This is a genomic window from Bradyrhizobium sp. CW1, from assembly GCF_023100665.1.
In the GTDB taxonomy this organism is placed as follows: Bacteria; Pseudomonadota; Alphaproteobacteria; order Rhizobiales; family Xanthobacteraceae; genus Bradyrhizobium; species Bradyrhizobium canariense_D.
Window position 1 is genome coordinate 1952739 of record NZ_CP064684.1, and the last position, 53975, is coordinate 2006713.

Genomic DNA, 53975 nt, shown 5'->3' on the forward strand with positions numbered 1-53975 from the left:
GACCGCGCGCATCTTTGCTTCACCCTCGCATCCTTATACCCGCTCGCTGCTCGCGGCCGTGCCACGCCTCGGCTCGATGGACGGGCGGACGCGGCCGATGCGTTTTCCGACCGTCGACAAGGTGACGGGGACCTCTGACGAGCCGGCGGAGACGCCCGATACGGTCTCGATTGCCGAGCGACCGCTGCTCGAGGTCTCCAACCTCACGACGCGCTTTCCAATCCGCTCGGGCCTGTTCGGCAAGGTCTCGGGCCGCGTCCATGCGGTCGAGAACATCTCCTTCACCTTGCGCGCCGGGGAGACGCTGGCGCTGGTCGGCGAATCCGGCTGCGGCAAGTCGACGACGGGCCGCTCCATTCTCAAGCTGACGGAGCCGGACAGCGGCACCGTTCTGGTGGACGGGCAGGATGTGCTGGCGATGAATGCCCGCACCTTGCGTGACTTTCGCAAGCAGATGCAGATCGTGTTCCAGGATCCGTTCGCGAGCCTCAACCCGCGCATGTCGGTGGGAACGGCGATTGCGGCCCCATTGCTCGCCAACGGGCTCGTCACGGCGTCGCAGGCACGGGAGAAGGTCGCCGACCTGCTTGTCCGCGTTGGTCTCACCGCCGACATGGCCGCGCGCTTTCCGCACGAATTCTCCGGTGGCCAGCGCCAGCGCATCTGCATTGCCCGCGCGCTCGCGCTCGGACCGAAGCTGATCGTCGCGGACGAAGCGGTCTCGGCGCTCGACGTTTCGGTCAAGGCGCAGGTCGTCAATCTGATGCTGGACCTTCAGGCCAGCATGGGACTTGCCTATCTCTTCATTTCCCACGATATCGCGGTGGTCGAGCGCATGAGCCATCGCGTCGCGGTGATGTATCTCGGCGAGATCGTCGAAACCGGTCCACGCGCGGCCCTGTTCGGAAATCCGCAGCATCCCTATACGAAGAAGCTGATGGCGGCCGTGCCAGTGCCCGATCCAGCGCGCCGCGGCACCAGGCGCGAGGCCACGAATGACGAGATCAGAAGCCCGGTGCGCGCGCCCGATTACCAGCCGCCCGTGCGTCAATTTCGTGAGGTGTCGCCGGGCCATGTCGTCCAGCTCTGGGGCGAGGAATGGTCCAACTGACGTGCGCAGGCCGCAAATTATTTCCAAAATGCACGATGAAGTCGCCCCGCGATCTGCCGGGCAGGTCAACGGTGGTGTCCTTCGCGACGCCAGGCCGGTGACATCACGCTGAAATCACAATGAAATCATCGCGGCACGGCCCGGTGCGACGGCTGGCCGCGCCAGCTTCGTGTTATGCGCTGCAGCTGGACCGTCGGCCGGCGATCTCCGATAATGCGCGGATCTCGGGAAGGCCGGCGAAGACGTGCCTTTACGGATGGATTTACTAGAATGACACAAGCAGGCGTCTACGGGCAGAGGCTCGGGCAGGGCCTTCGCTCCAAGCAAGCACCGGTCCTGATCACGCGTTCGCTGCACAGCGCCGAGCTCGCGGTCACCGAAGTCCGCAACGACGATCCGACACCGGATATTTCCGGATCGCTGGCTGCGGAAGATGCCTATCTCCTCAGCCTGAAACTCCGCGACTATCCGGATTGCGAATGCTGGGAGGAGGGCCGCTGTGTCACCAAGGCGGATGTTCGCGCAGGTGCGACTTATCTGTACGACCTCAAGCGTGACCCGCGCTATGTGATCGACAAGCCGTTTCACTCGCTCTTCTTCTATTTGCCGCGCTCGGCGCTCAACAGCGTTGCCAGGCAACCGGGCGGGCCGCGCGTAGGCGAGCTCAGCTACGAGCCCGGTGTCGGTCATGACGACGAGGTCGTTCGACATGTCGGTGCCTCGTTGCGGCAAGGACTGTGTCGGCCCGACGAGACCAACCAGCTTTTCGTCGATCACATGATGCTCGCGCTCACCGCCCATGTCGCCCAGACCTATGGTGGGCTGAAGCCGGCCGCGGAACCGAGCCGCGGCGGTCTCGCGCCATGGCAGGTGAAGCGTGCGTGTGACCGGCTCGATTCCGATCTCTCGGGCAAGATCGCGCTGCAGCTGATCGCGACCGAGCTTGGCCTGTCAGTCAGCCACTTCTCACGCGCATTCCGGATCTCCACCGGCCTGCCGCCGCATCAATGGCTGCTCCAACAGCGCGTCAAGGCGGCCAAGCAACTGATGACAGTCCGCGACCTGCCGTTATCCGAGATTGCCATCTCGGCCGGATTTGCCAATCAGAGCCATTTCACGCGGGTGTTCTCGTCCATCGTCGGCGTCAGTCCGGGCGCATGGCGCCGAGAAACGGATGGTGGACGGGACAAGACTTGAAGTTACCGACGCTTCGCCAGCGAGATCGTGTAGGCCGTGCGGCGCGCCGCAAAAATCTCGTCCGGCGGATGGCCGATGCCGTCGGCAAGATTGGCTGGATTGAAGATGGAGCCGTCGCAGGCCGCGTTGGCTTCGAGGCTGGTGATGACGATCGTCCCCAGCCGCACCTGCTCACGGTTGTCCTCGTCCGGCCATCGCAGGGTCACGTCCATAGTGGGATCGCCGGGACGGTCGAGCAAGGCCATCACGTTGAATCGGACGTCGCCGGCTACGATCCTCCGCGCGAGATCGTCATGCAGGAAATCGGCCGACTTCGCCCTCGCTTCGTCCTCGCTCAACGTGACGTCGCCGCCGACCGGCGAGACCTTGAACTTGATGAAGCGGGTCTCATCCTTCGCGTTCGTCGCGGGAAAGGAGTGCACGCCCCAATAGGTCGTGCCGGCAAAGCTGCCGGGCAGCCGGCGTGCCGCGACGTAATTCGCCTGGTTCAGTGTTTCAGGATTGGCTGCCGAAAAGGCCCGGACCTTCTCGATGTCAGGCTTGCCGTCCGCACCCGGAATGCGCGCCTCGAGGAAGGCGAGCATCTGGTCGAGCGTCCGTGCAAAATGCACCGGAGCGGTTTCCGTCAGGATGTCCGAGCGATGGGCGTCGTCGCCCAGCCTGAAGCTGAAGCCGCGCAGCACGAGGTTGTTGGTGTCGGTCACCCCGGGATTGCCGCCGCCGACGGAGAAGCGCGCCAGCACGCGCGACGGTTTTGTGAAGCTCAGCGATCGCGTAATCTCTGCCGCGCGGTCGGACGGGGCATAGGTCCCGCGCACACATCGACCCTTGGCGAAGCTCGCGCGCACCTTCGGCGGATTGCCTGCGACCGCCTTCAATGCATCGACGACCGCGGCGGGTGTTGCAGCGGGGGTGGGAAGTTCGGACATGGCTTGGCCTCCGGCAAAAGCGGCATGTCCGTGTGTTAGGGCTGGCGGAGCGCCGGCGTCTTTCCTAAAGCCGCGCTGCCTTGTCCGATCCTGCTGATTGCTTGCTCGCGCTTCAGGAATTCACGTGCACGAAACACGGTATGAGGGGATAGATCTGATGTCGGCGAGACGCGGGACAACTTGTTTACTGATTCAGCTCCCGTGCTCCCGTGCTCCCGGGTCTCGCGACGATGCAGACTTGTCCTCCGGAAATTGTGATCGGATAGAGCGACGGGGAACCGCGTTATGTGAACCGTCTCATATTTCATCACTCTCTTTCGAGCTATCACTCCCGCAAGAAATTGCCGCATCCGGACCTAACTGACCGACACGGGTGAGATGCAATGCCTGCGTAGCCGCGTGCTCGCAGCTTTGGATTGGCTCTCGTCTTGCTCACGAGCAAGCCAGCCCCATCACTCAGCACAGATTTTTCAGAAATTGGAATCAAGGCAATCGCAAAACGCGTCCACGAGGCTGCCTCTATTCGGGGTCGGCCGGTAGGCCGCTACTTACCTAAGAAGGAGACCCCCAATGAAAATTAGTGATGCAGTTTCCAGCGCATTTTCCCTAACGAGGGGCTCCGGCAATCTTCGGATCGCTCGTTCCGGTCTGATCAGGTCGGCCCATCTTCTTGAAAGAATTGGGCTCGCAGCCGTTGGGGCCTCCTGTGGCCTCTATGTGGGTGCGACCCTGTTGCGTGAGAAAGGCGGACTGTTTGAAAGCGGCTGGATCGTGCTGATAACGATGCTCTATGGAGCTCTCAGCTATTATGTCGGAATTGATTTGTCTCGCAGTGTCGCGCGGAAGTCGATCTCGAGCAACTCGGAAGAGTGGAATGGTTCCGAGCCGGCTGAGATCATGAGTGCGGCTGGAACGTTCGGCGCCGCGATTGCCGCAACTCTGTCCGTCAGCATCCTTGTCCTTGATCAAAACCCAGCCAATGGCCTGATAACCTTTGTTGCCGGCTGTTGGGTGGTTGGTTCCTCGCTCCAAGTTGCGGCGGGCATGATGGCTCGCAACTACGAAGCGCGCATGGACAAGCAATGAAGGAATTGTCCTCACGCAAGAACGTCTGCTTGGCGTCATGACGAGTGCACAAGCCGCAGTGTTGGATTCGATTTCAGGTCCGGAGTGAGTAGTGACCACTCATCGCAACCTCTGTCGTCCAACGCTGCGGGAAGACGATTTTTGGTAGCGCAGTCGTTCGCATCGGGCGGCGACCCGGCTTGGAAGCCGTGTCGGTACTGAGTAACCTAAATTATCGCACAACAAACAAGACGTGCCATCATGGCGGTGTTGGGATATCGTCCCCGCGCCGTGGTCCAAAATCCTGCTAACCGCCAACCACACGATCGGTGGAGCCAATGCAGATTGCGGAGTGGCTCGAGAAACTGGGGCTTGGGCAATACGCAGAGCGTTTTGCCCAGAATGGAATCGACGTGGGCGTCCTCCCCGAACTGATGGACGAGGACTTTGAAAAGCTCGGAGTCCTGCTAGGCCATCGCCGCAAAATGCTGCGTGCTATTGCCGACCTCGATCCAGCCGCGTTGATCGCATCGCCGACCCCTCCTCAGGACGCCGAGCGGCGCCACCTCACCGTTATGTTTTGCGATCTGGTCGGCTCGACCGCGCTCTCGGCGCGTCTCGATCCCGAGGATATGTGGGAAGTGATCCGGGCCTACCGCGCCGCCTGCGCGAGCGTCATTGCCGCTTATGACGGCAGGATAGCCAGGTTCGTTGGCGACGGAATACTCGTCTATTTCGGCTATCCTCGCGCGCATGAGGATGATGCGGAGCGCGCAGTACGAGCTGCCCTCGACACTATCTCCGCAATTGGGCAGCTCAAAACGGGCGCCGACGAACGGGTTGAACTGCGCATCGCAATTGCGACAGGGCTTGTGGTGGTCGGTGACCTCATCAGTGGAGATGCATCAGAGGAGCAGGCAACCGTCGGCGACACACCAAACCTCGCCGCTCGGCTCCAGAGCCTGGCGGAACCGGGCGCGGTCGTCGTTGCTTCGTCGACGCGCCGGCTGCTTGGTGATCTCTTCACGTTTCGCAATCTCGGCCGCCGTGAGGTCAAGGGGATAGCCGAACCAATCGCAGTCTGGGCGGTGGAGGGGGCGATCGCATCCGAGAGTCGCTTCGAGGCGGTCCGCGCGGTACGCTCGATCGGTTTTGTCGGCCGCAGGGACGAGATCGAGTTCACTCTCTCGCGCCAGCGGCTGGCATGGCAGGGGCAGGGCCAGATGGTATTGATTTCTGGCGAAGCGGGCATCGGCAAGTCGCGCATTGTCGCAACCCTGTCCGAAAGCCCCTCGTTGGGGGCGCACCGCCGGGTGCGATATCAGTGTTCGCCCTACCATACCAACAGTGTGCTCCATCCCTTTGTCGCGCAGCTCGAGCGCGCCGCCGGCATCCGGTCGCACGACACGCCTGGGCAAAAGCTCGACAAGCTCGAGGCAATGCTGTCGCTTGGAACACAGCAGGTCGCCCAAGCGACACCGCTCATTGCGGCTCTCCTTTCGATTCCCACCGGCGACCATTGTCCGCCGCTGGCTTTGAGCCCGGCGCAGCAGCGGCGACAGACATTTGCCGCCCTTCTGGATCAGCTTGAGGGGTTGGCGCGAGAGCAACCCCTGCTGATTATCTGCGAGGATATGCATTGGGCCGATGCCACGACACTTGAACTGTTCGATCTCGCGGTCGATCGTATCAGAGGACTGCCGATACTCGTGCTCATGACATCCCGGCCAGAGTTCGAGCCCTCCTGGTCGGGCCTTGCCAACGTCAGTCTGTTGCGGCTCGACCGACTCGATCGGCGGGACTCGCGCGCGCTGGTCGAACAGGTGGCCGTTGGTCGCCAGCTGCCACGCGAGATGATGAAGCAGATCATCGATAGGACGGATGGCATCCCACTATTCGTCGAGGAATTGACCAAGATGGTGCTGGAGTCCGGGCTACTCCTCGAAGATGCCGGGCGCTATCGTCTCGATAATCCGCTCCCGCCGCTCGCTATTCCCGCGACGCTGCAGGATTCGCTGATGGCGCGGCTTGACCGGCTGGCCCCCGTCAAGGAGTTAGCGCAGATAGGCGCCGCCATCGGTCGCGACTTTTCATACGCGCTGCTGAGATATGTGGCGGGACGCGATGATCTGACGCTGAGCGCTGCGCTAGCGCAACTCGAAGAGGCCGAACTGCTGGTGCGTCGCGGGGCTCCGCCCGAAGCAAACTATAGTTTCAAGCACGCCCTCGTTCAGGAAGCGGCCTACGAGAGCCTGCTCAAGAGCAAACGGCAGGTGCTTCACAAGCGCATCGGCGATGTCCTGCGCGAGAAGTTTCCAGTCGTCGCCGAGACTGAGCCGGAAGTTCTGGCACACCACTTCACTGAGGCGGGGCTGAACGAGGTCGCCCTCGAATGGTGGCGCAAGGCGGGCCTGCAGGCGCTGAAACGCTCCGCTTATTCCGAGGCGATTGCACATCTCGGCAAGGCGATTGCCATCGCCGATGACCTGCCCGATGAGCACGACCGGATGATGGGTAGGCTACATCTTCAAATCGCATATGGCCGTGCATTACGGGGCAGCCTCGGGCACAGCGCTCCCGAAACGGTCGCCGCATGGACGCGCGCCCGACAGTTCGCAGCCGACATCAATGATCCGGTTGAACTTGCGCCGGTCCATTCGGGTCTCTTCAATGCCTGCCTGACACACGGCGAACTCGCGCCGATGCAGGCGCTGGTGGATGCCATCGTGAACGCCGCTGACCGGCGACCGGCCTCACCGGTGGCCGCCGTCGTTGCACATTGGACGGGCGGGGTTACCTGCTGGTTCGGGGGCGACTACTTGAACGCGAGATTACATCTTGAGAAGGCACTAGAGATCTATGGTGACGAGCCGGATCCCGCGACGTTCAGGGGCTCGGCGCTGGATCTCCCATTCGTGATCATGAGGTTTCTTGCCCTGGTGCTTTGGCCCCTTGGCAGGATCGCCCGCGCACGCCGCCTCGCCGCGGAAGCGATAAGGGCTTCCGGAGAAAAACGGGCGCTTTCTCAGGCCAATGCGCTTGTTCATCGAGCTGTGTTCGACGGACTATGCGGGGGCATGTTGCAGCAAACAGAGACGATCCTGGCGCTTGGTCTCGCTCGCGACCACACGATGCCGCTGTATGTGGCCGCCGGCACTTACCTGAATGGCCTGGCCAAGTGGCGCGCTGGCGACGGAATGGCCGGGCTAACGGAAATGCGTCGCGGCTGGACCTTGCTGCACGAGAATGACTGCTACCTCTGTGAGCCGTTTTGGGGGATGCATGTCGCCATGGCGGATGCAGAGTCGGGCCAACTCGAAAACGGGCTGGAAATCTTGAGCGGATTGATCGCATGGGCGGGGCAATCCGGTCAGCATTGGCTTGATGCCGAGCTGCATCGCGTCTACGGGGAGCTTTTGTTGCGTCATGATCCTTCGGACCTAGCCAGGGCCGAAACTGCGCTAAGCCGAGCGCTTGAAATCGCACGGCACCAACGGGTGAAGACTTTCGAGCTGCGCAGCGCCATTGGACTTGCACGCCTGCATAAGACAAATGGCGGAGCGGGCGCGGTATCCGAGGTGCTCGCTCCCGTGCTCGCTGAATTCGATGCGGAGCGCAATCTTCCCGAAGTCGTTGAAGCCAGAGAGCTGCTCAAGCAAGTGCATTAGGCACGTGCGGTTTGTTTAGCTAGCCGTTTGGTCAGGAGAGACGTCTCGATCCTGACCCATCTCCGGTCGCCTCACTGCAATTGCGCGTTGAGGTTCGCACGTGACGTACGGGCCAGGGGCTGACGGGTTACGAATTCACGTGCACGAAATCCCGCAAGAGCGGGTAGATCTCGTTGTTCCAGCGTTTGCCCGAGAACACGCCGTAATGGCCGACGCCGGCCTGCATGTGGTGGACGCGGCGGTAGGCGCGTACGCCGGTGCAGAGGTCTTGCGCGGCCAGCGTCTGGCCGATCGAGCAGATGTCGTCCTTCTCGCCCTCGACCGTCATCAGCCCCATGCGGCTGACGGCCTTGGTGTTCACCGGACGTCCCCGATGCATCAGCTTGCCCTGGGGCAGAAGATGCTCCTGGAACACGTCTCGCACGGTCTCGATGTAGAATTCCGCGGGCAGGTCCATCACGGCGAAATATTCGTCGTAGAAGGTCTTGATGCTGGCCGCCTTCTCCTTCTCGCCCTTGGCGATGTGATCGGCGAGATCGATGTGCTGCTTGATATGGCGCTCGAGATTCATCGAGACGAAGGCGGTGAGCTGCACGAAGCCGGGATAGACTTTCCGCAGGGCACCGCGGCACTGCATCGGCACGTAGTTGATCAGGTTCTGCTCGAACCAGTCGATTGGCCTGCTCTTGGCGAATTCGTTGACCCTCGTCGGCTGGATGCGCGTGTCGATCGGGCCGGCCATCAGCGTCAGCGTCGCCGGCCGCGAAGGATGGTTGCCCTCGCACATGATCGCGGCGGCCGCGAGTGCGGAGACCGAGGGCTGGCAGATCGCGACCATATGCGGGCGGGGGCCTAATTGGCCGAGGAAGTCGATGAGATGCTCGGTGTAGTCGTCGAGCCCGAAACGGCCCTCGCTGCGGGGAATGTCGCGTGGATTGTGCCAGTCGGTGATGTAGACGTCGTGATCCTGCAGCAGCGTCTTCACGGTGCCGCGCAGCAGCGTCGAAAAATGGCCGGACATCGGCGCCACCAGGAGCATGCGCGGCTGCTCGCCCACGCCTTCCTTCTTGAAACGCAGCAGCGAGCCGAACGGGGTCGCGTAAGCGATCTCCTCGGTTACGGCGACCTCGCGATTGCCGACCATGACGCTGTCGATGCCGTAGGCGGGGCGGTGATAGGTGAGGGTGGAGCGGGAGATCAACTCCAGCGCGGCCGACAGCCGGCCGACGACCTGATCCGATAAGCCCTGCGGCACCAGATTGAGGAATTTGAGTGCGGACGAAGCCCCCGACCGCCACGGCGCCGTCAGGTCCATATGGTTCTGAAAGGCCTGATAATACATCGACATCATACTGAAACGCCCACCTGTCCCCGTGCTGCTATGCAATATCGGAGCCAAACCGGAGATGGGCCGTCCTCAAGATTGGCACGTCGCTTGCTGCTCTTTTGGCGGGAAGCACAGGCGGTGCGCACTCCCGCAGTCCAGGCGGGTGCAAGTCTTAGGCGTGAGGGAAGGCCATATGGCGAAGGCGACACTGACCATCAGCAGCAAGAACTATTCGTCCTGGTCGCTGCGTGGCTGGCTGCTGACGAAATTTTCCGGGCTCGATTTCGATGAGATCGTCACCGCGCCGGACGACGCGTCGGCGCGTGCCGAAATCCTGCTATTGTCGTCGTCGATCCTGGTGCCGTGCCTGCGGCACGACGGCGCGATCGTCTGGGATACGCTGGCGATCGCCGAATATCTCAACGAGGCGATGCCGGATGCCGGGCTGCTGCCCGCGGATCGCGTTCAGCGCGCGCATTGCCGCTCGATCTGCGGCGAAATCCATTCCGGCTTCACCACCTTGCGCGCCTCGCTGCCGGTCAATCTGAAGGGGCACTTCCCCGGCTTCAAGATCTGGTCGCGCGCGCAGGCCGACATCGATCGCGTCTGGGCGATCTGGCGCGACTGCCTGGACAAATCGGGCGGCCCCTTCCTGTTCGGCGAGACCCGCACCATGGCTGACGCGATGTACGCCCCGGTGGTGACGCGCTTCGTGACCTATAACGTCAAGCTCGAGCCACAGCTGCAAGCCTATGCCGATACCATCATCGCCATGCCGGAGATGAAGGAATGGATCGCGGCGGCACGGGATGAGCCGGCCGAGATCGAGGAGCTCGAGGTCGAATATTAGGCAGGCCGGGTGCCATCTGCCTGTTTTGGGAGCGAGCATCCAACCGCCGCACCCCGCGGTCATGTCATTGAAGGCGTTAACGTTTGACGCCCGTGGTGGGCTGAGCCCGCTCACGCGCTGTGCAGATATTGTATGCGCGCGCTGGCCGGTTGCGACATCTAGCCGTGAACAGGCGCGTACGGGGCGCTACGGCTGATTCGGACGTGATTCGTTCGGGCCGCGTTCCGAAGGTTAAAGCCGGGACGCGGCCCCGTTGCATTTTGAGACAGAAATCAGTGCTCAGGCCACGCCCGAATGCTTCATGCGCGGGACGCGCCAGCCGATGACGGTTGCTTCAACTGCGACGCCGGCCGCGTGGTTCTGCCAGCGTCCCTCGATATAGCGGCAGGCGAACGGCAGCTGATACGTTCCGCTGTGGTCCTCGCACAGCACTTCGACTGCAAGGCCGGGCGGCGGTTCTCCGGCGCCGTCGAATTCCGCCAGTCGTCTGTCGCGCGTTGCCATCAAAAAACTCCCTTAAACAAAGCCGCGGAAAGAGTGCCCATTTCCTCCGCGTGCAGATCATCGCTCCCCGTGCGAGGGAACAGCCGCAAGCTCAACGCGAGAATGCGGTGCGAGTGTGGTAGCCTCGACAGGCTGCGTGCAAAAAGCGCACATTGCCGTGATTGATTTGACAAGGAACCTGTATGCTGCTTCGAAGCGCCGTCGTTTGTTTCGCGATGTTGCTGCTCGCTACGCTGGCGATTGTGCCGGTCCGCGCGCAGGACGTGCCCGGTATCGAGATCTGCACCGTCGAGAAGACCATGGAGCGCCGCACCAGCTGCCTCCAGAGCAACGTCGACTTCCTCCAGAAGACGATCACCAAGTTCAACCTCGATCACCAGCAGAAGCTGGACGCCGCGGCTCGCCAGATCGATGCGTTGAAGACGACCGTGGCCGGCTTGCAGAAGATGCTCGGCGATCTCCAGGCCGCGCAGGCGAAGACCGCGGAGGATGTGAAGAAGAAACAGGATGCGCCGCCGCCGAAGGATGCGGCGAAATAGGCGCCGCGCTCAGGCGACGCGATATCGCTCCATGACGCTGCGGGCGGGCTCATAGCCGAGCCCAGGTCCGGTCGGCACCGCGACATGGCCGGTGGCATCGACATCGGCGCGGCCGCCCCAGAGGCAGGCCTCGCGCTTCAGGTAAAACATCTCGACCAACCCGTCGTCGCGCCCCGCCAGGAGATGCAAGGTCGCCAGCAGGCCGGGGCCGAAATACGGGGAGTGCGGAACGATCTTGACGTCTTGCCGATCCGCGAGCGCCGCAACCTTCAGAAATTCCGTGATGCCGCCGACCTTGATCACCGACGGCTGGGCGTGGCTGACCGCGCCCGCCTCCATCATCTGGCGGAATTGATATTCCGTGCAGGCGTTCTCGCCGGCGGCGACGCCGAGCCCGCCCTTGCTGCGGACCTCGGCGAGCGCCGCAAAATCCTCCGGCGGCCAGACCGGCTCTTCCAGGAACATCGGCTGCGCGTCCCCGCATGTCCTGGCGAACGCGACCGCCTGCTCGCCTGACAGCGGGCAGTTCATGTCCACCATCAGCGGAATGCCGGGCCCGATCGCCGCGCGCGCGGCAAACACCGCCGGCGCCGTGGTCTCGTGCAGCTTGATGGCGCCATAGCCGAGTGCGAGCGCCTTCTTGCATTCGGCGGCGATGTTGTCGGGCGAACCGATCCGCAACAGGCTCGCATAGGCCGGAATGGCCGAGCGCCTGGTGTCGCCGAGCAGGCGGTTCAGCGGCACGCCCTCGATCTTGGCGGCGAGGTCCCACAGCGCGATGTCGAGCCCGGAGATCGCGAACATGGTGATGCCGTAACGGCCGAACAGATGCAGATTGCGCTGGATCTGGTCCATCACCGCGGGGATGCCGGCGGCATCGGGAACCTGCAGCCCATGGGCTTGTGGTGCGATCATTTCCTCGACGGCACTGCGCGTGGTGCGGGGGCAGACATAGGCGAAGGCATCGCCCCAGCCGGTGAGCCCGGCGTCGGTGGTGACCTCGAGGATCACCATGTCGAGGGCGGTGATGGCGGAGGCGCCCTGACGGAAGCTCGCGACACCAGCGTCATAGGGGATGCGGATATGGTGCGCCCGCACATCGGTGATTTTCATGACGCGGTTCCTCCTGCTTTCTTGTGAGCGGTTTCAAGGACGTCCCGAGTGTAGCCATGAACGCCCGGACGTTGCCAGTGGCTGTTCCGGCGTTATCCTCCTGCGGGACCGCAACGCCGATCAAGCGAAACCCGCGGACTTCCGTGCATCATGGTCGCGCTTCGAACGAGAAACGCCATGAACCCAGCCCAGCGCGCGCTCTGGTATGTCGAGAGCCATCTGGCCGAGCCGATGACGCTCGACGAGATCGCTGCGATATCGGGCGTGTCGCGGTTCCACATCGTGCGCGCGTTTGCCGTAGCCACCGGCCTGCCGGTGATGCGGTACGTGCGCGCGCGGCGGCTGAGCGAAGCGGCGCGCAGTCTTGCGAATGGCGCGCCGGACATCCTGTCGCTGGCGCTGGAGGCCGATTACGGCTCGCACGAAGCATTCACCCGCGCGTTCCGCGACCAGTTCGGCACCACGCCCGAAGCGGTGCGCGCCGCGCAATGCACCGGCCATCTCAAGCTTCAGGAGCCGATCCTCATGGATTCAACCATCTCGGACAAACTCGCCAACCCGCGCTTCGAAACCACAAAGGCCTTCCTCGTCGCAGGCATCAGCGAGCGCATCTCCTGCGACAACGGCGCGGCCATTCCTGGACTGTGGCAGCGCTTCCACCAGGAGGTCGCCGACATTCCCGCGCGCGTTGGACCGGTCGCCTATGGCGTCTGCTGCAACGGCGACGATGCCGGCAATTTCGACTACATTGCCGGCGTCGAGGTCGCCGATTTCTCCGAACTGCCGCGCCCCTTCGGCCGTATCCGCATCCCCGAGCAGCGCTATGCGGTGTTCACCCACACCGACCACGTCGCCTCGATCAGGCGCACCGTCAACGCGATCTGGAATCAGTGGCTGCCGGCCTCCGGCCTGAAGGCTGCCGATGCGCCGAACTTCGAGCGCTACGACGAGAAATTCGATCCCGCCACCGGCAATGGCGGCCTGGAGATTTGGATACCCGTGCGAGATTAGCGCGCAACGCTGGCATACCATCCGGCTTGCTTGGCAAGCCCCGGTGACTTTGTCATAACCGCAGGCAATCTTGCGTGTGGGGCCCGTGCCGGACATCCCGCGCAAGTCATAACAAGCAGCCGGGAGGGTCCCCACATGTCCAACGTCCGCGTTCTCGCCACCGACCTCGAATTTCCCGAAGGGCCGGTCGTGATGCCGGACGGCTCGGTCGTGCTGGTGGAAATCCGCGGCCAGCGCCTGACCCGAATCCATCCCGACGGGCGCAAGGAGGTCGTCGCGAAGATTCCGGGCGGCCCGAACGGCGCAGCCCTCGGCCCCGACGGCAAGATCTACATCTGCAACAATGGCGGCTTCTCCTGGATCCCGACCCGCAACATGATCATGCCGGGTCCGCAGCCCGACGGCTATCTCGGCGGCTCGATCCAGCGCGTCGATCTGCAATCCGGCCAGATCGAAACCGTCGTGACCAGATGCGCCGAGCACGATCTGCGCGGGCCGAACGATCTGGTGTTCGACAAGCAGGGCGGCCTCTGGTTCTCCGATCTCGGCAAGCGCCGCGCGCGCGAGATGGACGTCGGCGGCATGTACTATCTCAAGCCCGGCATGAAGGAGATCGTCGAGGTCGTCCACGGCGTGTTGCCGGCGAACGGCATCGGCCTCTCGCCGGACGAGACCACCGTCTACATCGCGGAGACGCCGACGGGCCGGCTCTGGGCCTACGAGCTCTCCGCGCCCGGCACGCTCAAGCCGCGCGACGCGATCTATCGCGGCGAGCGGGGCAAACCGATCTGCGGCCTCGGCGGCTACCAGATGTTCGATTCGCTGGCGGTCGAAGCCAACGGCAATGTCTGCGTCGCCACCCTCGTCTCCGGCTGCATCTCGGTGATCGCGCCCGATGGCACGCTGGTCGAGCAGATCCCGACCGGCGACCGCGTCACCACCAACATCGCCTTCGGCGGCCCCGAGCTGAAGACCGCCTACATCACCCTCTCCGGCAAGGGCGAGCTGATCGCCATGGACTGGCCGCGCAGCGGTTTGCCGTTGAATTTCCTTAACAAGTAAACGGTGCTAGTGACCATCATTGCAACCGAAGCGAAGCAATCCAGGAATGCGTCCGCGGTGACAGTCTGGATTGCTTCGTCGCTTCGCTCCTCGCAATGACAAAGGAGAGAGTTTCAAATGCCCTGGCCTGATCCCATCACCCTGCGCGGACAGCATGCCGCTCTGGAGCCGCTGTCGCATCAGCACCGCGAGGGGCTGAGCGAGGCCGTGAAGGATGGTGAGCTCTCCACCATCTGGTACACCGCAATCCCGACGCCGGACAACATGGGCAAGGAAATCGACCGCCGGCTCGGTCTTCAGGCCGCCGGCTCGATGCTCCCCTTCACCGTATTCGATGGCAGCGCCAAGATCGTGGGCATGACGACCTACATGAACATCGATGCGGCCAACCGCCGCGTCGAGATCGGCTCGACCTGGTATGGTAAGAGCGCGCAACGCGGCCCGCTCAACACGCAGTGCAAATTGCTGCTGCTCACCCACGCCTTCGAAACCCTGGACTGCATCGCGGTGGAATTCCGCACCCACTTCTTCAATCACCAGAGCCGCCGCGCCATCGAGCGCCTGGGCGCCAAGCAGGACGGCATCCTGCGCAGCCACCAGGTCGCGCCGAACGGCACGCTACGCGACACCGTGGTCTACAGCATCACCGCGGCCGAATGGCCTACGGTGCGAACGCATTTGAATTATCAACTCAACGACAAGCCGCGCTAGAGGCGGCCGAGGCACCATGGACAGATTTGATTATGTGATCGTCGGCGCGGGCTCCGCCGGTTGCGTGCTCACCAGCCGGCTGAGCGAAAACCCTGCGACCAGCGTTTGCGTGCTCGAGGCCGGCCCGAGCGACTGGCATCCCTACATCCATCTGCCGGCCGGCTTCATCAAGACCTTCCACATGAAGAGCATCAACTGGGCCTACCAGCAGGAGGTCGGACCCTGGACCGGCGGCCGCAGCATCTACGCGCCGCGCGGCAAGACGCTCGGCGGTTCGTCCTCGATCAACGGCCACATCTACAACCGCGGCCAGCGCATGGATTTCGACACCTGGGCGCAGATGGGCAATCGCGGCTGGGGCTATGCCGACGTGCTGCCCTACTTCCGGCGGCTGGAGAAGCGGGTCGGCGAGGGCGAGGACATTTATCGCGGCCGCGAAGGCAATCTCACCGTCACCACCATGAACTGGCGCGATCCGCTTTGCGAAGCCTTCATGGAAGGCGCGGTGAGCCTCGGCATTCCGCGCAACCCCGACTACAACGGCAAGACCCAGGAAGGCGTCTCCTATTGCCAGCGCACCATCGACAAGGGCTTGCGCGTCTCCGGCGCCACCGCTTTCCTCAAGCCCGCGATGAAGCGGCCGAACGTGCATGTCCGCACCCACGCGCATGCGACCGAGATCATCTTCGAGGGCAAGCGCGCCGTCGGCGTGCGCTACATGAAGGGCGGTCATGGCGGCACGCCGGTCGAGGTCCGCGCCAACAAGGAAGTGATCCTCTCCGGCGGCACCTATAATTCGCCGCAGCTGCTCCAGTTGTCCGGCATCGGCTCACCGGATCTGTTGCAGGCCCACGGCATCGCCGTGCGTCACGCGCTTCCGGTCGGCGAAGGCCTGCAAGATCACTACGCCCCGCGCACGGTCGCGCGCGTCAAGGACATCAGGACCATCAACGAGCTCCGCCGCGGCTGGCGTCTCTGGGTCGAGGCGATGAAATGGGCGACCGCGCGCAAAGGCCTGCTGTCGCTGTCGCCGACCATGGTCTACTGCTTCTGGCACTCCGGCGAGAGTGCGGAGAGCTCCGACCTCCAGCTCACCTTCACACCGGCGAGCTACAAGGAAGGCGTGCAGGGCCAGCTCGAGGACGAGCCCGGCATGACGGTGGCGTCCTGGCAGCAGCGCCCCGAGAGCCGCGGCTATGTCCGCATCCGCTCGGCAGATCCGTTTGCGCCGCCGATCATCCAGACCAACTATCTTGACGCCGAGCTCGACCGCCGGGTCATCGTCGGCGGCATGAAGCTCGCGCGCAGGCTTTTGAAGAGCGCGCCGCTGTCGCCCTATTACGCCTACGAGGATTTCCCCGGACCCAACGTCAATACCGACGACGAGTTTTTGGCGGCCGCCACCGAGCGCGGCACCACCACCTTCCACCCCGGCTGCACCTGCCGCATGGGCCCGGCGGATTCCACCTGGGCGGTGGTCGACGATCAGCTCCGCGTTCACGGGTTGCAAGGTCTCCGCGTCATCGATGCCTCCGTGATGCCGCGCATGATCTCGGCGAACCTCAATGCCTCAACCATGATGATCGCCGACCGCGCCTCGGACTTGATCCGCGGCAAGAAGCCGATGGAAGCCGCGCGCGTGCCGGATGCGGCGGTGGCGTAGCAAGGTCTCGTGCTCCGGACGCAGCGCTGCGCTTCCCCGGCGATGCGAAGCATCGTCCGGTGCAGCTGTGCGCTGCAGAGCCGGAGGCCCATCTCACGCGACCTTGGTCGCCCCTCGCGATTTGAAGCGCGAGTTGGAGAGGGCGATGCTCACCCTTGCTCCGTCATCGCGAGCGCAGCGATGCAATCCAGGATCTTTCCGCGGAGGCAGCCTGGATTGCTTCGCTGCGCTCGCAATGACGAGGTGGAGAGAGTGCGCCACACTCTCGGTGTCATCGCCCGGTTTGACCTGGCGATCCAGTATTCCAGAGGCGGTTATGATTGATTCGAGAAGCCGCGGCGTACTGGATTCCCCGCCTTCGCGGGGAATGACACCGGAAGGTGGGGCGGCAGCGGAGTGCGCTCGAACCTACACTTCCCTCCGGCTCAGGAACGCCAATCGCTCGAACAGATGCACGTCCTGCTCGTTCTTGAGCAGCGCACCGTGCAGTGGTGGGATCAGCTTGCGCGGGTCGCGCTCGCGCAACTGCTCGACGCTCATGTCTTCGTTGAGCAGCAGTTTGAGCCAGTCCAGAAGCTCTGAGGTGGAGGGCTTCTTCTTCAACCCGGGCACTTCGCGGACCTCGAAGAAGATGCGCAGGGCTTCCTCGACCAGCCGCTTCTTGATGCCGGGGAAGTGGACGTCGACGATCCGGGTCATGGTGTCGGCATCGGGGAACTTGATGTAGTGGAAGAAGCAGCGGCGCAGGAACGCGTCCGGCAGCTCCTTCTCGTTGTTGGAGGTGATCATCATGATCGGGCGCTGCTTGGCCTTGATCGTCTCGCCGGTCTCGTAGACGTGGAATTCCATGCGGTCGAGCTCAAGCAGGAGATCATTTGGGAATTCGATGTCGGCCTTGTCGATCTCGTCGATCAGCAGCACCGGGCGCTGCTCGGCGGTGAAGGCATCCCACAGCTTGCCGCGCTTGATGTAGTTCTTGATGTCGGACACGCGGGCATCGCCAAGCTGGCTGTCGCGAAGGCGCGATACCGCGTCGTATTCATAGAGGCCTTGCTGTGCCTTGGTGGTGGACTTGATGTGCCAGGTCAGAAGCGGGGCGTTCAGCGCCTTCGCCACTTCCTCCGCCAGCACCGTCTTGCCGGTGCCGGGCTCGCCCTTGATGAGCAGCGGGCGCTCCAGCACGATCGAGGCATTGACCGCGACCTTGAGATCGTCGGTCGCAACATAGTCCTTGGTGCCGGTAAATTTCATCGCGCGTCCTTGTTGGTCGTCGTCCCAGGAATTGCCAGTTTCATGGCCCTGGTCCAACAAACGGAACGGCCGCGCGTGGCGGCCGTTCCTGGTTCGGTCAGGCTTTCAGACCCGTTTTATCAGCGAAAGGATGACGAGCACAATCGCTCCGCCAATCCCGCCTGGCGGACAATCCTGCCCAGAGCTCGTCGGGTGGGGTCTCCGAGGCGCCCCTTGACGCCGACAATCCAAAGGGCAATCTGTCACCCATGTTCCTGCAATTCTTCACTTCTCTGCGCGATGCGCAGGTCCCCGTGACGCTGCGCGAATACCTCACGCTGATGGAGGCGCTCGACGCCGACCTCGCGGACTACTCGGTCGAGAATTTCTACTATCTCTCGCGCACCTCCCTGGTGAAGGACGAGCGCAACCTCGACAAGTTCGACCGCGTCTTCGGCACCGTCTTCAAGGGGCTGGAAAGCCTGCTCGACGCCATGGAGGGGGCCGAGATCCCCGAGGAGTGGCTGAAGAAGCTCGCCGAGAAATACCTGACCGACGAAGAGAAGAAGCAGATCGAGGCCATGGGCTGGGACAAGCTCATGGAGACCCTGAAGAAGCGTCTCGAGGAGCAGAAGGGCCGTCATCAGGGCGGCTCGAAGTGGATCGGCACCGCCGGCACCTCGCCGTTCGGCGCTCATGGTTACAATCCCGAAGGCATTCGCATCGGCCAGGACAAGAACCGCAACAACCGCGCCGTCAAGGTGTGGGACAAGCGCGAGTTCAAGGATCTGGACGGCAATGTCGAGCTCGGCATCCGCAACATCAAGGTGGCATTGCGCCGCCTGCGCAAATTCGCGCGCACCGGCGCGCCGGATGAACTCGATCTCGACACCACCATCCGCGAGACCGCCAATCACGGCTATCTCGACGTGCACATGCGGCCCGAGCGCCGCAACGCGGTGAAGCTGCTAGTGTTCTTCGACATCGGCGGCTCGATGGACGCGCATATCGAGCAGGTCGAGGAGTTGTTCTCGGCGGCGAAGAGCGAGTTCAAGCACATGGAGTATTTCTACTTCCACAATTGCCTCTATGAAGGCGTGTGGAAGCAGAACAAGCGGCGCTTTACCGACCGCACCCCGACCTGGGACGTGCTGCACAAATACCCGCACGATTACAAGATCGTGTTCGTCGGCGACGCCTCGATGTCGCCCTACGAGATCATGGTGCCCGGCGGCTCGGTCGAGCACGTCAACGAGGAGCCCGGCTCGGTCTGGCTCGACCGCATCATCCGTACCTATCCGCATTCGGTGTGGCTGAACCCCGTGCAACAGAAGCACTGGGACTATTCGGAATCCACCACCATCATCAAACGCATTTTCGCCAACCGCATGTATCCGATCACGATCGAGGGACTTGAAGGTGCGATGAAGGAATTAACGCACTAGCTCGCGCTCCGCGCCGGGAATGACTACAAGAGGGAGAACCACGTGCCCCAGACCATCACCCGTGGCATCAAGGCGCTGATCGACGAGGCCAATGCCGAGATCGAGACGCTCACCGCCAAAGACGCCATCGAGATCTCCAAGAACGGCGACGTCGTCATCGTCGACATCCGCGATCCCCGCGAGATCGAGCGCGACGGCCGCATCCCCGGCGCGTTCGCCTGCACCCGCGGCATGCTCGAATTCTGGATCGATCCGCAGAGCCCTTATGCCAAGCCGGTGTTCCAGGAGGACAAGAAGTTCGTCTTCCATTGCGCCGGCGGCTTGCGCTCTGCGCTCGCCGCCAAGACTGCGCAGGACATGGGCCTCAAGCCCGTCGCCCACATCGCGGGCGGCTACGCCGCCTGGCGCGACGCCGGCGGGCCGACCCAACAGTGGGAGCCGAAGAAGAAGGGGTGAGGGTGCTGCGCTGCCGCTCCAATCTCCGGCGTCATTCCCCGCGAAAGCGGGGAATCCAGTACGCCGCGGCCTCTCGGCTCAATTACAATCGCCTCTGGAATACTGGATCGCCCGGTCCTAGTGCGCAATTGCGCACTGGCCGGGCGATGACAGCGGAGTTGGATGCGCACTGCTTCAACCTCGCTCACGTTGCGCTCGCCCGGAATAATAGAAAGATCTCGCATGCCCACCGATCCCCTCATCTCTACCGAATGGCTCGCCGCCCACATCAATGACGCCAACGTCAAGGTGCTCGACGCCAGCTTCAAGCTGCCGGGTGTGCTGCCATTGCCGAAGGACGATTATCTCGCCGCGCATCTGCCGGGCGCGGTGTTCTTCGACGTCGATGCGATCTCGGACCATTCCAACCCGCTGCCGCACATGTATCCGAGTGCCGAGCAGTTCGGCCGCGACGTCGGTCATCTCGGCATCTCCAATGCCGACACCGTCGTGATCTATGATGCCGGCGGCTGGGTCGCTGCTCCCCGCGCGTGGTGGATGTTCCTGGCTTTCGGGCACGGCAATGTGCGCATCCTCAATGGCGGCCTGAAGAAGTGGCGCGCCGAGGGGCGTCCGGTCGAGAGTGGCGAGGCGAAGCCGAAGCCTGCGACGTTCACGGCCAGCTACGATTCAAAACGCGTGCGCAGCATGCAGCAATTGATCGCCAACGTCGAAAGCCGTGCCGAGCAGGTGATCGACGCGCGCGCCGCCGACCGGTTCGAGGGCCGGGCGCCGGAGCCGCGCGCAGGCATCCGCTCCGGCCATATCCCGGGCGCGCGCAACGTGCCCTACAATCTCCTGTTCGACGCCGCGACCGGCACGATGAAGCCGCTTGATGATCTCCGCGCTGCCTTTACCAACGCCGGCGTCAGGCTCGATGCGCCGATCGTGACGAGCTGCGGCTCCGGGGTCTCCGCCGGCGTGCTGACATTGGCGCTCTATCGCCTCGGCATCACCGACACCGCGCTCTACGATGGCTCATGGTCGGAATGGGGCCAGGAAAAGGGACCGCCGATCGCAACCGGGCCGGCGTAACCCTACTGACGTGCGCGCGCGGTCGTCGTTGCGGCGAGCGTGGGTTGCGGTTGTCCGAACGGATCGAGTTGCTGAACCGGCGGCGGCGCGCGCCAGACAATGCGGCGGCGCTTCTTGACGCGATGCGCCCGCGGCTTGGTCGCCTTGCTCTCCGGCGACCTGCTGTCGGCCTTAGAGCCGGCCTTGGCCTTCGCCGGCGGACCCTCCCAGGCCGTGGTCGCCGGGTCGTTCAATGCGGCGAACTTCGCGCTCGCCATGTCGAACCTGGACGAAGCCGAGGCTCCGCTGGGGGCGGCAGGTGTTGGTTTGCTCGCGAGAGCGATCGAAACGGGCTTGGCCTCGGCGATGGATGCGCTGGCGTCGGCCGGAGTAAGCGTGTTGCTTGAGGCCTGCACCGCGGCGTCCGTCGTCGTCTCGGCCTTGGTCTTCGCATTGGCCGGTTCGGCCGGGACGTCAGCCGGAGGGGCAACGACCTGCGGCTGACCGTCGGTCTCAGTCGTCAGCGCGACCACTTGTTCGGGCTCGCTCATCGGCAGTGCGATGGTCGGGACTTGATCGCGCAGCGACGGCGTCGGATCGGTGGCCGCTTCCGGCTCGGCGCGGAGGACCGCGAGCACCGGCTGGGCCGGCTCGGGAGCTTGTGCAAACACCTGCTCCTGCGGGCCGTTCCGCCAGGAGGGGTTGCTGACATACTGCTCGTGGCTCGCCCGCAGCAGCGCGGCGGCGCCCAGGCCGAATACCAGGATGGAGGCTGACAGCAGGATCGCGGCAAACAGGAAGCGAAAGCCGGGAAGCATCGAGGGATTGCGAATTTCCGCCCCGGCGGTGAAGTGGCCAGGGCCCATGAGCCATCTGAACGCGGTGACGGTACTGCTTGCCGCGTTCGCCACGCGGGGATCGAAGCTCAAAGCGGAGGCGAATCAGGCTGATTCGAACATACCGCAACGATTCCGCGCCGTTCCGTAAAAAACGGAGCCGGCGACTCCGGCGATCTCGGGCGTGGGCTGATTTTCGCCCCATGATGCAAGGAGGCAACGGTAGTCTTGCGGATCACAAATCGGCAAATCAGGCACAAATCCGCCTGTAATGTCTTGAATGTGCCGCTATCTTCCGTCATCTGGCCGTTAACGGTCCGGACGGGGCCCGGGGACTATACAAGAGCGATGATGATCAAACATTTTCTGACGATATGCGCTGCCGCAACAGTCGCTGCGGCGGGAACCTCGCTCGCACAGGCCCAGAGCTATCCGGTCCAGCAGGCGCCGAGCTATGGCGGGCCGCCGGCCGAATATCGGCCCGGCGACCGCGCGCCGAGTTTCGACGCGCTCGACGATGAAGATGACGCGATGCCGCAGGCAGCGCTGCCGCCGCCCGGTCCGGATCCGCGTTACGGCCGTCCGCCCGGCGCTCCCCCGGTGTATTCCGCCGCGCCGCCGCAGGGTCCGGTGATGTCGCCCGATGATCCCCGTTATGGCCGTCCCGCAGGTGCCCCCGTCTACTCGGCCGCGCCACCGCAGGGTCCCGTGACGTCGCCCGACGACCCGCGCTACGGCCGCCCTGCCGGCCCGCCCGCGGTGATCTACGCCGATCGTCCGACTCAGGCGCCCGGCAGTGACGGCCTGCGTCCGCCCGAGGCGGTCGGTGGTCCCGCCGCGACCGGAACGGTCCAGGCCGGGCAGCCGCCCGTTGGTGCCGACGGCCGGCCGATGGTGATCGCGTCGCTGCCGCCCGAGGAGCAGCCTGACGCTGCTCCGGCGCAGCTGCCGCAGAACCTGCGCCGCCAGGAGGTCTCGCTGGCGACCAAGGAGCCGGCCGGAACACTCATCGTCGATACCCCGAACACCTATCTCTATTACGTGCTGGGCAATGGCCGTGCGATCCGCTACGGCGTCCGCGTCGGCCGCGACGGCTTCACCTGGACCGGCGTGCAGAAGATCACTCGCAAGGCCGAGTGGCCGGATTGGCATCCGCCGACCGAGATGATCGAGCGCCAGCCCTATCTGCCGCGTTTCATGGCCGGCGGTCCCGGCAATCCGCTCGGCGCCCGTGCGATGTATCTCGGCTCGACCGTCTACCGCATCCACGGCACCAACCAGCCCTCGACCATCGGCAAGTTCGTGTCGTCCGGCTGCATCGGCATGCTGAACGAGGACGTCTCCGACTTGTTCGATCGCGTCAAGGTCGGCACCCGCGTGGTCGTGATGCCGGGTGGTCCGCCGCCGGGAACGGCGACCGCATCCGCCGCGCCCATGCCCGGCACTGCCGGCCCCGCACCAATGGCCGCGCAGGCCGGCCCGGTCGGAGGCACCCAGCTGACAGTGGTGCCGCCGCTGCCCGCGCCCGTCACCGTGCGCTGAATCGGCTTCGCAAGAATTGATCTGATGACGGCGCGTGGCCTTCGGTCACGCGCCGTCATCATTTGACGCATGCGTGCAAGTCTCACTTGCGCATACTTGAACGGCTCCGCACCTCGATTACGTCCGGGAGGATTGCAACGAATTGAGGAGCACAGGATGCGCATCTTTGTTGCGGGCGCGACCGGCGCGGTCGGTCAGTATCTTGTTCAGGCGCTGGTCGCCGCGGGTCATTCGGTGATCGGCACGACACGGAGTGCGGCAAAAACAGACCTTGTGCGGCGATTGGGTGCGGAGACGGTCGTTGCCGACGGCCTCGATGCCGACAGCATGCGCGCTGCGGTGATTGCGGCAAAGCCCAACGCCGTCATCGACCAGATGACAGATCTCGCGGCCGCCACGGACCTCCGGCATTTCGATCGGGCTTTCAAGCGAACCAACGAGCTCCGCACCCGCGGAACCGACATTCTGCTCAACGCCGCGCGCGAGGCCGGCGCCAAGCGCTTCATCGCGCAAAGCTTCTGCGGCTGGACCTTCAGTCGCGCCGGGGGAACGGTCAAGACCGAGACCGATGAACTCGACTCGAATCCACCGCGAGAGCTGCGACGCACGCTTGAGGCAATCCGCTATCTGGAGCGAATCGTCACCGCTTCGACGAAGCCGGAGGGCATCGTGCTACGCTATGGATTCTTCTATGGACCCGGCACCGGCACGCTCTCGCCGGCGATGATCGACCAGCTGCGCCACCGGCGTGTGCCGGTAATCGGTGACGGCGGCGGCACGTGGTCGTTCATTCACACCGAAGATGCAGCCTCTGCCACGCTCGCCGCGCTTGAACGCGGACGCACCGGCAGCATCTACAATATCGTCGACGATCATCCGGCGCCGGTGAAGGATTGGTTGCCCGCGCTGGCCGAACTCCTCGGTGCCAAGCCGCCGCGTCACATCCCCGCCTGGCTCGGGCGCCTGCTTGCGGGCGAGCATATGGTTGCGATGATGACGGAGGTGCGTGGAGCCTCCAACGGCAAGGCCAAGCGCGAGCTCGGTTGGCTGCCGGCGCATGCCTCCTGGCGCGACGGCTTTGCCGATGCGGCACGGCAGCCCACCAGCCAGCGCTCGGCGGCCTGAGGCATCACGCCAGCTTGCGCGGCAGCTCACTGCCCTTGGTGAAGGCGTCGATCGCCTCGACCATCTGGCCGTAATGGATGCGCAAGCCGTCCTCGGTGGCGTAGCCGAGGTGCGGCGTCAGCACGAGGTTGTCGAGCTTGCGGAAGGAATGGTCCGTCGGCAGCGGCTCGACCGAGAATACGTCGATGCCGGCGCCTGCAATCCTCTTCTGCTGCAACGCCTCGAGCAGCGCCTGCTCGTCCACGATCGGCCCGCGCGCGGTGTTGACGAGGAAGGCCGTCGGTTTCATCCGCGCGAGATCGGAAGCCCCGACCAGCCCGCGCGAGCGCTCGCTCAGCACCACATGGATGCTGACGATGTCGGCCTTGGCGAACAGCTCCTCCTTGGTGGCGTAGCCGACGCCGGCATCCTTGCACTTCTCCGGGGTCAGGTTCGGGCTCCAGGCGATCACGTTCATGCCGAACGCCTTCGCGATATCAGCCATCTTGCTGCCGAGCTTGCCGAGCCCGACGACGCCGAGCGTCAATCCCTCGATCTCGACGCCGGCAAAGGCCTGCCAGGGCTCGCCCGCATGCATGCGCGCGTTCTCGCGGCCGATGCCGCGGGTCAGTTCCAGGATCAGGCCCATGGTGAGGGGCGCGGTCGGATCGCGCGAATATTGCGTGCCGCCGATCGTGACGCCCCGCGCCTTGGCGGCCTCCATGTCGATCGAGGCGTTGCGCATGCCTGACGTCAGCAGGAGCTTCAGCTTCGGCAGGCTTTCGAACAGGCTCTTGGGGAACGCGGTGCGCTCGCGCATCGCGCAGACGATCTCGAAATCAGCCAGCGCGCTCGCCGCGGCCTGCTCGGAGGCGAAGGGATGGCTGAACACGGTGACGTCGATGCGGTCGGACAGGCTTTGCCAATCGGCGACGTCGAGGGCGAGGTTGAAATAGTCGTCGAGAATTGCACAGCGCAGCCGCGTCATCAGCGTTCTTCCATGGCGAGAGGTGGAACCAGGCCATGGTTGCGCGCAATCAGGACCGTGCGCAAGCCGTTCGCGTCTTCAAAAATCCGACAGGTGATAAAGGCTCAGAGGTCGCGGGGCTTGAGCCGGAACGGCGCATTCATGCCGTGCTTGGCGCGCCAGGCCGGGCCGGGGCCGCGCATGTAATGCAGTTCGGGCCGGTAGGGGTTGAAAGCGGTGGCAAAGAAGCGCTTCCAGAAGCCCTTGATCTCCGAGGCAAATGCGGAGGCGCTGCCGGCTTCCGCCGGAACGGGAAGGGAGTTGGTCTCGATCATGGCCATGACGCTGTCTCGCTGTGCTCCCCTTCATTCTGAGCGGGTGGCGCTGTTTCCGCGCGAAACCGAGCTTTGGCCTGATTTATTAAAAGATGGTTTCAATTGTCCGGATCGGCGGCGGGATGGTGTCCGTCCCGTATTCATCCGTGGTGAACGGAGGGAAAACATTGCCCTTTCGGGGCGGGATCGCTACATCGGCGGCAAGCAAATTTCCTCAAATCGAAGGTTTTCGGGACCGATGGCGCGCCAGTTCATCTATTTCATGCAGGGCCTGACCAAGAGCTACCCGACCCGGAAGGTGCTCGATAACATCCATCTGAGCTTCTACCCGGACGCCAAGATCGGCGTGCTCGGTGTCAATGGCTCGGGCAAGTCGACGCTGCTCAAAATCATGGCCGGCCTCGACAAGGAGTACAACGGCGAGGCCTGGGTCGCCCAGGGCGCCCGCGTCGGCTATCTCGAGCAGGAGCCGCATCTCGATCCGGCATTGAGCGTGCGCGAGAACGTCATGCTGGGCGTCGCCAAGCAGAAGGCCATCCTCGATCGCTACAACGAGCTGGCGATGAACTACTCCGAGGAGACCGCCGACGAGATGACCAAGCTGCAGGACGAGATCGAGGCCCAGGGCCTCTGGGATCTCGACAGCAAGGTCGACCAGGCCATGGACGCGCTGCGCTGTCCGCCCGACGATGCCGACGTGTCGAAACTCTCCGGCGGTGAGCGCCGCCGCGTCGCGCTCTGCAAGCTGCTGCTCGACCAGCCCGAGCTTCTGCTGCTGGACGAACCGACCAACCATCTCGACGCGGAGTCGGTGTCGTGGCTGGAAGGCCATCTGCGCAACTATCCCGGCGCGATCCTGATCGTCACCCATGACCGCTACTTCCTCGACAACGTCACGAGCTGGATTCTCGAGCTCGATCGCGGCAAGGGCATTCCCTACGAGGGCAATTACTCGTCCTGGCTGCAGCAGAAGCAGAAGCGGCTCGAGCAGGAGGGCCGCGAGGACGCTGCGCATCAGAAGACGCTGGCCCGAGAGCAGGAATGGATCGCGTCCTCGCCGAAAGCCCGCCAGGCCAAGTCCAAGGCGCGCTATCAGCGCTATGACGAACTGCTGAAACAGGCGAGCGAAAAGCAGACACAGACCGCGCAAATCACGATTCCGGTGGCCGAGCGACTCGGTCAGAACGTGGTCGACTTCGAAGGGCTCAGCAAAGGTTTCGGCGATCGCATGCTGATCGACGATCTCACTTTCAAGCTGCCGCCCGGCGGTATCGTCGGCGTGATCGGCGCCAACGGCGCCGGCAAGACCACGCTGTTCAGGATGATCACCAAGCAGGAGGAGCCGGACAAGGGCACCATCACGATCGGCGAGAGCGTTCATCTTGGTTACGTCGACCAGTCGCGCGACGCGCTCGATGGCAGCAAGAACGTGTGGGAGGAGATCTCCGGCGGCAACGAGCTGATCCTGCTCGGCAAGAGGGAAGTCAATTCACGCGGCTATTGTTCGTCGTTCAACTTCAAGGGCGCCGACCAGCAGAAGAAAGTCGGCGCGCTCTCCGGCGGTGAACGCAACCGCGTGCACCTTGCGAAAATGCTGAAATCCGGCGCCAACGTTCTGCTGCTCGACGAGCCGACCAACGACCTCGACGTCGACACCCTGCGTGCGCTCGAAGAGGCGCTGGAGGATTTCGCCGGCTGCGCCGTCATCATCAGCCATGATCGCTGGTTCCTCGACCGCATCGCGACCCACATCCTGGCCTTCGAAGGCGACAGCCATGTCGAATGGTTCGAGGGCAACTTCCAGGACTACGAGAAGGACAAGATGCGCCGGCTCGGCCAGGACAGCATCATCCCGCACCGCGTGAAGTACAAGAAGCTGACGCGGTGATCTCAAAATGATGCGGCGGGTGCTGATAGCTGCGGTGATCGCTATCACCTGCGGCCTGTCGCCCGCGGGCGCTGCCGACGCCGCCTTCGCGCAGTTCATCGCCTCGCTGTGGCCGGAGGCGGAGGCCGCCGGCGTGTCGCGCGCGACGTTCGAGCGAGAGACGCGCGGGCTCGAGCCGGACTACAAGCTGCCGGATCTGATCCTGCCGGGGCGTCCCGCAACGGGGGCGCCGTCACAGGCCGAGTTCGTGCAGGTGCCGGCCGACTATGTCAGGGAAGCCTCGATCGCGCGGCTTGCGGGCGAGGGGCAGCGGTTGCTGCAAAAATATCGCCCCGCGCTGACCGAGATCGAGAAAAACTCCGGCGTGCCTGCTACCGTGATGCTGGCGATCTGGGGCCGCGAGACCGACTATGGCCGCTATACGCTGCCTTACGATCTCGTCCGCGTGCTGGCGACGCAGGCCTATGTCGGCCGCCGCAAGGACAGCTATCGCAACGAGTTCATCCTCTCGCTGAAAATTCTCGGTGACGGCGTAGTGACACGCAAGGACATGCGCTCGTCCTGGGCCGGTGCGACCGGGCTCACGCAATTCCTGCCGTCCGAATATTACAAGCATGGCGTCGATTTCGACCGCGACGGCCGCATCGACATCTGGCACTCGGTGCCGGATGCGCTGGCCTCCGCCGCGCAGCAGCTCGTCAACAAGGGCTGGCAGAGCGGTGTACGCTGGGCCTACGAGGTGCAGGCACCGGCCAAAGTCGATTGCACCGCCGGCGTGCCCGAGGTGACGAAGCCGATCGGCCAATGGCTGCGCGAAGGCTTTGTACCGGTGCGTGGACAAAAGCTCACTGCCGCCGAGCAGGCACAGCCGGCCTCCCTGCTGCAGCCTGAAGGCATCTACGGCCCGTCCTTCCTGACCACGAAGAACTACTTCGTGATCAAGGAATACAATTTTTCCGACCTCTACGTGCTGTTCGTCGGACATCTCGCCGACCGCATGACGAGCCCGCAACCGTTCGCGACCCCATGGTCTGCCTCGAAGCAATTGCGGACCAAGGACGTCGAGGCGATGCAGCGGGGGCTCACGCGCGTCGGGCTCTACAAGGACAAGATCGACGGCAAGGCGGGCATGCAGACGCGCGCTGCGCTCGGCGCCTACCAGAAGTCGGCAGGCCTCAAGGTCGATTGCTGGCCGAGCGAAGAGGTGCTGCGCTCGATCCAGGCGGCGCGATAGGCGCAGGGCTGGCTAAAAGAAAAAAAGCCCGGCCGAGGTGCTCGGCCGGGCTTCGATCGCGGCGCTCATGAACGCCATGCGGTCAGATCAGTAGCAAACGCGAACCGGGCGGACGGTCCAGCCGTAGCCATCCCAGTAGCGCTGGCGCTGCCAGTAGCAGGGCGGGGGCGGCGGGCCGGGCTCGGCCACATAAACCGGTCCACCATAGGCGGGACGGCTCGATGCGATGGCGCCGCCGACGATCGCGCCGCCGATCAGGCCGGCTGCGATGCCGACGCCGACCCCGTCATGGGCCTGGGCGGACGGCGTGGCGGTCACCAGCGAACCGGCGATCGTCGCAACCGTGAGGGCGGCAACTAAAGTCTTCTTCATACTCTTGGCTCTCCTGAGAGATGGATGCTCCTTGTTAGGAGCGCCCGGGGTTCAAAGGTTCACGCAGACTCTGATGGAATTGGCCTTGCAGCTAGGAAGCGCGCAAATGGTCAATCCGCGGTAAACGCACACGGAGCTGTGACGAGAAAAAGCGGTCTTTTTCAGGCCCCTAAATGGACGGCGCATCTGGAATGAGCCGGCTTGGGGCGACTTCAGCCACAGACTCTGGCGCGGCGGACGCGCCAGGCATAACCGTCCCAGAAGCGCTGCTTCTGCCAGACGCAGCCGTTGCCGTAATAGTCGTCCGCGACGTAGCCCGGGCCCGGCGCATAGTAGCGCGGCGGATAGTAGCCGGCGCCATATCCGGGACCATATGCGTAGCCCGGGCCAGGGCCTGGCCCGTAATAATACGGAGAGGCCAGCGCCCCACCGACAATGGCGCCGCCGATGATTCCGGCTGCCACACCCGCGGCGACGCCGCGTTGCGCCTGGGCTGGTGTAATGGCGCTAAGGGCCACAGCGGCGACGGCAGCAATTGCCAGGAGCGACTTCTTCATTGGCTGACCTTTCGAGCAAACACGCGGGAACTCTTTGAGGGTAAAGTTCCATACTTCGTTTGAATGATCAATGAACGGCACCTTTGCCGGGGCGACCAATCGGTAGGACCGCAGCCCAGCCAGGGGAGGGCGACGATGGGTAACGCGATGATAAATGCATTGATCGCTGCCGGGATCGTCTTCGCGATCGGCTACGGCTGGATTACCCATCTCCAGAACCGCGGCCAGCGCGGCTCCCGCGCCGGGGCCAGCGTCAATGGCGGCGGCGACACCGCCACCGGCACGAGCGACGGCTTCTCGTTTGGGAGTTGGTTTTCCAGCGATAGTTCCGGCTGCGCGACCGACGGCGGCAGCTGTTCCAGCAGCGATAGCGGCAGTAGTGGCGGAGATTGCGGGGGCGGCGGCGATGGTGGAGGCGGTGGGGGCGACTAGGTCCGCCGCAATCTTGATCCAGTGCAAGGCCCTATTTTAGAGCCGTTCTAGGCTGTTTCCGGGCTAGTTTGGAATAGCTTCAAATTCCGCTTTTTCCTTTTGCATCCGGCCGGCCCCTTAAATATCGATGATGGCGCATCACCAAAGGGCCTGCCGCTTCCATGATCGTTTGTTCCTGTAACGTGCTGAGCGATGACGACATCCGCGCCGCCGTCGCCGAGTCCGACGACGCTGTGCGCCATGCCAAGCAGGTCTATGGGTGTCTCGGCTGTAGCGCCGAATGCGGCCGCTGCGCTCGGACGATCAAGACCATTATCGACGAAGCGCTTGGCACCTGTGCCACGTCCTGCTGCTCCGGCTGCCCGCACAACCACACTGTGGCGGCGAACGACGAGACGGCCCAGCCGGCCGAGTTCGCCCTCGCGGCCTGCTGAAATGCTCCGCAACCCTGGCTGAGCTTTTCCCCGGCTGCGTCCCCGTAGCCGGTTGCTCCAGTCTTCAAACTCATTTAGAAGCGTTCTAAATTCGGTTTACGGCCGATTTGGACTGCAAGAGCTGGAGTGAACCATGCAGGGCGACGCAAAAGTTATCGACTATCTCAACAAGGCACTGCGTCACGAGCTGACTGCGATCAACCAGTATTGGCTGCACTACCGCTTCCTCGACAATTGGGGCCTGCGGGACATGTCCAAGGTCTGGCGCAAGGAGTCCATCGAGGAGATGGAGCACGCCGATAAGCTCACCGAGCGAATCCTGTTCTTCGACGGCTTCCCGAACATGCAGGTGCTCGATCCCTTGCGCATCGGCCAGAACGTCAAGGAGATCATCGAGTGCGATCTCGCCGCCGAGATGAGCGCGCGGGCGCTCTATCAGGAAGCGGCGACCTACTGCCACAGCGTCAAGGACTACGTGACGCGTGATCTGTTCGAGAAGCTGATGAGCGACGAGGAGCACCACATCGACTTCCTCGAGACCCAGCTCGACCTGATCGGCCGCATCGGCCTCGAACTCTACACCCAGAAGCACGTTGGCGGGCTCGAGGGGGACGGGCATTAGTTCGGCGCGTTAGCGATGGCACAACTCCGTATCGGCCTGATGCGCGATTGCGCACCAGGCCGGGACGACAGCCTGGACGCCAGCTACAACTGCGTCTTGTAGAGCTCTTCCACGATCTCCTGACTCTGCGGCTCACCAAGGCCGGTCTGCTCGTGGACCACCTCGACGATGCTCGGCATCACCGAGCGCGGCACCTTCTCGGACGACCAAAGCTTCGAGCGCATCAGTGCCTTGCCGCAGTGGAAATAGACTTCGCTGACGGCGACGTTCAGCACCGCGCGCGGCGACTTGCCAAACTCCACCATCGAGGCGAGCAGGTCCGGATCGGCGGACAGCGAGCCGCGGCCGCCGACGCGCAGCGTCTCGTCGATGCCGGGGACGAAGAACAACAGATGCACGAAGCCCGAGCCCTCGACGACATTTCGAAAACTGTCGATCCGGTTGTTGCCGGAGCGATCAGGCATCAGCAGCTGGTTGGGGCCGGCGACGTGGACGAAGCCAACGCCGCCGCCGCGTGGTGAGGCATCGACGCTGCCGTCCGCTCCCGATGTCGCGAGCACGCAGAACGGCGACATCTCGATGAATTTCTTCGCATGCGTGTCGATTGCGGGGCGCGCTTTCGCGATCACGCGCGGGCTCGGCTGGGCATAGATGGTGGCGAGGTCTTCGGCGCAAAGATCAGTCACGAAGGTCTCCCTGGTGGAATGCCCCGAGAATATCATCTCTCGGCCCGATCGCTATCCCCCTTTGTCACGCCGCCGCGTCCAGTCGATCACGCCAGCGCAGTTCAGAGCCCACCAGATCAGGACTGGCTGCAGCGCCAGCCGCGGCCCGTGATAGAGCCAGCTGTTGGGGATGGGTGGAAGGTCGATGGCCCTCCAGGACCTGCTTGATGCTTGCCGCCCACACGCAAGGCGGATAGAGCGCGAGCTCGCGTTCAGTCGTTCACAGGAGCTATCGGCCGAGCTAGCACGCGCCGCGTCGAGGCGCTATCGCGCTACACCGCATCCGCCGGCACGAAGCAACTGATGATGATGGCGCCGCGGTGACGGACGTACCACACCACGGCCTGGCCGACCGGATTGCCGCGGTCGCGGATGATGGCGCGCTCGGGCACCTCCATCCATTGTCCCTCGATCGGCACCCAATAGGCACCGCTGCGCACGTCGTACTCCGTGCGATGGCCGTCGGAGACGTCACAGCAGGGCACGCCGTTCGGTGCGATCACGCTCTTGAACCAGGCGCGGATGTCGGGCGGGACGTGATCATATTGCCCGTTGTCGAACGCGAACGCGGCGCCCGTCAGTGCGGCCAGCCAAACGCACAGTGCGAGCCTGTGCATGCGATCCTCCTCATCGCGTGTCGTGCCGTTGGCGCGCGATTATCCCGCGCGTCGATTCGGACATCGACGCAATTAAGCCCGAGCCGTCAGCGTAATGCATGCTCAAATAATATGCGGGCTAGACGGCCGTTGATGCGATGCAAAATCAGCGGCGCGCAGATTCGATCGTTTGCTGCGGCGCGGCTTGCAGAAATTGCTGGACCTGCTCGCTGTAGAATTTGGCGTTTCCGGTGGTGCCGTGGCCGCGCGTCTCGGTGCTTGCCGGGATGAGATACAGTTTGCTGTTCTTCACCCGCGTCATCGCAGCGTCCGTGATGCCGGTCTCAGGCGGGTTGCGTTCGTCGTCGGCTGAATTGATCAGCAGCAGCGGCGCTTCGATGGCCTCCAGCTTCTCGCCGGCATTGTAGTCATGCGAAGACTCCCACTGGTAGACGAAGTCGTTGGCATCTGCCGTGATCGGCATGGCCAGCCGCTCGTCGACGATCTTGTCGGCCTTCGCCGCCGTCGGCGCCTGCGATTGATAGGCCAGCGTTCCACCGATGCTCGCGATGCCGTAGGCGGTGATGGCGTATTTCATCATGCGCGGCTGGCTGGTGTAATTCCCGCCGTTGCAGTCGGGGTCGCTGCGGATGGTGTCGAGCATGATCCGCCGCAGCATCCAGTTTCGGGATGCCATCTCGGTCGGCTGCGAGGCCATCGGGATCAGCGCGTCCATCGCCTTCGGATATTTCTCGCCCCACAACCAGGTGTGCATGCCGCCCATCGAATTGCCGATGACGAGCCGCAGATGCTTGACCCCGAGCCCTTCCGTCACCAGGCGATACTGGGCCTCGACCATGTCGTTGTAGTCGTATTTCGGGAAGCTCGTCTTCATCCCGTCGGACGGTTTTGACGATTTGCCATGACCGATATTATCGGGGATGATGATGTAATATTTGGAGGCATCGAGTGGCTGCCCCGCGCCGAACAGCTCGCCGGCAAAGGCTGATGACAGCATGCTCGCGCCCGAGCCGCCGGTGCCATGCAGCACCAGGACCGGCTGGCCGCTCGGCTCACCCACGGTTGTGTAGTGCAGCTTCAGCTCCGGCATGGTCTCGCCGGTGTGGAACTTGAAATCCCTGGCGATCCAGGCGCCCTGCTTCGGCGTCGGATAATCGGCCGCCCATGCGGATGTCGAGATGGCCGCCAACGAGACGGACAACAGGATGGCTGACAGCGCCGCGCAAGAAGCTTTCATGTCGATTTCCCCCGTGCGGCTCTGGTCGGCGGCCGCGTTGCGGCGGAACTTAGCAGAACTGTCCGGAAGGATGTAGGATTTCGTTTTCGCCGGTCGTCCTTGAGGGAAAGGTCAGGAGAGACTGCATGTGCCGCAACATCAAGACGCTGTTCAACTTCGAGCCGGAGGCGACCGAGGATGAGATCCACGCCAGCGCGCTCCAGTTCGTTCGAAAACTGTCTGGCTTCAACAAGCCGTCGCAGGCCAACGAGGCGGCCTTCGATCGTGCGGTGGCGGAGGTCTCGGAGGCTGCGCGAAAACTCCTGACGTCGCTGCACACCCATGCGCCGGCGCGTGATCGTGAGGTCGAAGCGGAAAAGGCCAAGGAACGTTCGCGGCTGCGGTTCGGTTAGGCGGCTCGAAGGTCCGTTCCGTGACCTGCCTCACGGTGACAACGGTCTCAGCGCGCGATGATGTTCGCCGGGCTTTTGACACCCCGGAGCACGACCATGAGCCGCCCCCTTCTTCCGCTGAAAGCAGGTGCCATCGTTTTCACGTTGCTGTGGACCGCGTGGATGACGTGGTGGAGCGGCTCGTTCTCGAGCGCGAACGTCGTGATCCTGGCCTTGTGCGGCGCAGCGGTCGGCTATCTCTGGTACCGCGCCATGCGCTGGCAGTTCGAGCGCATGGGCATGCTGCCGCGACGCGAGAATGGGACGAAATAGATTCGTCCGTCAGTCCTTGTGGCCGTGCTTCTTCTTTTTCTTCTTCTTCCTGTGATCGCCTTCGCTGTCCTCGTCTTCGTCATCGAGGGGCGCGTCGTCGGTCTCCTGCACCGCGGCTTCCAGCGCCTCGCGCTCGGCAGCCTCATGCTCGCGCTGGCGGCGGCGTTCGTCCCAGGCGTCGAGCAGCTGATCGAGCCACGGCAGCACCTGTTCGATCGACGGAAGTTGGCCCGGAGGTCCGGCTTCACCACGCGGGCCTTGCGGCCCCGCCGGCCCTTGCGGCCCGACAGGTCCCTGTGTCCCCGGCGCCCCGCGCGGTCCCGCTTCGCCCTGCTTGCCTTGCGGGCCGGGCTTGCCCAGCGGTCCGGGCTTCCCGATCGGCCCCGGCTTGCCCTGAGGTCCTGGCTTGCCACGCGCGCCATCCGGCCCGCGCTTGCCCGGATGACCCTGCGGTCCCGGCCGCCCCGGTTCGCCCTGCCGTCCGCGCGGTCCCTGAGGTCCCTGCCGTTTTTGTTCGTCTGCCACGCCGCTGCTCCCTCGACCGGAAGCAAGCTAATTAGCGGCGTTTGACGACAGCGGCAATTCCGCCCGGGCTCGCGCCTGGGCATGATCAACACCAATCGGCGGCACATCGCGCGCTAGTCGTGATAGGCCGGCACCTCTATGCCGGAGGCGGCATAGAGCCTGATCTTGTTGCGCAACGTGCGCACCGAGAGGCCGAGCACGCGTGAGGCGCGCGTGCGATTGCCGTCGCAGCGGGCGAGCGTCTGCAGCACGAGCTCACGCTCGACCTCGTCGACGGTCGCGCCGATCAGCAGCGGAACGATCTGGTTCGGTGAAAGGACATACGCGCCCGGTTCGGACGCAGCGACATGAACAGTGGTCATCGACACACTCCCCGATCAACGCCCGCTTCCGTCTTTGGAAGCGGATCGAGAACAAACGACCCCCAAGCCGTAGATCTACGGTGGGCGGGTTTGGTTAACGAAAGGTTAACAGCGGGCGATCGCACGAATTGACCTTGGGAATGCCGCCGCGCCGCCGCGATTGGCACGGATTGCATATTCCTGCGAGCATACCCCGCAAAGCAGGCATCCCTCCCGCTCACACCGTCCGGTATCCGCCATCCACCATCACGATCGTTCCCGTGACGTAGGCCGACATGTCCGACGCAAGGAAGATCGCGGGACCCACGATGTCCTCGGGCTTGCCGGTGCGCGCCAGCGGGGTGTGATCGACGAAAGCCTGCACCAGCGCCGGATTGGTCGCACGCACATTGGCGTTGATGTTAGTCTCGATGAAGCCCGGCCCGATTGCATTGACGCGCACGCCCTCCTTGCCGAGCTCGACCGCGAGCGCCTTGGTGAAGCCGAGCACGCCGTGTTTCGAGGTGGTGTAGGCCGCCGAGCTCGGCGTGCGCAGATGCACGAAGGACTGGATCGATCCGATATTGACGATGCGGCCCTTGGCTGCTCGCAAGGGCGCGAGGAACGCCTGCGTCATGTTGAAGACGCCGTTGAGGTTGAGCGAGATGATGTCATTCCAATCCTTCGCCACCGTCTCGGTATCGGCGGTGAAGGCGTTGCGGCGGGTGATGCCGGCATTGTTGACGAGGATCGAGACCTGCCCGACCTTGTCGGCGACTTGCCTGGCGAGCGCGAAGCAGTCGTCGCGTCTGGTGACGTCGAGTGCAAAGCTCTCGGCCTTGCCGCCGGACTTGCGGATCCCCTCGGCGGCTTCCGCGACCGTGTCGGCGTTGACGTCGAGCAGCACCACCTGCGCGCCCTCGCGGGCGTAGCCGGCCGCGATGGCCCGGCCGATGCCCGAACCGGCGCCCGTTATGACGGCGATATGGTTTGCGAGCAATGCCATGACAATTTCCTCCCGATTTCTTTTCGAAGTTTCATGAAAGGCTAACTCGAAATTAAGGGGTCGGAAACGGCGCCCTTGGCATACTGATCTTGATTGCTAAACGTTGCGCGCATGATGGAACGGCTCGAATCCTGGAAACTCGCACTCGAACGCCTGCGGTCGGTGGACGGCGCCGATTGGGCCGAGGCCGGACGGCTGGTGGCCGAGATCGCGCGGATGAGCACCGATACCATGCTGCGTCAGGCCGCCGAGCAGGCGCTTCCTGTGCTGCGCCAGGCCGTGGACAATGACGATCACAGCGTCACGCTGGCGGCACGGCGCCGTCTCGGCGTGGTGCTCGATGTCGTTCACGACCTGACCGCGCCGCGCTTCGGGCGCCGCAATGCTGCGCCGAAAAAATTGTCCAGCGAGGATCGTGCCCGCAAGGTGCTCGGCCTGCCGCTCGCGGTGCAGCTCACCTGCGAGGACATCAATCAGGCGTATCGCCGCGCCGCCAAGGGCATGCACCCCGACCAGGGCGGCAGCGCGGAAGCGTTCATCGACCTCGCCGCCGCGCGCGACCTCCTGATCCATCCCGGCGCGTACAAGGACGCGTGAGGGCTCATGTGCTATCCTGTAGCCCGGATGAGCGAAGCGACATCCGGGACGGGTCTAGCCCATGGTTTTGTATCGCAGAAATTTTCTTCCCGGCGGCACCTACTTTTTCACTGTAGCGCTCTTCGACCGCAGATCGACCATTTTGATTGAAAACGTTGGCGCCCTGCGTGATGCCTTCCGGGCCGCTCGCAGGGAGCGCCCGTTCGAGGTCGATGCGATCGTGATCCTTCCGGACCATTTGCATGTCGTCATGAGCCTCCCGCCGCATGACGCCGATTTCGCGGGACGTTGGCGAAGGATCGAGGGGCATTTCAGCAGCGCACTACTGCATGCGGGTATCGACGTAGCCCGCCACTCCAATGGAGAATTGGCTCTGTGGCAACGACGCTACTGGGAGCACACGGTTCGCGACGAAGATGATTTCGCCCGCCACGTGGATTACATTCACTTCAACCCCGTCAAGCATCGCTACGTCCAGCGCGTTTGTGATTGGCCGCATTCGTCCTTTCACCGATATGCGCGGGCGGGATTGCTCTCGGAAGACTGGGCGGGCGATGCCGGCGAAAGTGGGATTGCTTTCGGTGAGCGAGCCCAGGGAGGCTGACCGGGAATTCCCGAATATCGCTTCGCTCATCCGGGCTACGGACGTCAGACTTGGAGTCGGACGCTGGTGCGCCCCGGACAAGATGTGAGTGGGTCCGCCAACCGGCCAGGTTCAAAGCGTGTGCGCGGAAAATGCGTGACGTCGGCCGAAAAACCGGTGGTCCGTCCAAAAGAAAAGGGCGGTCCGCTTGCGCGATCCGCCCTTTGAAATCCGGTCTGTCGCCTCACGCCTAGAGCGTGCAGCGGCGCTCCGCGCGCAGCTTGATCTGGAGCTCCGAGGCGGCCGTGAAGGTCGGGAGCGGCTTGCTGACGACCTTGTAGGTCGACACGCCCCACTGGAACGGCTTGTACTTGAGGTCCTCGTTCCAGACCTGGCAAATGCCGGTGTTGTCCCAGCGGATCACGTAATAGCCGACTGCCGCAGAGGCCGGCACGGCGAACACGGAGGTGGCGATGCCGGCAACGGCACAAAGGGCGAGAACGCGACGCATGAAATATCTCCTGATGGGAACGTGAGAGAAAACTGGTGCGGCAAATCTGCGTGGCTGGCAAGCGGGGCGGCGACCGTTCACGGATATGTCAGCCGTTGGTCGGCTGTTCGGACGACCCTTATCCCTTGACTATCGCCTGACGATCACACGTCTAACTCTTGGCCAGCGACGCCACCGCCTCGATCTCGATCAGCATCTTCGGATCGGGCAGTGCGTGGATCACGCAGGTGGTGCGGGCAGGGTAGGGCGGCGGGCCGAAGGCGCCGGCATAGAGCGCGTTCATGGCGGCGACGTCGGAGGCGCGGGTCAGCAGCACGTTGACCTTGACGAGATCGCGGATCTCGGCGCCGGCCTCCGCCAGCACGCGCTTGATGTTGATGGCGACATTGGCGAACTGCGCCTCGAAGCCGTCGGGCAGCGCGCCGTTCGCGTCGAAGCCGGGAATGCCGGAGACGAACAGGAGATCGCCTGCGCGCGTGGCAAAGGACAGCGGCGGCGCCTTGACGTGCGGCGGGGGCGCGAAATGCTGGATCGGCATGGGATCACCTCGGATGGAGGGCTGGAAGCGCAAGCGTAGCGGCAGCTCGGGGCGCCTCCAACAAAAAACGCGAAAACAACCCCATGCACAGTAGGCATCTAGCAGGAATCATTGAGCTTTCTTTTTCACTTCGGGAAAAACAAAATAATCGTTGCTCCGTCGGGCAAAACAGGGGCAGAATGGCATGATGGCGGGTGAGCGTCTTGTCGCGCCAAACTCCGCCGTCATGCCCCGGCTCGACCGGGGCATCCAGTACGCCGCGGTTTCGGTTCACTATCGCTCTCTCTGGAATACTGGATCGCCCGGTTGAACCGGGCGATGACAGTTGGGTGTGTTGCTACAGACCGCGACTCGCGCCCATCCCATCATGTTGCCGCCCCGATCCATCGGATAGATTCCGCTCGTTCGATTCGTTTCCCTCCTTGAAGAATAGCCCCCGGAGACTCCCATGAAGTTCGCATCCACCCTCCGCGCCGCGCTGGTCGGCATTGCCGCGCTTGCCGGCCTCTCGACCTCGGCTCTGGCCGACGGCGGCACCGTGGTGCTGACGATCTACAAGGCGGGCTGGATCATCGGCGGCTCCGGCGGCTCGGGCGTGCTGAACTTCCGCGGCCGCGCCTATTCGCTCTCGACCGGCGGGCTCGACTACGGCCTCGTCTTCGGCGGCTCCAAGACCGTGCTGCGCGGCCGCGTCTCCAACATCAACCGGCCCTCCGACATCGCCGGCGTCTATGGCGCCGCCGGTGCGGGCATCGCAGTGGGCCGCGGCGCGCGTGCGATCGTGCTGACCAACCAGAAGGGCGCCGTGCTCGAGCTGTCCGGCACGCAGGTCGGCCTGATGGCGAATGCGGATCTGAGCGGGCTTGCGATCACGCTGCGGTAAGGCCGATGTCGTAGGGGGAAATGGGGCGCAAGCGCCGCGCCCACCATCTCTTCCCGACAATTCCGGCCGGGGTCGCTATACTCACGATCCCAGTGACCTCGGCAAGATGGGGATCCCATGGCGAGAGAGTTGGACGGCAAGGTGGCGGCCGTGACCGGGGCTGCGTCGGGCATCGGATTGGCCAGCACCGAGGCGATGCTGGCCGCCGGCGCGCGCGTGGTGATGGTCGACCGCGATGAGGCCGCGCTGAAGGCGCTCCGCGACAAGCACGGCGACGCGGTGATCCCGCTGCTCATCGATCTGCTGGACCCAAAAGACTGTGCAACGGTGCTGCCGCGCGTTCTGGAGCAGGCCGGCCAGCTCGATATCCTGCATGCGAATGCCGGGACGTATGTCGGTGGCGATCTGGTCGATGCCGACACCATGGCGATCGACCGGATGCTGAACCTGAATGTCAACGTCGTGATGAAGAACGTACACGACGTGCTGCCGCACATGATCGCGCGCGGGACCGGCGACATCATCGTCACGAGCTCGCTGGCGGCGCATTTTCCCACGCCATGGGAGCCGGTCTATGCGTCGTCCAAATGGGCGGTGAACTGCTTCGTCCAGACGGTGCGGCGCCAGGTCTTCAAGCACGGCATCCGCGTCGGCTCGATTTCGCCCGGTCCGGTCGTCAGCGCCTTGCTCGCGGACTGGCCGCCGGAGAAGCTGAAGGAAGCCAGGGACTCGGGAAGCCTGCTGGAGGCCGGCGACGTGGCTGAGGTCGTGATGTTCATGCTGACGCGGCCGCGCGGCATGACCATCCGCGACGTGGTGATGCTGCCGACCAATTTCGATCTTTAGGGCGCCAAGCGTGCCCCGGTGAACACCGCCAATTGCGCATCGAACGCCCGCCTGAACGCGGGCCGCGCTTCGCCGCGAGCCACATAGACGGCGATATCTGGATATTCGTCCAGCATGCCTGATGCGTTCAACCTGCGCAGCACTGTCACCATCATGAGGTCGCCGGCGCTGAACGCGCCGTCGAGCCAGTCGGCATCGCCGAGGCGACGGGCCAATTCGCCGAGCCTGACATGGACGCGATCCTGCAGCATGGGCAGCCGCTCCGCGTACCAGCTCTTGTCGCGCTCGAACAGCATGGCCATCCCGAGCTCGACGATCGGCGGCTCCAGCGTGCTCAGCGCAGCAAACATCCAGGCGATCGCGCGGGCCCGGGCGTGCGGCTCCGTCGGCAGCAGCCCGGCGTGACGCTCGGCGATATGGAGCACGATCGCGCCGGACTCGAACAGGGCGAGATCGCCGTGCTCGTAGGTCGGAATCTGCCCGAATGGATGCAGGGCGAGATGCGCGGGTTCTTTCATCGCTTGGAACGAAACCAGACGCACGTCGTAAGGCTGGCCGACCTCTTCGAGCGCCCAGCGCACCCGCATGTCGCGGGCTTGCCCCTTGCCGCGGTCGGGCGAGCTTTCGAAGGCGGTGATGGTGGGGGGCATCGGGAGGGGCTCCGGGGTTGATCGCGTTTTGCGTTCGGAGGACGAATGGAATGAGTGGATTCCGACAGGTTAATGCGTTTTCGTGGACCCCGTAGGCCGCATGAGCGATAGCGATATGCGGGGCAGCTGCCGGCCCCGGATGTCGCTGTCGCTCATCCGGGCTACAAGAAAATCCCGCCGCCGCTGTCGGAACGTCCCTACCTGCCACGTCCTTGGAACATCGGCGCGCCGCCGCGCGCCCGCCCGAGGCGAAAGGATATCCGTTCATGACCTCCATCACGCCGTTTCTCTGGTTCGACAACAACGTGCCGGCGGCCGTCGCCTTCTACAAATCGGTGTTTCCCAACGCCAAGGTTGAGACCGTCAGCGACTTCATGGCGGTGTTCGAGCTCGAAGGCCAGCGCTTCAACGCGCTCAACGGGGGCCCGCAATACAAGTTCAACGAAGCGGTGTCGTTCTTCATCAGCGTGGAGACGCAAGCGGAAGTCGATTATTTCTGGGACAGGCTCACCGCCGACGGCGGCGAAGAATCCCGCTGCGGCTGGCTCAAGGACAGGTTCGGGCTGTCCTGGCAGGTGATCCCATCAGCGCTCGGCCGCTACCTCGGCGACCCCGACCGCAGCAAGGCGAACCGCGTCATGCAGGCGATGATGCAGATGAGAAAGATCGTGATTGCGGATTTGGATAGGGCGTATGCTGGGTGAGGCAGGTGCCCGTGCCCCGGACGCAGCGCATCGCGCCGCTCTTCGCGGCGTGGTGCGCTGCAGAGCCGGGGCCCATGCCGCATCCGTGCCGGAGCTTCTGGGTCCCGGGTCTGCGCTTCGCTTGCCCGGGACACGCGAGCAGGCCAAAGCGGGGACACTCTCGACTATTCCGTTGCAGCGATCCACGCCGCAAGCTCGCGCCACGGCTCCAGCGTCCAATGCCCGGACGCCGCGCCGGACGGCGAGGGCAGCACGAACATCTCGGGCAGACTCTCATCCCGCAGCTGCCGCCCCAGCGCAATCCCGCTTGACGGCCTGCCATAAAACAAGCTCGCCGCCTTCTTGCTCGTGAACGCAATTGTCCTTGGCTGATACTTTTCGATCTTGGCCCTGAACCCCGGCACGTCGATCGTCTCCGCCGCGATCTGGTGATCCATCCCGGCGCCCGATTTGGAAAGATCGGTGAAGCCGATCCCGAGATCGAGCAAGCTTGCGAACTGGCCCGGCTGATAGCGCCGCGGCGTGATCCCGGCCTCATGAATCGCGCGCCAGAAGCGGTTTCCGGGATGGGCGTAATAGTGCCCGAGCTCGGCCGACCGCGTCGAGGCGGCGGTGCCGACGAAGACGAGACGGAGGTTGGGAAGGAGCTGGTCGGGGAGGCGGTGAGGGGATGTATCCGGCACGTCAATTATCCGCGGCTGTAGCCCGCATGAACGGAGTGATATGCGGGGCGGCAAAGACCCGGATGTCGCTGCGCTCATCCGGGCTACGCTTGCCCGCGCTAGTCCGATTTGCGCGTCACACGCACCGCCCGAGCCGCATCTAACTCATAAACTCCGTCGGTGCAGTGGTCTGTCAAAAGATCGAGGCTGAATGATACCCAAGAGTCTCCGTTTGCAGACCATGCTTCGCCGGTAAGTTTGGTTTCGTGGACATTGATACTGCGGAAGCTATCCCACGAAATCCGCGGACTAATCCATCACAGGTCATCTGACCGAACCGCGCTAAAATCGACCAACCCTTGGAAAACCACCAGTCCAAGAGCCGGTACCGCAATCACTTGTCCGGTGTCACTTGCAATGCGATCTCGAATGGCGTGGTGTTCCGGATCGATAATGCAAGTATCGCCACACGCGACAACGATCACGTCCCTTCCGTTGGGATGATCGAGCACAGTGGTGCAATCGAAGATGCCTCCCACGAAATTGCCGATCCATGGATCGGAACCCTTGGGATAGAAGCGGACAACCAAACCTTCCCGAAATTCGCGCTCACCGTGTCCGGTCAAAGAGATGGCCGGAGGTCCGTACGGTGGTAGTCCTGGTAGTATTTCAGACCGCATGGGCCGTTCGCATTGCGTTTCCAACTTTGGGGGCGACGATCGTCGCCCCCAAAGTTCGCACGGGCCCGCTCACAACACCCGATTGCTCTCCTTCACCTTCTCCGCATCCAGATACAAGTTCTCGCCCATCTCCTTGAACTTCGCGCTCATCTTAGCCATGCCGTCCTCGGCGGTGCCGCTCATCGACATGCCCACGCCGTTCGGGTCGTTCAGCGTCGCGGCGTAGTCGCGGACGTCCTGCGTGATCTTCATCGAGCAGAATTTTGGGCCGCACATCGAGCAGAAATGCGCGACCTTGTGGGCTTCCTTCGGCAGGGTCTCGTCGTGGAAGTTCTTGGCGGTCTCGGGGTCGAGGCCGAGGTTGAACTGGTCGCTCCAGCGGAAGTCGAAACGGGCGCGGGAGAGCGCGTCGTCGCGCAGCTGGGCTGCCGGGTGACCCTTGGCGAGATCGGAGGCGTGGGCGGCGATCTTGTAGGTGATGACGCCGACCTTGACGTCGTTGCGATCGGGCAGGCCGAGATGCTCCTTCGGCGTGACGTAGCAGAGCATGGCGCAGCCGAACCAGCCGATCATGGCGGCGCCGATGCCCGAGGTGATGTGGTCGTAGCCCGGCGCGATGTCGGTGGTCAGGGGCCCGAGGGTGTAGAACGGCGCTTCGCCGCATTCCTTGAGCTGCTTGTCCATGTTGATCTTGATCTTGTGCATCGGCACGTGGCCGGGGCCTTCGATCATGACCTGGCAGCCCTTGTCCCACGCGATCTTGGTGAGTTCTCCGAGCGTCTCCAATTCGGCGAATTGCGCGCGATCGTTGGCATCGGCGATCGAGCCCGGACGCAGGCCGTCGCCGAGCGAGAACGAGACGTCATACTTGCGCATGAGATCGCAGATCTCGTCGAAATGGGTGTAGAGGAAGCTTTCCTTGTGATGCGCCAGGCACCACTTGGCCATGATCGAGCCGCCGCGCGACACGATGCCGGTGACGCGGTTGGCGGTGAGGTGGATGTATTGCAGGCGCACGCCGGCGTGGATGGTGAAATAGTCGACGCCCTGCTCGCACTGCTCGATCAGCGTGTCCTTGTAGAGCTCCCAGGTCAGCTTGACCGGATCGCCGTCGCACTTCTCCAGCGCCTGATAGATCGGAACGGTGCCGATCGGCACCGGCGCGTTGCGCAAAATCCATTCGCGGGTGGTGTGGATGTTGCGCCCGGTCGAGAGGTCCATCACGGTATCGGCGCCCCAGCGGATCGCCCACACCATCTTCTCAACCTCTTCCTCGACCGATGACGTCACCGCCGAGTTGCCGATATTGGCGTTGATCTTGGTCAGGAAGTTGCGGCCGATGATCATTGGCTCGAGTTCGGCGTGGTTGATGTTGCAGGGGATGATGGCACGTCCCCGCGCGATCTCGCTGCGGACGAACTCCGGGGTGATGAAGGCGGGCACTTCCGCGCCAAAGCTTTCGCCGTCGGCAAGGGCTGCTTCCGCACGCTCGAGCTGCTCCTTGCGGCCGAGATTTTCGCGTGCCGCGACGTAGATCATCTCCTTGGTGATGATGCCGGCACGGGCGAATTCGAGCTGCGTAATCTTGTGGCCGTCGCGGCCGCGCAGCGGCTGGTGATAGGCCGAGAAGGCGCGCGCGGCCTTGTCGGTGGAGACGCTGCCATTGTCCTCCGGCTTGATCTGCCGGCCCTGATATTCCTCGACGCCGCCGCGCTCCAGCACCCAGGCCTTGCGGCCGCGCGCCAGACCGGCGTTGACGTCGATGGTCACGCTAGGGTCGGTGTAGGGGCCGGAGGTGTCGTACACCGGCAGGTTCGGTTCGCCGGCGCCTTCGGACAGGATGATCTCGCGCAGCGGCACGCGCAGGTCGGGCGCGGCATCGGGCGAGGCGAAGATTTTTCGCGACGAGGGCAGCGGGCCGGTGGTGACGGCGGGGACGGTCTTGTCGGGATTGGAGCGGATGTTCATGGGATCCTCCGGTTTAATTCGTTGATGTCGCTATGCGAGAGGCAAATTCGGCTGTCATCCCCGCCTAGTGCGCAATTGCGCACGGGAGCGGGGATCCAGTACTCCGAGACGGTGCGGCTCAAGCCGAGAAGCCGCGGCGTACGGGATCGCCCGGTCGAGCCGGGCGATGACAGTGGCGTGCGGGGTGAGAGAGTGAGGCGCATCACGCCGCCTCCGCGGACAGGCCGAGCCATTGCCGCACCCGCGCATCCGGGTCGGCATTCTGGGTGACGTCGCTGACGACGGCGATGGAATCCGCGCCCGCGGCAAAGATCTCCGCGGCGTGCTCGAACTTGATGCCGCCGATCGCGACCAGCGGGATGTGGCCTACGCGCTTCTTCCATTCCGTGATCTTCGGAATGCCCTGCGGTTCGAAACGCATCGATTTGAGCGTGGTGAAGAAGATCGGGCCCAGCGCGACATAGTCGGGCTCGGCGGCAAGCGCGGTGTCCAGCTCCGCATCGTCGTGGGTGGAGACGCCGAGCGACAAGCCGGCCTCGCGGATGGCAGCGAGGTCGGCGTCGGCAAGGTCCTCCTGGCCGAGATGCAGATATTTTGCGCCGGCGACGATCGCCGCGCGCCAATAGTCGTTGACGACGAGCTTGGCTTGCGTGCCCGCGGTGATCGCCAGCGCGTCGGTGACCATCTGCAGCGATTGCGAGTCGTCGAGGTCCTTTGCGCGCAGCTGGATGGTGCCGACGCCGAGCTTGGTCAGGCGCTCGACCCAGGCGAGGCTGTCGACGACGGGATAAAAGCGATCAGGATACGGCATGCCAGAACGGTGTCCCAACGACAGGGGTGGAAGGGGAGGCGAAATCGCGGGCGTTCATCAGCCCGGCCTCAAAAGCGGTGCGGCCGGCCTCGACGCCGAGGCGGAAGGCGTTGGCCATCGCGACGGGATCGGCGGCCTTGGCGATGGCGGTGTTGAGCAGCACGGCGTCGTAGCCGAGTTCGAGCGCCGCGGCCGCATGCGACGGCGCGCCGATGCCGGCGTCGACCACCAGCGTGATATCGGGCAGCCGCTCGCGCATCAGCTTGAGCGCGTCACGGTTGGTGATGCCTTTTGCGCTGCCGATCGGCGCCGCCCACGGCATCACCACCTTGCAGCCGGCATCGACCAGGCGGTTCGCGATCGAGAGATCCTCGGTGCAATAGGGGAACACCTCAAAACCGTCCTTGATCAGGATGGTCGCGGCTTCGACCAGGCCGACCACGTCGGGCTGCAGCGTGTCGTTGTCGGCGATGACTTCGAGCTTGATCCAGGATGTGCCGAACAATTCGCGCGCGAGCTTGGCCGTCGTCACCGCCTCGCGCACGCTGCGGCAGCCGGCGGTGTTCGGCAGCACCGTGACGTCGAGCTCGCGGATCAGATTCCAGAACGCATCGCCGGTCTTGCCGCCGGCGGATTCGCGCCGCAGCGACACCGTGACGATGTTCGAGCCCGAGGCGCGGATCGCCGACTGCATGATCGCAGGCGAGGGATAGAGCGCGCTGCCGATCAGGAGGCGGGAGGGGAAGGTTTTGCCGTAGAAGGTCACCATGGGGTGTCTCTCCAAATGACACTGTCATCCCCGCCTAGTGCGCAAATTGCGCACGGGGGGCGGGGATCCAGTATTCCAGAGGCGGTGCGGTTAGAACCGAGACGCCGCGGCGTACTGGATCGCCCGGTCAAGCCGGGCGATGACAGCTGAGTGTTCGGCGAGCGCGCCATCATCATCACCCTCCCTGCCGCGGCGTGATGATCTCGATCTCGTCGCCGGGCTTCAGCGCCGTCTCGGCCCAGCGGCTCTTCGGCACGACGTCGTAGTTGAGCGCGATCGCGAAATGGGTGCCCTCGTAGTCGAGCTCGCTGAGCAGCGCGTCGACGCTGGCCGAATTCACCTCGCGCTGCTCGCCGTTCACGATCACGCGCATTGCATCACCTCATTGTCGATCTGGCCGCGCTCGACAAAGCCAAGCGTCAGCTCGGCCAGCGCCGGGGCGATCAGGAAGCCGTGACGGTAGAGGCCGTTCACGCTGATCGTGTTGCCGCGAATGCCGATGCGCGGCAGATTGTCGGGAAAAGCGGGGCGCAGGCCGGAGCCGAATTCGACGATGCGGGCCTCGCCGAAGGCGGGATGCACGGCATAGGCCGCGCCCAACAGCTCCAGCGCCGAGCGGACGCTGACGCCGGTGTCCTCGGCCTCGATCGAGGTCGCGCCGAGCATGAACAGATTGTCCTCGCGCGGGATCACATAGAGCGGCCAGCGCGGATGGATCAGCCGCACCGGCCGCGCAAGCTGCACCTCGCTGGTCTCGATCAGGATCATCTCGCCCTTGACGCCGCGCAAGCCGGGCTGCTCGTCGCGCGCAGCAAGGCCGCGGCAGTCGATCACGATGCCTTCAGGATCAAGTTTTGCGAGTTCGGCCGCGGCGACGTCGCTTTCGAACTTGATGGTGCCGCCGGCGGCGCGGATGCGCTCGTGCAGTTTCGGGAGCACGCGGCGCGGCTCGACATGGCCCTCGGTCGGAAAGAACAGCGCGTCGCGGAAGCGGCCTTCGAGCGAGGGCTCGAGCTCGGCAAGGCCGGCGGCATCGAGCCGGCGATGGCCCTCGGTCATCCGGGCAAAACGCTCGAAGTCGCTGCGCTCGCGCGGGTGGGCGACGACCAGCGAGCCGTTGAAGGGCGTGTCGGGCAGCTCGCGCCGCCAGATGTCGAGCGAGCGCAGGCCGAGCCTGGAGATGATCGGTTCGGAAACTTCCGCCTCGCAATAGGGCGCGAGCATGCCGCCGGCCCAATGGCTGGTGGCATCGGTCATGTCGGCGTCACCGCGCTCGTGCAAGGTGACGGCGTGGCCGGCCTGCGCGAACAGCAAGGCCTGCCAGGCGCCTGCGATGCCTGCGCCGATGATGGATACCGGGGAATCCGGTCGCTTGGTCGTCTGCAACATCCCTGTCCCTTCGCCGGCATGACCCGGATCAGGTTCAAAGGGTCACCGCGGTCCTGGGCGGATTTGCCCATTTAGCGGTATCTCAGCTCCTCCTCGGAGCACCCCTCGGAACGGCTCTAATGTATGCCAGCAGGGCAGGGTGGTCAACGCGCTTGGGCGGGAACCGCGCTTACCTGGGCGCCTGCGCCCGGGCGTTGCGGACGCGCTGGGCGAGCTTCCTGTGCGGCGCGGCGCCGAATATCGGCTGCGGATTGCCGTTCGGCTCGAGCCAAGGGGCGCCCATATTGGCCTCGCTCGTATTGGCGACCTGCACGGCCTCCTGCCGCTGCCGCTTTGCGGCGTAGTAATAGCCGCCGGCGAAATAACGCACGGCGCGGGCGTGATCGCCATTGGCGGCGTGATAGGCGCCGGCGAGATATTTCACGGCATAGGTGAGGTTGGTATTGGGATCGCGCAGGCCGGCGGCGTCGCCGGTGTAGCCGACCCCGCGCGCGGTCGCGAGCTTGATCTGCATCAGCCCGATGGTGCCGCCATGGCCGACCAGGCCGGGCTGATAGCGGCTTTCGCGCATGATGACGCGATGCACCAGCGCCTCCGGCACGCCGTTGGCGCGGGCATGGGCCGCGATCATCTCGGCGTACTCCGCTTGGCCCGCGAATGCGGCCTGTGGCAACGTCAGTCCGGCCGCGAGCAGCGCGGCGACATGTAAAATTTTCATCAAATGTTCCTCGGCACCGCTCACCTGCGCCCGCTCGCGTTAGGCCCCGCGAACGCGGCGATGATGTGGCGAAACGCCTCCGATTACGTTTTTGCAGCGCAGAGCCGTCATTCGGACGCAAGGCCGGCGTAGGGCTTGTCATGCAGACGAAGCCGTCATTCGCGACAGCGGGCCTGTCTATTCGCGTGCGGGCCCGAAAGCGAGTAAGAGAGCGGCGCAAATCGGGAGAGGTGCCATGACAAAAGCAAACGTGGTGAAGGCACACATCGGCGACATTCCCAGGCAAAATCCCTGTGCGCAATGCGGCGCGCCGATCCCCCAACCTGATTGGATCGAGGCGGGCGACGGACGCATCTCCTATCTTTGGACATGCCGTGCTTGCAATTATCGCTTCGAGGCGGTTGCGATTTTTGATGAGGGAGCCGTCGCGCACCCGCCGCTTGCGGCCTGAGGTTTAGTCTTCGGGCCTGATCTTTTCGGAAAACCGCTGCACACTTTGCGCTGGCGCGACCCTTCGGGTCCGGATCATGGCTTAAGCCGCAAGCTGCGGCTGCTGCCGTACCGGCAATTGCATCCGCACGATCGGCCCATGCGGCTCCGGGTCGTGCAGCGACAGCTCGCCGCCGTGGGCGATCGCGATCGCGCGCGCCGCATGAATTTATCCACGAAATCGTGCGCTGCGAAATGTTCCTGAGTGACTTAGGAACAATTGAACGCAGCCCAGATGCTCGCGCAGCACGCGACGAAATTGCAGCACGCGCGGAACTGGGACTGATCCGAGCTGTTTTCTCCGCACAAGTTTTCTGCTGAAGGAGAGGACAATATGTTGATGAAATCGATCGCGGCCGGTCTTGCCGGTACCGCACTGCTCGCAACCGTTGCGTTCGCGCAAAATCCGACCGCCACCACCGACAAGGCGCCGGCTGCCGCGGCGACGACGACCACCACGACCGCGTCGGGACAGTGGCGTACGTCCAAGATGGACGGCATCAAGGTCTATAACGACGCCAATGAGAACATCGGCTCGATCAACGATCTGCTGATGGACAAGAGCGGTAACATCAAGATCGCTGTGATCGGCGTCGGCGGCTTCCTCGGCCTGGGCGAGCATCTGGTTGCGGTGCCCTTTGAGAAGCTGAAATTCGTCAACGAGGCGGTTGCCTACACCGGCGCTGCCGGGAACAACCCGAACAGCGCAGCCAACCGGCCCGCGGCGACTACCACGACGGGTGCCGCGACCGGCACCGACAACAAGCCCGCGACGACAACGACGGCCACGTCCGCGTCGAAATGGTATCCGGACCACGCCGTGTTCAATGCGAGCAAGGACGAGCTGAAGAACATGCCCGAGTTCAAATACTCGGAGTAACGCGGCTCTGAACGGCTAAACGAAGCGCGCCCGGTTTTTGCCGGGCGCGCTGTCGTGCTCTTCCCAACCTCTCCCCGCAAGCGGGAAGAGGGAGAAGAACTTCAGTGCGTCACCAGCGGGCAGCCGCCCTTGTCGAGCGGACGGAAGGCCTCGTCGCCGGGCACGGTGGCGATCAGCTTGTAGAGGTCCCACTCGCCCTTGGAGTCCTCGGGCTTCTTGACCTCGAACAGATACATGTCGTGGACCATGCGGCCGTCGATGCGGATCTTGCCGTTCTTGGCGAAGAAGTCGTTGACCGGTGTCTTGCGCATCTGCTCCATCACCTTCGGTGCCTCGTCGGTCTTGATGGCGTCGATCGCCTTCAGGTAATGCATGGTCGCGGAATAGAGCCCCGCCTGGATCATGGTCGGCATGTGACCGACCTTCTCGTTGAAGCGCTTGGAGAAGGCGCGCGTCTCCTCGTTGGTGTCCCAGTAGAACGCGTCGGTGATGATCAGGCCTTGCGTCGACTTGATGCCGAGCGAATGAACGTCGGTGATCTCCATGAGCAAGGCGATCATCTTCTGGCCGCCCTCCGTCAGGCCGAACTCGGCCGCCTGTTTCAGCGCATTGGTGGTGTCGCCGCCGGCATTGGCCAGTGCGACCACCTTGGCCTTGGAGGCCTGGGCCTGGAGCAGGAAGGAGGAGAAGTCCGACGAGTTGAGCGGATGGCGGACCTCGCCGAGCACCTTGCCGCCGCTCTCCTTGACGACGTTGGCGGCGTCGCGCTGCAGCGCCATGCCGAAGGCGTAGTCGGCGGTGACGAAGAACCAGGTGTCCTCGCCGCGCTTGACCATCGCCTTGCCGGCGACGTTCGACAGCGCATAGGTGTCGTAGGTCCAGTGCACCGTGTTGGGCGAGCAGGCGACGCCCGTGATATCGGATGAGCCGCCGCCGGAATTGATGTGGATCTTGTTCTTCTCGCGCGTCAACGCCGAGATCGGCAGCGCCACCGACGAGGTCGGCACGTCGAAGATCGCGTCGACCTTGTCGTTGTCGTACCAGTTGCGGGCGATGTTGACGCCGACGTCGGGCTTGTTCTGGTGATCGGCGGAGACCACCTGCACGGGCTTGCCCGCGACTTTGGCACCGTAATCGGCGACCGCCATCTCCACGGCGGCGAGCGAGCCCTTGCCGGTCGCGTCCGCATAGAGGCTCGACATGTCCGTGAGCACGCCGATCTTGACGACGTCGTCGGAAATCTGCGCCTGGGCGGCGCCTGACGTGGCGGCGAGCGCGAGACCGGCCGCGATCGCGGCGATGAGCTTTTGCATTTTGTTTCTCCCTCAGCGTTGTTGTTTGGGTTTTGTTGCGGGGACCGTTCTAACGACAATCTGTCCCCGGAGCAAAGCCCGAGAATGCGCGAGGAGGGTTGAGAAATAAGCAGGGCGCGGCAGTGTTTTCACCCTCTCCCCGGGAGAAGGAAGAAGCTCACGCGCTGCTGCCCTTGAGCCGTTCGTTGCGCCGGCGCAGGCCTTCCAGGGTGGCGAGCAGGATGACCGAGACCGTCGTCAGGATCACCGCTGCCGCCGTGATGGTCGGGCTGATGTTCTCGCGGATGCCGCTGAACATCTCGCGCGGCAGGGTGCGCTGCTCGGGACCTGCCATGAACAGCACGATCACCACCTCATCGAAGCTGGTCGCGAAGGCGAACAGGGCCCCCGATGCCACGCCGGGCAGGATCAGCGGCAGGATCACGCGGCGGAAGGCGTCAAGCGGCGAGGCACCGAGCGAGGCGGCAGCGCGGGCCAGATTGGTGTCGAAGCTCTGCAGCGTCGCGCCGACCGTGATGACGACGAAGGGCGTCGCCAGCGCGGTGTGGGCCAGGATCAAGCCGAGATAGCTGCCAGTCAATCCGATCGGCGCGAAGAAGAAATAGAGACCGACCGCGGTGATGACCCCGGGCACGACGACCGGCGACAGCACGAAGGCCAGCACGAGCGGCTTGAACCGGCTCTTCCACTGCGCCAGCCCTAACGCCGCCAGCGTGCCGAGCACCATCGACAGCAGGGTCGAGGCGACACCGATGATCATGCTGTTCTTCAGCGAATTCATCCAGCGCGGCGAATTGATGAAGTCGTCGTACCAGCGCAGCGAGAGGCCCGGCAGCGGATAGGTGAGGTACGAGCCCGAGCTGAACGACAGCGGCATGATCGCAAGGATCGGCGCAATCAGGAAGATGAACACCAGCGTGGAGATCACGATGGTCGCGGTCCACGCAATGCGCTGGCTCGGCGTGCGGATGGAGGAATTGTCGCTCAATTCTTCATCCCTCCCGTGACCTGCTGTCCCTGCACCAGCTTTCCGTAGACGAGCGCGAGCAGAATAGTGGCGAGCAGCAGCACCGCACCCAGTGCCGAAGCAAGGCCCCAATTGGCCGTCTCGGTCGTGTAGAGCGCGATGAAGTAGCTGATCATCTGATCGGCGGCGCCCCCGACGAGTGCTGGCGTGATGTAATAGCCGAGCGCCAGGATGAAGACGAGCAGGCTTCCCGCGCCGATGCCGGGCAGCGTCTGAGGCAGGTAGATCCGCAGGAAGGCGGTGAGCGGCGGCGCGCCGAGCGAGGCGGCGGCACGCATGTAAGCAGGCGAGATCGCCTTCATGCTGCTGTACAGCGGCAGGATCATGAACGGCAGGAGAACGTGGGTCATGGCCACGCAGACACCAAAGCGGTTGTAGATCAGGCGCAATGGCTCGTCGATGATGCCAAGCCAGAGCAGGCTGTCGTTCACGACGCCTTTGCCCTGCAACAGAACGATCCAGGCGCAGGTGCGGACCAGAAGCGACGTCCAGAACGGCAGCAGGACGAAGATCATCAGCAAATTCGACCGGCCGGGCGGCAGCGCCGCCAGCAGGTAGGCGACCGGGAAGCCAAGGATCAGGCACAGCACCGTGACACTGAGGCTGATGAGGAAGGTGCGGACGAAAACGTCGCGGTAGATGGCCTGATCGGGCGGAGCTGCGACAATCGCGCCGTCCACGTTCCGCGTCAGATCGAGCGCCGACAAAAGATAGAAGCCGGTCACGGGGCCACTGGCGTCCTTGATCGTGGTCCAGGTGGCGCGTTCGCGCCAGGCCGGGTTGATCTTGCCCAGCGTCTCCCTCGCCGTGCCGGGCTCGGGCGCAGTCTTCAGATTGCGTGCGGTGCTGGTCAGGATCGTGCGGAAGCCGTTCAGTGCGTAGTTGAGCCGCTTGGCCGCAATCGCAATGGTGCCGGAATCGCGCGCCGCCATGATGTCGCCCGCCAGCGCCGCGTAGGCCTTTTCGTCCGGCAGATCCCTGCCGTCCCAACTGGCGAGAGCCGCGATGGTCTGAGGCAGAACCAGACGCACCTCGCGGTCATCGACGGCACGCCACAGCATGCCGGCGATGGGCCCAGCGAAGGTGAAGAGCAGGAAGACGAGAAGCGGCAGAACCAGCGCCAATGCTTTGACCTGGCGTGCTCGCTCCGCCCGCCGCAATCGGCGCTTGAGCGGCACCTCGGTCGGGCCATGGGCGCCGGTCAAGAGCGCATCCGTCATTGGTCTAACCTTGGGTCGAGCTTTGTGGGGACGCTATTTCGCGGCCCATTTGTTGAAGCGCTCGGTCAGGCGGTCGATGTTCTCGAGCCAAAAGGCAACATTGATCTCCACCGCATTCTTGATGTTGTCAGGCGCTGTCGGCAGGTCCTTCAGAACAGCAGGCGCGAGCAGGGCGGCTGCGTCCTTGTTCGAGGTGCCATAAGCAATGTTCTCCGACAGTTTCGACTGGTTCTCAGCCTTGCCGACGAAGTCCAGGAACTTGTAGGCCGCGTCCTTGTTCGGGCTGCCTTTCAGGATCACCCAAGTGTCGAGGGTGAAGAGCGCT

Annotated in this window: 60 protein-coding genes, 1 pseudogene and 1 riboswitch (2 of these 62 cut by a window edge); of the genes and pseudogenes, 29 read left to right on the forward strand and 32 right to left on the reverse strand. The window is 63.9% G+C overall.

Going from position 1 to position 53975, the window contains the following annotated elements; all coding sequences use genetic code 11:
* Both IVB54_RS09460 and IVB54_RS09465 read left to right on the forward strand, forming a co-directional pair.
* On the forward strand, positions 1-1111 hold the 3' portion of the coding sequence (locus tag IVB54_RS09460; RefSeq protein ID WP_204512116.1) for an ABC transporter ATP-binding protein. Its footprint begins 758 nt before the window's first position; 1111 of the gene's 1869 nt are visible here — the last part of the coding sequence; its start codon lies off the left edge, out of view; it ends in the stop codon at positions 1109-1111.
* Between the two features lie 270 nt (positions 1112-1381).
* On the forward strand, positions 1382-2308 hold the full coding sequence (locus IVB54_RS09465; RefSeq protein ID WP_085385352.1) for an AraC family transcriptional regulator: 927 nt from the start codon (positions 1382-1384) through the stop codon (positions 2306-2308).
* Between the two features lie 2 nt (positions 2309-2310).
* Here IVB54_RS09465 and IVB54_RS09470 read toward each other — a convergent pair whose 3' ends face one another.
* Complete coding sequence (locus IVB54_RS09470; protein ID WP_085361470.1) at positions 2311-3237, reverse strand: catalase family peroxidase; 927 nt, start codon at positions 3235-3237, stop codon at positions 2311-2313.
* A gap of 570 nt (positions 3238-3807) precedes the next feature.
* On the opposite strand from IVB54_RS09470, the gene IVB54_RS09475 reads away from it, so the two are divergent.
* The gene (locus IVB54_RS09475; protein WP_204512115.1) at positions 3808-4323 is read left to right on the forward strand and encodes a hypothetical protein; all 516 of its coding nucleotides are present in this window, start codon (positions 3808-3810) and stop codon (positions 4321-4323) included.
* A gap of 317 nt (positions 4324-4640) precedes the next feature.
* Entirely contained in the window at positions 4641-7970 is a 3330-nt protein-coding gene (locus IVB54_RS09480) for an adenylate/guanylate cyclase domain-containing protein (protein WP_247294985.1), read from the forward strand.
* A 127-nt stretch (positions 7971-8097) separates the two neighbouring features.
* On the opposite strand, the gene phaZ is transcribed toward IVB54_RS09480, so the two are convergent.
* Complete coding sequence (phaZ, locus tag IVB54_RS09485) at positions 8098-9321, reverse strand: polyhydroxyalkanoate depolymerase (RefSeq protein WP_018454111.1); 1224 nt, start codon at positions 9319-9321, stop codon at positions 8098-8100.
* Between the two features lie 169 nt (positions 9322-9490).
* On the opposite strand from phaZ, the gene IVB54_RS09490 reads away from it, so the two are divergent.
* On the forward strand, positions 9491-10147 hold the full coding sequence (locus IVB54_RS09490; RefSeq protein ID WP_085395676.1) for a glutathione S-transferase family protein: 657 nt from the start codon (positions 9491-9493) through the stop codon (positions 10145-10147).
* A gap of 279 nt (positions 10148-10426) precedes the next feature.
* Here the strand turns inward: IVB54_RS09490 and IVB54_RS09495 are convergent, their stop codons facing one another.
* Entirely contained in the window at positions 10427-10651 is a 225-nt protein-coding gene (locus IVB54_RS09495; protein WP_018454113.1) for a hypothetical protein, read from the reverse strand.
* Between the two features lie 182 nt (positions 10652-10833).
* Between IVB54_RS09495 and IVB54_RS09500 the strand changes: the two genes are divergently transcribed.
* Positions 10834-11190, forward strand: coding sequence for a hypothetical protein (locus IVB54_RS09500; RefSeq protein ID WP_085395675.1), 357 nt, complete (start codon positions 10834-10836; stop codon positions 11188-11190).
* 9 nt (positions 11191-11199) lie between these two features.
* On the opposite strand, the gene IVB54_RS09505 is transcribed toward IVB54_RS09500, so the two are convergent.
* Entirely contained in the window at positions 11200-12303 is a 1104-nt protein-coding gene (locus IVB54_RS09505) for a mandelate racemase/muconate lactonizing enzyme family protein (RefSeq protein WP_085395674.1), read from the reverse strand.
* Between the two features lie 177 nt (positions 12304-12480).
* On the opposite strand from IVB54_RS09505, the gene IVB54_RS09510 reads away from it, so the two are divergent.
* From IVB54_RS09510 to IVB54_RS09525, 4 genes are all read left to right on the forward strand, one after another.
* Positions 12481-13314: an AraC family transcriptional regulator gene (locus tag IVB54_RS09510; protein ID WP_162496389.1), complete on the forward strand. Its 834-nt coding sequence runs from the start codon at positions 12481-12483 to the stop codon at positions 13312-13314.
* A gap of 135 nt (positions 13315-13449) precedes the next feature.
* Complete coding sequence (locus tag IVB54_RS09515; RefSeq protein ID WP_085395672.1) at positions 13450-14376, forward strand: SMP-30/gluconolactonase/LRE family protein; 927 nt, start codon at positions 13450-13452, stop codon at positions 14374-14376.
* A 117-nt stretch (positions 14377-14493) separates the two neighbouring features.
* Positions 14494-15087 (forward strand): GNAT family protein, encoded by a 594-nt coding sequence (locus tag IVB54_RS09520; RefSeq protein WP_247361139.1) that lies wholly within the window; start codon positions 14494-14496, stop codon positions 15085-15087.
* A gap of 16 nt (positions 15088-15103) precedes the next feature.
* Positions 15104-16750 carry a GMC family oxidoreductase N-terminal domain-containing protein gene (locus IVB54_RS09525; RefSeq protein WP_018454119.1) on the forward strand — a complete coding sequence of 549 codons (1647 nt, stop codon included), beginning with the start codon at positions 15104-15106 and terminating at the stop codon, positions 16748-16750.
* A gap of 408 nt (positions 16751-17158) precedes the next feature.
* Here IVB54_RS09525 and IVB54_RS09530 read toward each other — a convergent pair whose 3' ends face one another.
* Positions 17159-18001 carry a MoxR family ATPase gene (locus IVB54_RS09530; protein WP_007600695.1) on the reverse strand — a complete coding sequence of 281 codons (843 nt, stop codon included), beginning with the start codon at positions 17999-18001 and terminating at the stop codon, positions 17159-17161.
* A 248-nt stretch (positions 18002-18249) separates the two neighbouring features.
* On the opposite strand from IVB54_RS09530, the gene IVB54_RS09535 reads away from it, so the two are divergent.
* From IVB54_RS09535 to sseA, 3 genes are all read left to right on the forward strand, one after another.
* Positions 18250-19425, forward strand: a complete 1176-nt coding sequence (locus IVB54_RS09535; protein ID WP_018454121.1) for a VWA domain-containing protein — start codon at positions 18250-18252, stop codon at positions 19423-19425.
* Between the two features lie 42 nt (positions 19426-19467).
* Positions 19468-19881: a rhodanese-like domain-containing protein gene (locus tag IVB54_RS09540; protein WP_018454122.1), complete on the forward strand. Its 414-nt coding sequence runs from the start codon at positions 19468-19470 to the stop codon at positions 19879-19881.
* A gap of 222 nt (positions 19882-20103) precedes the next feature.
* Entirely contained in the window at positions 20104-20955 is an 852-nt protein-coding gene (sseA, locus tag IVB54_RS09545) for a 3-mercaptopyruvate sulfurtransferase (protein ID WP_018454123.1), read from the forward strand.
* Positions 20956-20957: 2 nt separating this feature from the next.
* On the opposite strand, the gene IVB54_RS09550 is transcribed toward sseA, so the two are convergent.
* Positions 20958-21800: a hypothetical protein gene (locus tag IVB54_RS09550; protein ID WP_018454124.1), complete on the reverse strand. Its 843-nt coding sequence runs from the start codon at positions 21798-21800 to the stop codon at positions 20958-20960.
* Positions 21801-22121: 321 nt separating this feature from the next.
* On the opposite strand from IVB54_RS09550, the gene IVB54_RS09555 reads away from it, so the two are divergent.
* Together IVB54_RS09555 and IVB54_RS09560 are read left to right on the forward strand one after the other, a co-directional pair.
* Positions 22122-23312 (forward strand): L,D-transpeptidase family protein, encoded by a 1191-nt coding sequence (locus IVB54_RS09555; protein ID WP_247294976.1) that lies wholly within the window; start codon positions 22122-22124, stop codon positions 23310-23312.
* A gap of 156 nt (positions 23313-23468) precedes the next feature.
* The gene (locus tag IVB54_RS09560; protein ID WP_247777174.1) at positions 23469-24437 is read left to right on the forward strand and encodes an NAD-dependent epimerase/dehydratase family protein; all 969 of its coding nucleotides are present in this window, start codon (positions 23469-23471) and stop codon (positions 24435-24437) included.
* A gap of 4 nt (positions 24438-24441) precedes the next feature.
* Here the strand turns inward: IVB54_RS09560 and IVB54_RS09565 are convergent, their stop codons facing one another.
* Both IVB54_RS09565 and IVB54_RS09570 read right to left on the reverse strand, forming a co-directional pair.
* Positions 24442-25404, reverse strand: coding sequence for a D-2-hydroxyacid dehydrogenase family protein (locus IVB54_RS09565; RefSeq protein WP_247294971.1), 963 nt, complete (start codon positions 25402-25404; stop codon positions 24442-24444).
* Positions 25405-25508: 104 nt separating this feature from the next.
* On the reverse strand, positions 25509-25724 hold the full coding sequence (locus IVB54_RS09570) for a hypothetical protein (protein WP_018454129.1): 216 nt from the start codon (positions 25722-25724) through the stop codon (positions 25509-25511).
* Positions 25725-25956: 232 nt separating this feature from the next.
* On the opposite strand from IVB54_RS09570, the gene ettA reads away from it, so the two are divergent.
* Together ettA and IVB54_RS09580 are read left to right on the forward strand one after the other, a co-directional pair.
* Positions 25957-27606, forward strand: a complete 1650-nt coding sequence (ettA, locus tag IVB54_RS09575; RefSeq protein WP_018454130.1) for an energy-dependent translational throttle protein EttA — start codon at positions 25957-25959, stop codon at positions 27604-27606.
* 7 nt (positions 27607-27613) lie between these two features.
* The gene (locus IVB54_RS09580; RefSeq protein WP_085351863.1) at positions 27614-28840 is read left to right on the forward strand and encodes a lytic murein transglycosylase; all 1227 of its coding nucleotides are present in this window, start codon (positions 27614-27616) and stop codon (positions 28838-28840) included.
* Positions 28841-28927: 87 nt separating this feature from the next.
* On the opposite strand, the gene IVB54_RS09585 is transcribed toward IVB54_RS09580, so the two are convergent.
* Together IVB54_RS09585 and IVB54_RS09590 are read right to left on the reverse strand one after the other, a co-directional pair.
* Positions 28928-29212, reverse strand: a complete 285-nt coding sequence (locus IVB54_RS09585; protein ID WP_007613695.1) for a hypothetical protein — start codon at positions 29210-29212, stop codon at positions 28928-28930.
* 212 nt (positions 29213-29424) lie between these two features.
* Positions 29425-29769: a hypothetical protein gene (locus tag IVB54_RS09590; protein ID WP_018454132.1), complete on the reverse strand. Its 345-nt coding sequence runs from the start codon at positions 29767-29769 to the stop codon at positions 29425-29427.
* Positions 29770-29904: 135 nt separating this feature from the next.
* On the opposite strand from IVB54_RS09590, the gene IVB54_RS09595 reads away from it, so the two are divergent.
* The 3 genes from IVB54_RS09595 (at position 29905) to bfr (ending at position 31257) form a co-directional block, all read left to right on the forward strand.
* Entirely contained in the window at positions 29905-30201 is a 297-nt protein-coding gene (locus tag IVB54_RS09595; RefSeq protein WP_143274228.1) for a hypothetical protein, read from the forward strand.
* Between the two features lie 161 nt (positions 30202-30362).
* A complete protein-coding gene (locus tag IVB54_RS09600) occupies positions 30363-30635 on the forward strand; it encodes a (2Fe-2S)-binding protein (RefSeq protein WP_026232673.1) in 273 nt (90 codons plus the stop codon).
* 133 nt (positions 30636-30768) lie between these two features.
* Positions 30769-31257 (forward strand): bacterioferritin, encoded by a 489-nt coding sequence (gene bfr / locus IVB54_RS09605; protein WP_018454135.1) that lies wholly within the window; start codon positions 30769-30771, stop codon positions 31255-31257.
* Positions 31258-31340: 83 nt separating this feature from the next.
* Here bfr and IVB54_RS09610 read toward each other — a convergent pair whose 3' ends face one another.
* From IVB54_RS09610 to IVB54_RS09625, 4 genes and pseudogenes are all read right to left on the reverse strand, one after another.
* Positions 31341-31943, reverse strand: a complete 603-nt coding sequence (locus tag IVB54_RS09610) for an MSMEG_1061 family FMN-dependent PPOX-type flavoprotein (protein ID WP_026232674.1) — start codon at positions 31941-31943, stop codon at positions 31341-31343.
* 51 nt (positions 31944-31994) lie between these two features.
* Positions 31995-32187: pseudogene (locus tag IVB54_RS09615) on the reverse strand (hypothetical protein); the annotation flags it as partial.
* Between the two features lie 67 nt (positions 32188-32254).
* The gene (locus IVB54_RS09620) at positions 32255-32599 is read right to left on the reverse strand and encodes a hypothetical protein (protein WP_085351861.1); all 345 of its coding nucleotides are present in this window, start codon (positions 32597-32599) and stop codon (positions 32255-32257) included.
* A 145-nt stretch (positions 32600-32744) separates the two neighbouring features.
* The gene (locus IVB54_RS09625; RefSeq protein ID WP_247361149.1) at positions 32745-33836 is read right to left on the reverse strand and encodes an alpha/beta fold hydrolase; all 1092 of its coding nucleotides are present in this window, start codon (positions 33834-33836) and stop codon (positions 32745-32747) included.
* A gap of 125 nt (positions 33837-33961) precedes the next feature.
* Here IVB54_RS09625 and IVB54_RS09630 point away from each other — a divergent pair, with 125 nt between their 5' ends.
* Both IVB54_RS09630 and IVB54_RS09635 read left to right on the forward strand, forming a co-directional pair.
* Positions 33962-34228, forward strand: coding sequence for a DUF2277 domain-containing protein (locus IVB54_RS09630; protein ID WP_018454139.1), 267 nt, complete (start codon positions 33962-33964; stop codon positions 34226-34228).
* A 96-nt stretch (positions 34229-34324) separates the two neighbouring features.
* Positions 34325-34540, forward strand: coding sequence for a hypothetical protein (locus IVB54_RS09635; protein ID WP_018454140.1), 216 nt, complete (start codon positions 34325-34327; stop codon positions 34538-34540).
* A gap of 9 nt (positions 34541-34549) precedes the next feature.
* On the opposite strand, the gene IVB54_RS09640 is transcribed toward IVB54_RS09635, so the two are convergent.
* The 3 genes from IVB54_RS09640 to IVB54_RS09650 all read right to left on the reverse strand — a co-directional run bounded on the left by IVB54_RS09640 (position 34550) and on the right by IVB54_RS09650 (position 36412).
* Entirely contained in the window at positions 34550-35065 is a 516-nt protein-coding gene (locus tag IVB54_RS09640) for a collagen-like protein (RefSeq protein WP_247294967.1), read from the reverse strand.
* Positions 35066-35178: 113 nt separating this feature from the next.
* Positions 35179-35427 (reverse strand): helix-turn-helix domain-containing protein, encoded by a 249-nt coding sequence (locus tag IVB54_RS09645; RefSeq protein ID WP_018454141.1) that lies wholly within the window; start codon positions 35425-35427, stop codon positions 35179-35181.
* A 217-nt stretch (positions 35428-35644) separates the two neighbouring features.
* Positions 35645-36412, reverse strand: coding sequence for an SDR family oxidoreductase (locus tag IVB54_RS09650; RefSeq protein ID WP_247294965.1), 768 nt, complete (start codon positions 36410-36412; stop codon positions 35645-35647).
* Between the two features lie 111 nt (positions 36413-36523).
* Here IVB54_RS09650 and IVB54_RS09655 point away from each other — a divergent pair, with 111 nt between their 5' ends.
* Complete coding sequence (locus tag IVB54_RS09655) at positions 36524-37009, forward strand: molecular chaperone DnaJ (RefSeq protein WP_018454143.1); 486 nt, start codon at positions 36524-36526, stop codon at positions 37007-37009.
* A gap of 61 nt (positions 37010-37070) precedes the next feature.
* Entirely contained in the window at positions 37071-37613 is a 543-nt protein-coding gene (locus tag IVB54_RS09660; RefSeq protein WP_085351857.1) for a transposase, read from the forward strand.
* A gap of 229 nt (positions 37614-37842) precedes the next feature.
* Here IVB54_RS09660 and IVB54_RS09665 read toward each other — a convergent pair whose 3' ends face one another.
* Together IVB54_RS09665 and IVB54_RS09670 are read right to left on the reverse strand one after the other, a co-directional pair.
* Positions 37843-38103 carry a hypothetical protein gene (locus IVB54_RS09665; RefSeq protein ID WP_007613673.1) on the reverse strand — a complete coding sequence of 87 codons (261 nt, stop codon included), beginning with the start codon at positions 38101-38103 and terminating at the stop codon, positions 37843-37845.
* A gap of 151 nt (positions 38104-38254) precedes the next feature.
* Positions 38255-38641 carry a RidA family protein gene (locus tag IVB54_RS09670; protein WP_247294963.1) on the reverse strand — a complete coding sequence of 129 codons (387 nt, stop codon included), beginning with the start codon at positions 38639-38641 and terminating at the stop codon, positions 38255-38257.
* Between the two features lie 448 nt (positions 38642-39089).
* On the opposite strand from IVB54_RS09670, the gene IVB54_RS09675 reads away from it, so the two are divergent.
* Positions 39090-39524 carry a hypothetical protein gene (locus tag IVB54_RS09675; RefSeq protein WP_018454147.1) on the forward strand — a complete coding sequence of 145 codons (435 nt, stop codon included), beginning with the start codon at positions 39090-39092 and terminating at the stop codon, positions 39522-39524.
* Positions 39525-39641: 117 nt separating this feature from the next.
* Positions 39642-40370, forward strand: coding sequence for an SDR family oxidoreductase (locus tag IVB54_RS09680; RefSeq protein WP_085351856.1), 729 nt, complete (start codon positions 39642-39644; stop codon positions 40368-40370).
* Here IVB54_RS09680 and IVB54_RS09685 read toward each other — a convergent pair.
* Complete coding sequence (locus IVB54_RS09685; protein WP_247294961.1) at positions 40367-41020, reverse strand: glutathione S-transferase family protein; 654 nt, start codon at positions 41018-41020, stop codon at positions 40367-40369. The two genes, IVB54_RS09680 and IVB54_RS09685, sit on opposite strands and share 4 nt — an antisense overlap.
* 266 nt (positions 41021-41286) lie before the next feature.
* Here IVB54_RS09685 and IVB54_RS09690 point away from each other — a divergent pair, with 266 nt between their 5' ends.
* Positions 41287-41724, forward strand: coding sequence for a VOC family protein (locus IVB54_RS09690; protein ID WP_085349134.1), 438 nt, complete (start codon positions 41287-41289; stop codon positions 41722-41724).
* Between the two features lie 164 nt (positions 41725-41888).
* On the opposite strand, the gene IVB54_RS09695 is transcribed toward IVB54_RS09690, so the two are convergent.
* The 8 genes from IVB54_RS09695 to IVB54_RS09730 all read right to left on the reverse strand — a co-directional run bounded on the left by IVB54_RS09695 (position 41889) and on the right by IVB54_RS09730 (position 48721).
* Positions 41889-42407 carry a mismatch-specific DNA-glycosylase gene (locus IVB54_RS09695; protein WP_247294960.1) on the reverse strand — a complete coding sequence of 173 codons (519 nt, stop codon included), beginning with the start codon at positions 42405-42407 and terminating at the stop codon, positions 41889-41891.
* Between the two features lie 296 nt (positions 42408-42703).
* On the reverse strand, positions 42704-43012 hold the full coding sequence (locus IVB54_RS09700; RefSeq protein ID WP_247294958.1) for a hypothetical protein: 309 nt from the start codon (positions 43010-43012) through the stop codon (positions 42704-42706).
* Positions 43013-43135: 123 nt separating this feature from the next.
* Positions 43136-45034, reverse strand: a complete 1899-nt coding sequence (gene thiC, locus IVB54_RS09705; RefSeq protein WP_247294956.1) for a phosphomethylpyrimidine synthase ThiC — start codon at positions 45032-45034, stop codon at positions 43136-43138.
* 202 nt (positions 45035-45236) lie between these two features.
* Positions 45237-45845, reverse strand: coding sequence for a thiamine phosphate synthase (locus tag IVB54_RS09710; protein ID WP_085349131.1), 609 nt, complete (start codon positions 45843-45845; stop codon positions 45237-45239).
* Positions 45832-46614, reverse strand: coding sequence for a thiazole synthase (locus IVB54_RS09715; protein WP_247361152.1), 783 nt, complete (start codon positions 46612-46614; stop codon positions 45832-45834). The genes IVB54_RS09710 and IVB54_RS09715 overlap by 14 nt, the downstream gene beginning before the upstream one ends.
* A gap of 175 nt (positions 46615-46789) precedes the next feature.
* Entirely contained in the window at positions 46790-46987 is a 198-nt protein-coding gene (thiS, locus tag IVB54_RS09720) for a sulfur carrier protein ThiS (RefSeq protein WP_085349129.1), read from the reverse strand.
* Positions 46978-48003, reverse strand: coding sequence for an FAD-dependent oxidoreductase (locus tag IVB54_RS09725; RefSeq protein WP_247294948.1), 1026 nt, complete (start codon positions 48001-48003; stop codon positions 46978-46980). The genes thiS and IVB54_RS09725 overlap by 10 nt, the downstream gene beginning before the upstream one ends.
* Positions 47991-48119: riboswitch (TPP riboswitch) on the reverse strand. (Overlaps the previous gene by 13 nt.)
* Before the next feature lie 53 nt (positions 48120-48172).
* The gene (locus IVB54_RS09730; protein WP_247777175.1) at positions 48173-48721 is read right to left on the reverse strand and encodes a lytic transglycosylase domain-containing protein; all 549 of its coding nucleotides are present in this window, start codon (positions 48719-48721) and stop codon (positions 48173-48175) included.
* A gap of 235 nt (positions 48722-48956) precedes the next feature.
* Here IVB54_RS09730 and IVB54_RS09735 point away from each other — a divergent pair, with 235 nt between their 5' ends.
* Positions 48957-49172 (forward strand): hypothetical protein, encoded by a 216-nt coding sequence (locus tag IVB54_RS09735; RefSeq protein ID WP_018454159.1) that lies wholly within the window; start codon positions 48957-48959, stop codon positions 49170-49172.
* 372 nt (positions 49173-49544) lie between these two features.
* On the forward strand, positions 49545-50090 hold the full coding sequence (locus tag IVB54_RS09740) for a PRC-barrel domain-containing protein (RefSeq protein ID WP_018454160.1): 546 nt from the start codon (positions 49545-49547) through the stop codon (positions 50088-50090).
* 101 nt (positions 50091-50191) lie between these two features.
* Here the strand turns inward: IVB54_RS09740 and IVB54_RS09745 are convergent, their stop codons facing one another.
* The 4 genes from IVB54_RS09745 to IVB54_RS09760 all read right to left on the reverse strand — a co-directional run.
* The gene (locus IVB54_RS09745) at positions 50192-51403 is read right to left on the reverse strand and encodes an ABC transporter substrate-binding protein (protein WP_018454161.1); all 1212 of its coding nucleotides are present in this window, start codon (positions 51401-51403) and stop codon (positions 50192-50194) included.
* Positions 51404-51560: 157 nt separating this feature from the next.
* Positions 51561-52391, reverse strand: a complete 831-nt coding sequence (locus IVB54_RS09750; protein WP_018454162.1) for an ABC transporter permease — start codon at positions 52389-52391, stop codon at positions 51561-51563.
* Positions 52388-53650 carry an ABC transporter permease gene (locus tag IVB54_RS09755; RefSeq protein ID WP_247294943.1) on the reverse strand — a complete coding sequence of 421 codons (1263 nt, stop codon included), beginning with the start codon at positions 53648-53650 and terminating at the stop codon, positions 52388-52390. Before IVB54_RS09755 ends, IVB54_RS09750 begins: the two co-directional genes overlap by 4 nt.
* Before the next feature lie 33 nt (positions 53651-53683).
* Positions 53684-53975: the 3' end of an ABC transporter substrate-binding protein gene (locus IVB54_RS09760; protein WP_085385377.1), read on the reverse strand. Its footprint extends 758 nt past the window's final position; 292 of the gene's 1050 nt are visible here — the last part of the coding sequence; the start codon falls outside the window, past its right edge — the gene reads right to left on this strand; the stop codon is at positions 53684-53686.

What these genes read in the sequence shown, in the direction of transcription:
- IVB54_RS09600 (WP_026232673.1), top strand. Translation starts at nt 30,363, where the DNA reads ATGATCGTTTGTTCCTGTAACGTGCTGAGCGATGACGACATCCGCGCC.
- IVB54_RS09480 (WP_247294985.1), top strand. Translation starts at nt 4,641, where the DNA reads ATGCAGATTGCGGAGTGGCTCGAGAAACTGGGGCTTGGGCAATACGCA.
- IVB54_RS09635 (WP_018454140.1), top strand. Translation starts at nt 34,325, where the DNA reads ATGAGCCGCCCCCTTCTTCCGCTGAAAGCAGGTGCCATCGTTTTCACG.
- thiC (WP_247294956.1), bottom strand. Translation starts at nt 45,034, where the DNA reads ATGAACATCCGCTCCAATCCCGACAAGACCGTCCCCGCCGTCACCACC.
- IVB54_RS09675 (WP_018454147.1), top strand. Translation starts at nt 39,090, where the DNA reads ATGAAGTTCGCATCCACCCTCCGCGCCGCGCTGGTCGGCATTGCCGCG.
- IVB54_RS09660 (WP_085351857.1), top strand. Translation starts at nt 37,071, where the DNA reads ATGGTTTTGTATCGCAGAAATTTTCTTCCCGGCGGCACCTACTTTTTC.
- sseA (WP_018454123.1), top strand. Translation starts at nt 20,104, where the DNA reads ATGCCCACCGATCCCCTCATCTCTACCGAATGGCTCGCCGCCCACATC.
- bfr (WP_018454135.1), top strand. Translation starts at nt 30,769, where the DNA reads ATGCAGGGCGACGCAAAAGTTATCGACTATCTCAACAAGGCACTGCGT.
- IVB54_RS09685 (WP_247294961.1), bottom strand. Translation starts at nt 41,020, where the DNA reads ATGCCCCCCACCATCACCGCCTTCGAAAGCTCGCCCGACCGCGGCAAG.
- IVB54_RS09490 (WP_085395676.1), top strand. Translation starts at nt 9,491, where the DNA reads ATGGCGAAGGCGACACTGACCATCAGCAGCAAGAACTATTCGTCCTGG.
- IVB54_RS09740 (WP_018454160.1), top strand. Translation starts at nt 49,545, where the DNA reads ATGTTGATGAAATCGATCGCGGCCGGTCTTGCCGGTACCGCACTGCTC.
- IVB54_RS09535 (WP_018454121.1), top strand. Translation starts at nt 18,250, where the DNA reads ATGTTCCTGCAATTCTTCACTTCTCTGCGCGATGCGCAGGTCCCCGTG.
- IVB54_RS09555 (WP_247294976.1), top strand. Translation starts at nt 22,122, where the DNA reads ATGATCAAACATTTTCTGACGATATGCGCTGCCGCAACAGTCGCTGCG.
- IVB54_RS09655 (WP_018454143.1), top strand. Translation starts at nt 36,524, where the DNA reads ATGATGGAACGGCTCGAATCCTGGAAACTCGCACTCGAACGCCTGCGG.
- IVB54_RS09710 (WP_085349131.1), bottom strand. Translation starts at nt 45,845, where the DNA reads ATGCCGTATCCTGATCGCTTTTATCCCGTCGTCGACAGCCTCGCCTGG.
- IVB54_RS09680 (WP_085351856.1), top strand. Translation starts at nt 39,642, where the DNA reads ATGGCGAGAGAGTTGGACGGCAAGGTGGCGGCCGTGACCGGGGCTGCG.
- IVB54_RS09650 (WP_247294965.1), bottom strand. Translation starts at nt 36,412, where the DNA reads ATGGCATTGCTCGCAAACCATATCGCCGTCATAACGGGCGCCGGTTCG.
- IVB54_RS09670 (WP_247294963.1), bottom strand. Translation starts at nt 38,641, where the DNA reads ATGCCGATCCAGCATTTCGCGCCCCCGCCGCACGTCAAGGCGCCGCCG.
- IVB54_RS09475 (WP_204512115.1), top strand. Translation starts at nt 3,808, where the DNA reads ATGAAAATTAGTGATGCAGTTTCCAGCGCATTTTCCCTAACGAGGGGC.
- IVB54_RS09665 (WP_007613673.1), bottom strand. Translation starts at nt 38,103, where the DNA reads ATGCGTCGCGTTCTCGCCCTTTGTGCCGTTGCCGGCATCGCCACCTCC.
- IVB54_RS09510 (WP_162496389.1), top strand. Translation starts at nt 12,481, where the DNA reads ATGAACCCAGCCCAGCGCGCGCTCTGGTATGTCGAGAGCCATCTGGCC.
- phaZ (WP_018454111.1), bottom strand. Translation starts at nt 9,321, where the DNA reads ATGATGTCGATGTATTATCAGGCCTTTCAGAACCATATGGACCTGACG.
- IVB54_RS09745 (WP_018454161.1), bottom strand. Translation starts at nt 51,403, where the DNA reads ATGCAAAAGCTCATCGCCGCGATCGCGGCCGGTCTCGCGCTCGCCGCC.
- ettA (WP_018454130.1), top strand. Translation starts at nt 25,957, where the DNA reads ATGGCGCGCCAGTTCATCTATTTCATGCAGGGCCTGACCAAGAGCTAC.
- IVB54_RS09550 (WP_018454124.1), bottom strand. Translation starts at nt 21,800, where the DNA reads ATGGGCCCTGGCCACTTCACCGCCGGGGCGGAAATTCGCAATCCCTCG.
- IVB54_RS09585 (WP_007613695.1), bottom strand. Translation starts at nt 29,212, where the DNA reads ATGAAGAAGACTTTAGTTGCCGCCCTCACGGTTGCGACGATCGCCGGT.
- IVB54_RS09755 (WP_247294943.1), bottom strand. Translation starts at nt 53,650, where the DNA reads ATGACGGATGCGCTCTTGACCGGCGCCCATGGCCCGACCGAGGTGCCG.
- IVB54_RS09690 (WP_085349134.1), top strand. Translation starts at nt 41,287, where the DNA reads ATGACCTCCATCACGCCGTTTCTCTGGTTCGACAACAACGTGCCGGCG.
- IVB54_RS09715 (WP_247361152.1), bottom strand. Translation starts at nt 46,614, where the DNA reads ATGGTGACCTTCTACGGCAAAACCTTCCCCTCCCGCCTCCTGATCGGC.
- IVB54_RS09595 (WP_143274228.1), top strand. Translation starts at nt 29,905, where the DNA reads ATGGGTAACGCGATGATAAATGCATTGATCGCTGCCGGGATCGTCTTC.
- IVB54_RS09725 (WP_247294948.1), bottom strand. Translation starts at nt 48,003, where the DNA reads ATGTTGCAGACGACCAAGCGACCGGATTCCCCGGTATCCATCATCGGC.
- IVB54_RS09580 (WP_085351863.1), top strand. Translation starts at nt 27,614, where the DNA reads ATGATGCGGCGGGTGCTGATAGCTGCGGTGATCGCTATCACCTGCGGC.
- IVB54_RS09620 (WP_085351861.1), bottom strand. Translation starts at nt 32,599, where the DNA reads ATGCACAGGCTCGCACTGTGCGTTTGGCTGGCCGCACTGACGGGCGCC.
- IVB54_RS09470 (WP_085361470.1), bottom strand. Translation starts at nt 3,237, where the DNA reads ATGTCCGAACTTCCCACCCCCGCTGCAACACCCGCCGCGGTCGTCGAT.
- IVB54_RS09515 (WP_085395672.1), top strand. Translation starts at nt 13,450, where the DNA reads ATGTCCAACGTCCGCGTTCTCGCCACCGACCTCGAATTTCCCGAAGGG.
- thiS (WP_085349129.1), bottom strand. Translation starts at nt 46,987, where the DNA reads ATGCGCGTGATCGTGAACGGCGAGCAGCGCGAGGTGAATTCGGCCAGC.
- IVB54_RS09570 (WP_018454129.1), bottom strand. Translation starts at nt 25,724, where the DNA reads ATGGCCATGATCGAGACCAACTCCCTTCCCGTTCCGGCGGAAGCCGGC.
- IVB54_RS09505 (WP_085395674.1), bottom strand. Translation starts at nt 12,303, where the DNA reads ATGAAAATCACCGATGTGCGGGCGCACCATATCCGCATCCCCTATGAC.
- IVB54_RS09590 (WP_018454132.1), bottom strand. Translation starts at nt 29,769, where the DNA reads ATGAAGAAGTCGCTCCTGGCAATTGCTGCCGTCGCCGCTGTGGCCCTT.
- IVB54_RS09530 (WP_007600695.1), bottom strand. Translation starts at nt 18,001, where the DNA reads ATGAAATTTACCGGCACCAAGGACTATGTTGCGACCGACGATCTCAAG.
- IVB54_RS09500 (WP_085395675.1), top strand. Translation starts at nt 10,834, where the DNA reads ATGCTGCTTCGAAGCGCCGTCGTTTGTTTCGCGATGTTGCTGCTCGCT.
- IVB54_RS09735 (WP_018454159.1), top strand. Translation starts at nt 48,957, where the DNA reads ATGACAAAAGCAAACGTGGTGAAGGCACACATCGGCGACATTCCCAGG.
- IVB54_RS09495 (WP_018454113.1), bottom strand. Translation starts at nt 10,651, where the DNA reads ATGGCAACGCGCGACAGACGACTGGCGGAATTCGACGGCGCCGGAGAA.
- IVB54_RS09465 (WP_085385352.1), top strand. Translation starts at nt 1,382, where the DNA reads ATGACACAAGCAGGCGTCTACGGGCAGAGGCTCGGGCAGGGCCTTCGC.
- IVB54_RS09730 (WP_247777175.1), bottom strand. Translation starts at nt 48,721, where the DNA reads ATGAAAATTTTACATGTCGCCGCGCTGCTCGCGGCCGGACTGACGTTG.
- IVB54_RS09560 (WP_247777174.1), top strand. Translation starts at nt 23,469, where the DNA reads ATGCGCATCTTTGTTGCGGGCGCGACCGGCGCGGTCGGTCAGTATCTT.
- IVB54_RS09565 (WP_247294971.1), bottom strand. Translation starts at nt 25,404, where the DNA reads ATGACGCGGCTGCGCTGTGCAATTCTCGACGACTATTTCAACCTCGCC.
- IVB54_RS09625 (WP_247361149.1), bottom strand. Translation starts at nt 33,836, where the DNA reads ATGAAAGCTTCTTGCGCGGCGCTGTCAGCCATCCTGTTGTCCGTCTCG.
- IVB54_RS09525 (WP_018454119.1), top strand. Translation starts at nt 15,104, where the DNA reads ATGGACAGATTTGATTATGTGATCGTCGGCGCGGGCTCCGCCGGTTGC.
- IVB54_RS09645 (WP_018454141.1), bottom strand. Translation starts at nt 35,427, where the DNA reads ATGACCACTGTTCATGTCGCTGCGTCCGAACCGGGCGCGTATGTCCTT.
- IVB54_RS09520 (WP_247361139.1), top strand. Translation starts at nt 14,494, where the DNA reads ATGCCCTGGCCTGATCCCATCACCCTGCGCGGACAGCATGCCGCTCTG.
- IVB54_RS09630 (WP_018454139.1), top strand. Translation starts at nt 33,962, where the DNA reads ATGTGCCGCAACATCAAGACGCTGTTCAACTTCGAGCCGGAGGCGACC.